Origin of the sequence: Microcoleus sp. C2D2, from assembly GCF_036702495.1 — a bacterium.
Classification (GTDB): domain Bacteria; phylum Cyanobacteriota; class Cyanobacteriia; order Cyanobacteriales; family Microcoleaceae; genus Microcoleus.
Genome location: NZ_JAUBTO010000031.1, coordinates 1 through 57,671, shown reverse-complemented (window position 1 = coordinate 57,671; position 57,671 = coordinate 1). Strand labels below are relative to the sequence as shown.

General features: G+C 46.3%; 55 protein-coding genes and 6 pseudogenes (1 of these 61 running past the window's edge). 39 read left to right on the top strand and 22 right to left on the bottom strand.

All coding sequences use genetic code 11. From position 1 onward, the window contains the following. Window positions 1-1,034, bottom strand: partial view of a 3-dehydroquinate synthase gene (gene aroB / locus QUB61_RS12930; protein WP_333126107.1) — the 5' portion only. It extends 61 nt beyond the left edge of the window; only the first 1,034 of its 1,095 coding nucleotides appear in the window; its start codon is at window positions 1,032-1,034; its stop codon lies beyond the left edge, outside the window. Between the two features lie 517 nt (window positions 1,035-1,551). On the opposite strand from aroB, the gene petL reads away from it, so the two are divergent. From petL to QUB61_RS12865, 13 genes are all read left to right on the top strand, one after another. Continuing rightward, window positions 1,552-1,653, top strand: a complete 102-nt coding sequence (petL, locus tag QUB61_RS12925) for a cytochrome b6-f complex subunit PetL (RefSeq protein WP_333026869.1) — start codon at window positions 1,552-1,554, stop codon at window positions 1,651-1,653. A gap of 177 nt (window positions 1,654-1,830) precedes the next feature. Next, complete coding sequence (locus QUB61_RS12920; protein WP_190741596.1) at window positions 1,831-2,034, top strand: hypothetical protein; 204 nt, start codon at window positions 1,831-1,833, stop codon at window positions 2,032-2,034. 2 nt (window positions 2,035-2,036) lie between these two features. Then, window positions 2,037-2,474, top strand: a complete 438-nt coding sequence (locus tag QUB61_RS12915; protein ID WP_333126110.1) for a hypothetical protein — start codon at window positions 2,037-2,039, stop codon at window positions 2,472-2,474. Between the two features lie 39 nt (window positions 2,475-2,513). Then, complete coding sequence (locus tag QUB61_RS12910; protein WP_333126112.1) at window positions 2,514-2,813, top strand: type II toxin-antitoxin system RelE/ParE family toxin; 300 nt, start codon at window positions 2,514-2,516, stop codon at window positions 2,811-2,813. Further along, window positions 2,810-3,241, top strand: coding sequence for a hypothetical protein (locus tag QUB61_RS12905; RefSeq protein ID WP_333126115.1), 432 nt, complete (start codon window positions 2,810-2,812; stop codon window positions 3,239-3,241). Before QUB61_RS12910 ends, QUB61_RS12905 begins: the two co-directional genes overlap by 4 nt. Window positions 3,242-3,407: 166 nt before the next feature. Next, window positions 3,408-3,998, top strand: coding sequence for a chromophore lyase CpcT/CpeT (locus QUB61_RS12900; RefSeq protein WP_333126118.1), 591 nt, complete (start codon window positions 3,408-3,410; stop codon window positions 3,996-3,998). Window positions 3,999-4,108: 110 nt separating this feature from the next. Continuing rightward, a complete protein-coding gene (locus QUB61_RS12895) occupies window positions 4,109-5,257 on the top strand; it encodes an NAD-dependent epimerase/dehydratase family protein (protein ID WP_333126121.1) in 1,149 nt (382 codons plus the stop codon). 547 nt (window positions 5,258-5,804) lie between these two features. After that, entirely contained in the window at window positions 5,805-6,446 is a 642-nt protein-coding gene (locus QUB61_RS12890) for a DUF4291 domain-containing protein (RefSeq protein ID WP_333126124.1), read from the top strand. Window positions 6,447-6,456: 10 nt separating this feature from the next. Next, the gene (locus tag QUB61_RS12885; RefSeq protein ID WP_333126126.1) at window positions 6,457-7,590 is read left to right on the top strand and encodes a glycosyltransferase; all 1,134 of its coding nucleotides are present in this window, start codon (window positions 6,457-6,459) and stop codon (window positions 7,588-7,590) included. Further along, window positions 7,591-7,752, top strand: coding sequence for a hypothetical protein (locus tag QUB61_RS12880; RefSeq protein WP_333126128.1), 162 nt, complete (start codon window positions 7,591-7,593; stop codon window positions 7,750-7,752). A gap of 338 nt (window positions 7,753-8,090) precedes the next feature. After that, window positions 8,091-9,281, top strand: a complete 1,191-nt coding sequence (locus tag QUB61_RS12875) for an RNA-guided endonuclease TnpB family protein (protein WP_333126131.1) — start codon at window positions 8,091-8,093, stop codon at window positions 9,279-9,281. Between the two features lie 215 nt (window positions 9,282-9,496). Beyond that, window positions 9,497-12,181 carry a GAF domain-containing protein gene (locus tag QUB61_RS12870; protein ID WP_333126134.1) on the top strand — a complete coding sequence of 895 codons (2,685 nt, stop codon included), beginning with the start codon at window positions 9,497-9,499 and terminating at the stop codon, window positions 12,179-12,181. 150 nt (window positions 12,182-12,331) lie between these two features. Beyond that, a complete protein-coding gene (locus QUB61_RS12865) occupies window positions 12,332-13,474 on the top strand; it encodes a hybrid sensor histidine kinase/response regulator (protein ID WP_333126137.1) in 1,143 nt (380 codons plus the stop codon). Between the two features lie 73 nt (window positions 13,475-13,547). Here the strand turns inward: QUB61_RS12865 and QUB61_RS12860 are convergent. After that, window positions 13,548-14,761: pseudogene (locus QUB61_RS12860) on the bottom strand (RNA-guided endonuclease InsQ/TnpB family protein). 251 nt (window positions 14,762-15,012) lie between these two features. Between QUB61_RS12860 and QUB61_RS12855 the strand changes: the two are divergent. From QUB61_RS12855 to QUB61_RS12845, 3 genes are all read left to right on the top strand, one after another. Then, window positions 15,013-15,843, top strand: coding sequence for a GUN4 domain-containing protein (locus tag QUB61_RS12855; RefSeq protein ID WP_333126139.1), 831 nt, complete (start codon window positions 15,013-15,015; stop codon window positions 15,841-15,843). Window positions 15,844-16,548: 705 nt separating this feature from the next. Further along, a complete protein-coding gene (locus QUB61_RS12850; RefSeq protein WP_333126142.1) occupies window positions 16,549-17,139 on the top strand; it encodes a YdcF family protein in 591 nt (196 codons plus the stop codon). A 552-nt stretch (window positions 17,140-17,691) separates the two neighbouring features. After that, complete coding sequence (locus QUB61_RS12845) at window positions 17,692-18,237, top strand: GAF domain-containing protein (protein ID WP_333126145.1); 546 nt, start codon at window positions 17,692-17,694, stop codon at window positions 18,235-18,237. 280 nt (window positions 18,238-18,517) lie between these two features. Here QUB61_RS12845 and QUB61_RS12840 read toward each other — a convergent pair whose 3' ends face one another. The 7 genes from QUB61_RS12840 to plsX form a co-directional block, all read right to left on the bottom strand. Beyond that, window positions 18,518-19,051 carry a hypothetical protein gene (locus QUB61_RS12840; protein WP_333126148.1) on the bottom strand — a complete coding sequence of 178 codons (534 nt, stop codon included), beginning with the start codon at window positions 19,049-19,051 and terminating at the stop codon, window positions 18,518-18,520. 154 nt (window positions 19,052-19,205) lie between these two features. Then, window positions 19,206-19,844 carry a lysophospholipid acyltransferase family protein gene (locus tag QUB61_RS12835; RefSeq protein WP_333126150.1) on the bottom strand — a complete coding sequence of 213 codons (639 nt, stop codon included), beginning with the start codon at window positions 19,842-19,844 and terminating at the stop codon, window positions 19,206-19,208. A 252-nt stretch (window positions 19,845-20,096) separates the two neighbouring features. Then, complete coding sequence (locus tag QUB61_RS12830; protein WP_333126154.1) at window positions 20,097-21,035, bottom strand: substrate-binding domain-containing protein; 939 nt, start codon at window positions 21,033-21,035, stop codon at window positions 20,097-20,099. A gap of 10 nt (window positions 21,036-21,045) precedes the next feature. Then, a complete protein-coding gene (locus QUB61_RS12825; protein WP_333126158.1) occupies window positions 21,046-21,759 on the bottom strand; it encodes a PspA/IM30 family protein in 714 nt (237 codons plus the stop codon). A 244-nt stretch (window positions 21,760-22,003) separates the two neighbouring features. Next, a complete protein-coding gene (gene fabD, locus QUB61_RS12820) occupies window positions 22,004-22,885 on the bottom strand; it encodes an ACP S-malonyltransferase (RefSeq protein ID WP_333126161.1) in 882 nt (293 codons plus the stop codon). A gap of 503 nt (window positions 22,886-23,388) precedes the next feature. Then, on the bottom strand, window positions 23,389-24,390 hold the full coding sequence (locus QUB61_RS12815) for a beta-ketoacyl-ACP synthase III (protein WP_333126164.1): 1,002 nt from the start codon (window positions 24,388-24,390) through the stop codon (window positions 23,389-23,391). 163 nt (window positions 24,391-24,553) lie between these two features. Next, entirely contained in the window at window positions 24,554-25,603 is a 1,050-nt protein-coding gene (gene plsX, locus QUB61_RS12810) for a phosphate acyltransferase PlsX (RefSeq protein ID WP_333126221.1), read from the bottom strand. 799 nt (window positions 25,604-26,402) lie between these two features. On the opposite strand from plsX, the gene QUB61_RS12805 reads away from it, so the two are divergent. The 10 genes from QUB61_RS12805 to QUB61_RS12760 all read left to right on the top strand — a co-directional run bounded on the left by QUB61_RS12805 (window position 26,403) and on the right by QUB61_RS12760 (window position 33,329). Beyond that, window positions 26,403-27,737 carry a D-alanyl-D-alanine carboxypeptidase gene (locus tag QUB61_RS12805; protein ID WP_333126167.1) on the top strand — a complete coding sequence of 445 codons (1,335 nt, stop codon included), beginning with the start codon at window positions 26,403-26,405 and terminating at the stop codon, window positions 27,735-27,737. Window positions 27,738-27,867: 130 nt separating this feature from the next. Further along, window positions 27,868-28,530 (top strand): IS607 family transposase, encoded by a 663-nt coding sequence (locus QUB61_RS12800; protein WP_333126170.1) that lies wholly within the window; start codon window positions 27,868-27,870, stop codon window positions 28,528-28,530. A gap of 146 nt (window positions 28,531-28,676) precedes the next feature. Then, window positions 28,677-28,871, top strand: coding sequence for a hypothetical protein (locus QUB61_RS12795; RefSeq protein WP_333126173.1), 195 nt, complete (start codon window positions 28,677-28,679; stop codon window positions 28,869-28,871). 74 nt (window positions 28,872-28,945) lie between these two features. Then, complete coding sequence (locus QUB61_RS12790; protein WP_333126175.1) at window positions 28,946-29,215, top strand: hypothetical protein; 270 nt, start codon at window positions 28,946-28,948, stop codon at window positions 29,213-29,215. Window positions 29,216-29,475: 260 nt separating this feature from the next. Further along, window positions 29,476-29,643: a zinc ribbon domain-containing protein gene (locus QUB61_RS12785; RefSeq protein ID WP_333126178.1), complete on the top strand. Its 168-nt coding sequence runs from the start codon at window positions 29,476-29,478 to the stop codon at window positions 29,641-29,643. Window positions 29,644-29,706: 63 nt separating this feature from the next. After that, on the top strand, window positions 29,707-29,991 hold the full coding sequence (gene rpsP / locus QUB61_RS12780; RefSeq protein WP_172186097.1) for a 30S ribosomal protein S16: 285 nt from the start codon (window positions 29,707-29,709) through the stop codon (window positions 29,989-29,991). Further along, the gene (locus QUB61_RS12775) at window positions 29,963-30,436 is read left to right on the top strand and encodes a KH domain-containing protein (RefSeq protein WP_333126181.1); all 474 of its coding nucleotides are present in this window, start codon (window positions 29,963-29,965) and stop codon (window positions 30,434-30,436) included. The genes rpsP and QUB61_RS12775 overlap by 29 nt, the downstream gene beginning before the upstream one ends. Before the next feature lie 370 nt (window positions 30,437-30,806). After that, complete coding sequence (locus tag QUB61_RS12770) at window positions 30,807-31,760, top strand: PhoH family protein (protein WP_333126184.1); 954 nt, start codon at window positions 30,807-30,809, stop codon at window positions 31,758-31,760. A 129-nt stretch (window positions 31,761-31,889) separates the two neighbouring features. Continuing rightward, entirely contained in the window at window positions 31,890-32,294 is a 405-nt protein-coding gene (locus QUB61_RS12765; RefSeq protein ID WP_333126186.1) for a ChuX/HutX family heme-like substrate-binding protein, read from the top strand. A 255-nt stretch (window positions 32,295-32,549) separates the two neighbouring features. Further along, window positions 32,550-33,329 (top strand): DUF6816 family protein, encoded by a 780-nt coding sequence (locus QUB61_RS12760; RefSeq protein WP_333126189.1) that lies wholly within the window; start codon window positions 32,550-32,552, stop codon window positions 33,327-33,329. 1 nt (window position 33,330) lies between these two features. Here QUB61_RS12760 and QUB61_RS12755 read toward each other — a convergent pair whose 3' ends face one another. The 5 genes and pseudogenes from QUB61_RS12755 to QUB61_RS12735 form a co-directional block, all read right to left on the bottom strand. Beyond that, on the bottom strand, window positions 33,331-34,050 hold the full coding sequence (locus tag QUB61_RS12755) for a DUF4276 family protein (protein WP_333126193.1): 720 nt from the start codon (window positions 34,048-34,050) through the stop codon (window positions 33,331-33,333). Further along, entirely contained in the window at window positions 34,038-35,345 is a 1,308-nt protein-coding gene (locus tag QUB61_RS12750; RefSeq protein ID WP_333126196.1) for an AAA family ATPase, read from the bottom strand. Before QUB61_RS12750 ends, QUB61_RS12755 begins: the two co-directional genes overlap by 13 nt. Window positions 35,346-35,452: 107 nt before the next feature. Further along, window positions 35,453-36,706 (bottom strand): beta-ketoacyl-ACP synthase II, encoded by a 1,254-nt coding sequence (gene fabF / locus QUB61_RS12745; protein ID WP_333126198.1) that lies wholly within the window; start codon window positions 36,704-36,706, stop codon window positions 35,453-35,455. Between the two features lie 97 nt (window positions 36,707-36,803). Next, window positions 36,804-37,061: an acyl carrier protein gene (gene acpP, locus QUB61_RS12740; protein ID WP_333126201.1), complete on the bottom strand. Its 258-nt coding sequence runs from the start codon at window positions 37,059-37,061 to the stop codon at window positions 36,804-36,806. A 399-nt stretch (window positions 37,062-37,460) separates the two neighbouring features. Continuing rightward, window positions 37,461-38,441: pseudogene (locus QUB61_RS12735) on the bottom strand (tetratricopeptide repeat protein); the annotation flags it as partial. A gap of 453 nt (window positions 38,442-38,894) precedes the next feature. On the opposite strand from QUB61_RS12735, the pseudogene QUB61_RS39870 reads away from it, so the two are divergent. Next, window positions 38,895-39,005: pseudogene (locus tag QUB61_RS39870) on the top strand (hypothetical protein); the annotation flags it as partial. Window positions 39,006-39,696: 691 nt separating this feature from the next. Here QUB61_RS39870 and QUB61_RS39865 read toward each other — a convergent pair. Both QUB61_RS39865 and QUB61_RS12725 read right to left on the bottom strand, forming a co-directional pair. Next, window positions 39,697-39,891, bottom strand: coding sequence for a tetratricopeptide repeat protein (locus tag QUB61_RS39865; RefSeq protein ID WP_445300210.1), 195 nt, complete (start codon window positions 39,889-39,891; stop codon window positions 39,697-39,699). Window positions 39,892-40,062: 171 nt separating this feature from the next. Beyond that, complete coding sequence (locus tag QUB61_RS12725; protein WP_333126205.1) at window positions 40,063-40,380, bottom strand: tetratricopeptide repeat protein; 318 nt, start codon at window positions 40,378-40,380, stop codon at window positions 40,063-40,065. Window positions 40,381-40,852: 472 nt separating this feature from the next. Here QUB61_RS12725 and QUB61_RS12720 point away from each other — a divergent pair, with 472 nt between their 5' ends. Beyond that, the gene (locus QUB61_RS12720) at window positions 40,853-41,758 is read left to right on the top strand and encodes a CoB--CoM heterodisulfide reductase iron-sulfur subunit B family protein (protein WP_333126208.1); all 906 of its coding nucleotides are present in this window, start codon (window positions 40,853-40,855) and stop codon (window positions 41,756-41,758) included. Between the two features lie 615 nt (window positions 41,759-42,373). After that, the gene (locus QUB61_RS12715) at window positions 42,374-43,585 is read left to right on the top strand and encodes a chloride channel protein (protein WP_333126211.1); all 1,212 of its coding nucleotides are present in this window, start codon (window positions 42,374-42,376) and stop codon (window positions 43,583-43,585) included. A gap of 567 nt (window positions 43,586-44,152) precedes the next feature. Here the strand turns inward: QUB61_RS12715 and QUB61_RS12710 are convergent. Both QUB61_RS12710 and QUB61_RS12705 read right to left on the bottom strand, forming a co-directional pair. Then, a complete protein-coding gene (locus QUB61_RS12710) occupies window positions 44,153-44,347 on the bottom strand; it encodes a hypothetical protein (protein WP_333126214.1) in 195 nt (64 codons plus the stop codon). Between the two features lie 705 nt (window positions 44,348-45,052). After that, entirely contained in the window at window positions 45,053-45,343 is a 291-nt protein-coding gene (locus tag QUB61_RS12705) for a hypothetical protein (RefSeq protein ID WP_333126217.1), read from the bottom strand. 433 nt (window positions 45,344-45,776) lie between these two features. On the opposite strand from QUB61_RS12705, the pseudogene QUB61_RS12700 reads away from it, so the two are divergent. Further along, a pseudogene (locus tag QUB61_RS12700) lies at window positions 45,777-46,792 on the top strand (IS701 family transposase). A 130-nt stretch (window positions 46,793-46,922) separates the two neighbouring features. Further along, window positions 46,923-47,856, top strand: a pseudogene (locus tag QUB61_RS12695) (IS630 family transposase). Window positions 47,857-48,006: 150 nt separating this feature from the next. On the opposite strand, the gene QUB61_RS12690 reads toward QUB61_RS12695, so the two are convergent. Further along, window positions 48,007-48,207 (bottom strand): hypothetical protein, encoded by a 201-nt coding sequence (locus QUB61_RS12690; RefSeq protein ID WP_333126219.1) that lies wholly within the window; start codon window positions 48,205-48,207, stop codon window positions 48,007-48,009. A 594-nt stretch (window positions 48,208-48,801) separates the two neighbouring features. Continuing rightward, complete coding sequence (locus QUB61_RS12685) at window positions 48,802-49,137, bottom strand: hypothetical protein (protein ID WP_333189979.1); 336 nt, start codon at window positions 49,135-49,137, stop codon at window positions 48,802-48,804. A gap of 208 nt (window positions 49,138-49,345) precedes the next feature. Between QUB61_RS12685 and QUB61_RS12680 the strand changes: the two genes are divergently transcribed. From QUB61_RS12680 to QUB61_RS12665, 4 genes and pseudogenes are all read left to right on the top strand, one after another. Then, window positions 49,346-49,567, top strand: a complete 222-nt coding sequence (locus QUB61_RS12680) for a hypothetical protein (RefSeq protein ID WP_333189977.1) — start codon at window positions 49,346-49,348, stop codon at window positions 49,565-49,567. 213 nt (window positions 49,568-49,780) lie between these two features. Beyond that, window positions 49,781-50,047 (top strand): hypothetical protein, encoded by a 267-nt coding sequence (locus tag QUB61_RS12675; RefSeq protein ID WP_333189975.1) that lies wholly within the window; start codon window positions 49,781-49,783, stop codon window positions 50,045-50,047. A gap of 162 nt (window positions 50,048-50,209) precedes the next feature. Next, window positions 50,210-50,762 (top strand): annotated as a pseudogene (locus tag QUB61_RS12670) (IS607 family transposase). A gap of 73 nt (window positions 50,763-50,835) precedes the next feature. After that, entirely contained in the window at window positions 50,836-50,967 is a 132-nt protein-coding gene (locus QUB61_RS12665) for a helix-turn-helix domain-containing protein (protein ID WP_333135936.1), read from the top strand. A gap of 1,001 nt (window positions 50,968-51,968) precedes the next feature. Here QUB61_RS12665 and QUB61_RS12660 read toward each other — a convergent pair. Beyond that, window positions 51,969-52,370: a hypothetical protein gene (locus QUB61_RS12660; protein ID WP_333135930.1), complete on the bottom strand. Its 402-nt coding sequence runs from the start codon at window positions 52,368-52,370 to the stop codon at window positions 51,969-51,971. 60 nt (window positions 52,371-52,430) lie between these two features. Here QUB61_RS12660 and QUB61_RS12655 point away from each other — a divergent pair, with 60 nt between their 5' ends. Together QUB61_RS12655 and QUB61_RS12650 are read left to right on the top strand one after the other, a co-directional pair. Continuing rightward, on the top strand, window positions 52,431-52,616 hold the full coding sequence (locus tag QUB61_RS12655) for a helix-turn-helix domain-containing protein (RefSeq protein ID WP_333135928.1): 186 nt from the start codon (window positions 52,431-52,433) through the stop codon (window positions 52,614-52,616). A 345-nt stretch (window positions 52,617-52,961) separates the two neighbouring features. Continuing rightward, on the top strand, window positions 52,962-53,378 hold the full coding sequence (locus tag QUB61_RS12650; RefSeq protein ID WP_333135934.1) for a transposase: 417 nt from the start codon (window positions 52,962-52,964) through the stop codon (window positions 53,376-53,378). A gap of 490 nt (window positions 53,379-53,868) precedes the next feature. Here the strand turns inward: QUB61_RS12650 and QUB61_RS12645 are convergent, their stop codons facing one another. Next, entirely contained in the window at window positions 53,869-54,057 is a 189-nt protein-coding gene (locus QUB61_RS12645; RefSeq protein WP_333135926.1) for a hypothetical protein, read from the bottom strand. Between the two features lie 134 nt (window positions 54,058-54,191). On the opposite strand from QUB61_RS12645, the gene cbiD reads away from it, so the two are divergent. Beyond that, window positions 54,192-55,349, top strand: coding sequence for a cobalt-precorrin-5B (C(1))-methyltransferase CbiD (gene cbiD, locus QUB61_RS12640; RefSeq protein ID WP_333135932.1), 1,158 nt, complete (start codon window positions 54,192-54,194; stop codon window positions 55,347-55,349). A gap of 335 nt (window positions 55,350-55,684) precedes the next feature. Beyond that, a complete protein-coding gene (gene guaA / locus QUB61_RS12635; protein ID WP_333135924.1) occupies window positions 55,685-57,298 on the top strand; it encodes a glutamine-hydrolyzing GMP synthase in 1,614 nt (537 codons plus the stop codon). The last annotated feature ends 373 nt before the right edge of the window (window positions 57,299-57,671 follow it).

The window sequence follows — 57,671 nt, the reverse complement described above, 5'->3', positions numbered from 1 at the left end:
GCCTCACCCAAGCGCACCGGCAGCACAAACCGCACCTTGCCATCCTGCACCTTCTTATCGAGTTGCAAAGTATGCAAAATTTCCTCAACATCCACACCCGCAGGCAATTTGGCAGGTAAACCCGCTTTTTCAATCAAAGCCGACTGGCGGCGGTCGCACTCTCGATCCCACATTCCCAACTCCACAGCCAACCGGCTTGACGCAGCCATGCCGATGGCCACTCCTTCCCCGTGATTGATGGCCTTGTAATGGGTCAAACTTTCCACAGCATGACCGATGGTGTGTCCGTAATTCAAAATCGCCCGCAAACCCGATTCCTTCTCGTCTTTGCTTACCACCTCAGCCTTAGCTTGGCAAGACCTGCTCAAAATTTCTGCCAACAAATCCGCCTTCACATAGCGCATTTGATCCAAACGCTTGCACTTCTCCAACTTCCCAAAAAGTTCAGCATCCCAAATCACCCCGTACTTGATAACTTCCGCCATCGCCGAGCGAAACTCCCTCGCCGGCAGAGTTTTGAGTACATCCGGGTCAATCAAAACCAAGCGCGGCTGGTGAAAAGCCCCGATTAAATTCTTCCCCAAAGGATGATTTACCCCCGTTTTGCCGCCAATAGCAGCATCAACCATCGCCAGCAGCGAAGTCGGAACCTGCACGACATTAATTCCCCGCAGCCAAGTCGCCGCAGCAAAACCCGTCATATCGCCAACCACCCCGCCGCCCAAAGCCACCATTGTCGAGGAACGTTCTAAGCGGTTTGCCAAAGCCGCACCGTAAATTTTTTGCACCGAATTTAAAGTTTTGTACTGTTCTCCCGGTGGTAAAATGCAGCTACTGACTTCTAGACCGGCCGATTCGAGGGCTGCTGTTGCTCTTTCGCCGTACTGCCGAAAAATCGACTGATTCGACACCAGCAGCACTTTTTTGCCCAAACTTAGATCGCCCATCTGACTGCCGAGTTCGTCTAAACCGCCCGATCGCACGCAAACATTGTAAGATTGTGGCCCCAAGTCAACTTTAATTATCGATTGCATATTTATCTATTTTAGATATTAGATTTTAGATTATCAGAAAATTGGGTTGAAAACCCCGTCACTTCGACGGATTAATGTCGATATAGTGTCGCTCTAGTATGGCATACTAGAGATAGCACAGGCTGAAAAACCGCTATCACAAGACAATATAAATCTGGGGTGTCCCCACTTGACAGGATAGGAAGTAGTAATGCGTAGTGGATGGCGATAACCACGATAAACAGAGCTACGGTAGCCAATGAGCACCCGTTAACCAGCAAATTCAAATACTTGATATTCAAGTTGTACCGTAGGGCATACGGAAACAAGGGGAGCAATCCTCTAAAGCTTGCGGAGATAAGCCCGCTGGGACTCCTCTAAATTAGACTCGAAACTTAGTTCTATTGAACGGGTTTTTGGTTTAAGTAGTGCCGAAAGGATAGAGAGTTTTAAGGTGTATCAGTGAACCAAGAATCCCCACCCCTTAAGGCTGGAGAGTGTCAAAGGTCTTTTTATTGATTGTTTTGGAGAAATTGCAATGACTCTTAGCGGAGCAATAACTTATTTCGGGATTTTCGGCGGAATGGTCGGCTTGGCGACAGTGCTGATGTTTGGTCTGCGGGCTGTCAAACTCATCTAATTTGCTAATTTAGATGTCAGAACCAGAGGATTTAATCTCTGGCAAAAGGATCAGTTGGACGAAGTATTTGCGCCAAAAATCTCTGATTAAATCTCTGGATTGACCGCGCAAATGCTTCGACTAATATAACTTTAGGCTAGAATTGATTAATTTGATATTTGACTTATTGACAATTGCATGACCAATACTAATGAATCCAACCCAGAAGATACCTCTTGGCACGCAGCAACCGATCCAGAAAAGTGTTTGGAAATGGAACGAAAGTATGGATGGAAGTTGCTGCGAATTAAGAGAGTAGGCGGAGATATTTTAAAAGTCAATTGTATCTTTAAAGGACAAACTCGCTTTCCTAACTATCTAGAAAATGAGGATGAAGATTAATTATGCGGAAATATATCATTTTTAAGGCTCAATCGATGTCAGCAGAAGGCTGGGAAAATAGAATGTTGGCTCACACTGGGGCAACAACTGATATTCTCTGCGAGTATTATGATTCCTCTGACGAACCCCTACCTCAACCAGGGAATCGTCCCTACGAGTTTTACCGGATTGAAGAGTTCGACGATCCGCAATTCCCCGACAGCGATACTCACTACCGAGTCGGAGATTGGGAAGTTGTAAGGGTTGAACAATACCCAACTGCTGAACCAGGAAGCAACTACGATCTGATTGCTGTTTGTTATTGTCAGTACGCACCTAAACCTAGTCCGTTGATGCCCGTTCCGAGTGCTCGCATTTCGATCGACTCGTTTGGAGGATATGAGGCAGCTTATCAGCAATATCTTGAGAGTAACGCTAAACCTGAGGTTTATTCGCCTTGAGAATTATAATTTTTGTTATAATGAAAAGCGAGGTGTCAGTTGGCTTATCAAATTGAATACTCGGATGCAGCTATTGAACACCTGAAGGTATTAACAGCTCGACAACAGCGAATCGTATTAGATGCTGTAGACCAGCAACTTCAGTACGAACCACTCGTTGAAACTAGAAATCGCAAGCCAATGGAGGCTAACAGTTTAGCTACATGGGAACTGAGGGTAGATAATTTGCGGGTATATTATAATGTAGAAGGAGACAATATTTATATTGTCTACATCCAAGCCGTTGGAGTTAAAATTCGCAATCGAGTTCGGATTGGCAAGGAGGAAATAGAGTTATGAAGTCAGTAGAAATATCTGAAGCAAATGCTTCTTTATGTGCGTACATTCACCAGCTCGGCAGAGAACCGTTACTTGTTAGTATTAAAGGCACACCAGTAGCAATTTTAGCACCAATTTGCGATGTAGAAGCTTTACCGCTAGCGACTCATTCAGAATCGCTGACATTAATTAAAAAATCTCGGGTTCAACAGCGATCGGATACTCAATCTTCGCTAGCAGATTATGTGAGAAACTTAGGTCGCGAACCTGCGATCGCGGGATTTGAAGGAAAACCTGTAGCGGTATTGGTGGCGATCGCAGATATTGAGAGTGTTTCTTTAAGCCACAATCAAAAGTTTCAGAAAATTATTGAAACTTCGCGACAGCAACAAAAATCTGGCAGGACGAGTTCGAGTGCAGAAGTGCGAAAAAAACTGGGTTTGATATAAGTCAATAGATTTGAGATTTGAGATTTGAGATTTGAGATTTGACAAAAGCGGGCTGTACCGATCGCCCGCAAATTAGCCGCCAGTCTCGCTACAAAGCCGCCCTTTCCCCTAAAATAACTTCTACTCCCCTCAATCCCAAATCCCAAATCCCAAATCTAAAATCGAAATGACTCATTCCACCGATATCATTACCCTCGGCCGCTGGATGGCCGCCGACTTCAGCAACCAAGCCCAAGCCTTTGAAAACCCGCCCTTCTTCGCCCACATCCGCGTCTGCATGAGACCTTTGCCCTTCGAGGTTCTGGATGGGCTCAGCTTGTACCTAGAGCAAGCCTATGATATCGAATTGCACGTACCGTACCGAGTCCGAGTGTTAAAATTAGTCCCGGCGGGCGATCGAATCGACATCGAAAATTATGCCATCGAAAACGAAGAACAATTCTACGGCGCTTCCCGCGACCCGCTACGGCTGCAAGAAATCAAAAAAGCACAACTGACACTGCTGCCGGGCTGCACCTTTATTACGCAGTGGACGGGCAACAGCTTCAAAGGGTTTGTCGAACCCGGAAAAGGCTGCATGGTGGTCAGAAACGGCAAAAAAACTTATCTAGACAGCGAATTCGAGATTGACCAAGACAAATTTATTAGCCACGATCGCGGACGGGACCCAGAAACCGACGCCCACGTCTGGGGAGCCCTCGCTGGCCCCTTTGAATTCACCCGCCGCGCCAGTTTCTCCGACGAAATTCCGGTTTAATGCAAAAAAACTGAGTCCCTCCTGGGTGAACACGCTTGATTAAAGGTTCAGAATGCACCATTACCTGGTACATTAACCCAGTATTGGCAAGCAAGATTCACCGTTGATTTATGAAAGTCCTGGTTATTGGTGGCGATGGCTATTGCGGTTGGGCAACCGCACTCTACCTTTCTAACAAGGGTTACGAAGTTGGCATCCTCGACAGCTTCGTGCGGCGGCACTGGGATCTGGAACTGTGCAGCGACACCCTCACTCCCATCGCACCGATTCAGCAACGACTCCAGCGATGGCAAGATTTAACGGGCAAGTCGATCGACTTGTTCGTCGGTGACATTACCAACTACGATTTTCTCAGCAAAAGCATGAGAAAATTTGCACCAGAGGCGATCGTCCATTTTGGCGAACAGCGTTCTGCCCCCTTCTCAATGATCGATCGCGAACACGCAGTCCTCACCCAAGTCAATAACGTCGTCGGGACACTCAATCTGCTGTACGCCATCCGCGAAGACTTCCCCGAGTGTCACCTAGTGAAATTGGGGACAATGGGCGAATACGGCACCCCGAATATTGACATTGAAGAAGGCTACATCACGATCGAACACAACGGCCGCAAGGATACACTACCCTATCCCAAACAACCAGGCAGTTTCTACCACCTGTCAAAAGTCCACGACTCCCACAACATCCATTTTGCTTGCAAAATCTGGGGTTTAAGAGCCACCGACTTAAATCAGGGCGTCGTCTACGGCGTGCTCACAGATGAAACTGGCATGGACGAACTGTTGATCAACCGTTTGGACTACGACGGAGTATTCGGTACAGCCTTGAACAGATTTTGCATCCAAGCTGCGATCGGTCATCCTCTGACAGTTTACGGCACGGGTGGACAAACCCGGAGCTTCTTAGACATTCGGGATACCGTGCGGTGCGTGGAATTAGCTCTAGCCAACCCCGCCGAAGCCGGACAATTCCGCGTCTTCAACCAATTCACCGAACAATTCAGCGTCGGCGACTTAGCCTCATTGGTGCACAAAGCAGGCACGGCAATGGGATTAAAAGTAGAAATCAACCACCTCGAAAATCCCAGAGTCGAGAAAGAAGAACATTATTTCAATGCCAAAAACACCAACTTGCTAGACCTCGGCTTGCAACCGCACTACCTCTCAGATTCCCTGCTTGATTCTCTGCTGAATTTTGCCACAAAATATCAGCACCGCGTCGATAAAAATCAGATTTTGCCGAAGGTTTCTTGGAAGTAAGTTCTGGTATCTACCTGCGGGATCGGAGATTTTTTAACGAACCGCGAAGGCGCGAAGGGCGCGAAGTAAGAGAAAAGAAGGGAAGAGAGGAGAAGGGTTCGCAAGTTCTGAATGGAGTTTGCTGTATATTAAGATGATCTATCTTTTTTATCTTTTGCTCTGTGTCCTCTGTGTCCTCTGCGGTTAATTAAAAAATTCCATAAGGTTTTTAATGCTGGCTTTTTGGGAATAAATGCCCTAGAAATTCGCAGGATTATTCTGTGGCTTTTGGTTGTTATGCCCGGATTTTGAACCCGTGCTGTTTGTGCTTATTATTTAATATCGGAATGGGTGGCACTAACGGCGAGTTATCAAATTTACCGCGCCTGTTAGCGAAGCCCCATCTGCCTCTGGAACAGAAATATCAATTGCCAGAACAGCACAGGCAATTCACAGTATTAATGGCTTTGCCGAAGGTGGGGGATTGCTTTTAGGTGGGATAATTGTATCGATCGGAATTCACGGAGTTTGTATGTTGCCCCCAGAAACATCACGAGAGTAATTAGTTGTGGTGAAGCTGCTAACAGAACCCTACTTAAACCAGGCAAGTAAATGGCCGAAAGCCGGTCGTCACATTCTGGCACAATTTGATGAAGATACGGTCGTAGTGTACCAAGCATACCGTCCGGCGATCGGTCATTTTGCCGCGGAAAATGGTTGTTTCGGCGGGGAATTCAGCCTGAATCGTATGAGTTGGATTAAGCCAAACTTTCTATGGATGATGTATCGATCGGCATGGGGTACTTCATCGGGTCAAGAAGTAATTCTTGCTATTTGGCTAAAGCGCTCGGCGTGGGACGAAATTTTAGCATCTGCTGTTCATTCTAATTTCGTTCCAGCAGTGTATGGAAGCGAAAAAGAATGGCGACAAGCTGTTAAAAATTCGGCTGTACGGCTGCAATGGGACCCGGACCATCACCCAAATGGATCGAAAATGGATCGGCGGGCAATTCAACTCGGTTTGCGCGGCAGTGTTTTAGCTAGTTACGCGCGAGAATGGATTGTTAAAATTGAGGATATTTCCCAATTCGTACAGCAACAGCGTCAATATAACGGAGGCGATCGCACGCAATTACTGACTCCTTGTGAGACAGTGTATCCTGTCATCGATCCCGACATCTTCCAGAGGCTAGGATTATCGGCTCTCTAAGTAACTTACTATGAAAATTGCTCTTTTCACTGAAACTTTTCTGCCGAAAATAGACGGCATTGTTACCAGACTGATTCACACTGTAGATCACTTGCAGCGCGCGGGCGAACAAGTTCTGATATTTTCTCCAGATTATGGGATTAAAGAATACAAAGGCGCCCGAGTTTACGGTGTGGAGGGTTTGCCTTTGCCGATGTACCCGGAACTGAAAATGGCGCTTCCTTCTCCGGCTGTCGGTCGCCAATTACAGCAGTTTAAACCGGATATTATTCACGTTGTTAATCCCGCTATTTTGGGATTGGGCGGTATATATTACGGCAAAAAGTTGAACATTCCGATTTTGGCTTCTTACCACACGCATTTGCCGAAATATTTGCACCATTACGGTTTTGGAGTCCTCGAACCTTTATTGTGGGAATTGCTCAAAGGGGCCCACAACCAAGCAGAACTGAATTTGTGTACTTCTACAGCAATGGTGGAGGAACTCAGAAGCCACGGGATCGATCGGGTAGATTTGTGGCAGCGGGGCGTAGATACTGAAATGTTTGTCCCGGAATTGGCAAGTCGAGAAATGCGATCGCGCCTTTCTGAAAATAACCCTGACAGTCCCCTGCTGCTGTACGTCGGCCGCCTCGGTGCAGAAAAAGAAATCGAACGCATCAAACCAGTCCTCGCAGCAATTCCCGACGCCCGCCTCGCCCTAGTGGGAGACGGCCCGCACCGGCAAACCCTCGAACAATATTTTGCCGGCACCCCCACTAATTTTGTCGGCTACCTCAAGGGGCAAGAACTCGCAACAGCTTACGCATCGGCCGACGCCTTCATTTTTCCCTCCCGCACCGAAACCCTGGGCTTAGTGCTCCTCGAAGCAATGGCTGCAGGGACGCCCGTAGTGGCGGCCCGCAGCGGCGGAATTCCCGATATCGTTACCGACGGCGTTAACGGATATTTATTCGACCCCGCCGACGAAGGAGGATGTCTCAGGGCCGCCCAGCGTCTGTTTGCCAATCCCCAAGAACGGGAAACCCTGCGCCAAAACGCTCGCCGAGAAGCCGAACGCTGGGGTTGGGCCGCCGCCGCTGCACAGCTGCAGCGCTACTATCAATCAGTGGTATTTGCCCAGTCTGTGCCCACAGCGGCCTAAATGTCCGGATCGGTAGCACCTTTAAACATCACCGCCACCTTAGCTTCGCTGTTCGATCGTCAGTTGGTAGCGTTGTCGGGATGTCCTCAAAGACCGATCGAACTTTTTTGCTGCATAAATTGCCGTCGCTATCCTGCTGTTGCGTTTACCATTAAACTATGAGTAGCTCCCTCCGGAATGCCGATCGCGCTGCTTTCATAGCGCCCTTTACCTGACCGGATACGGTCGCCGAGTGCCCTAAAACAGTCACACCGCGCGTGCGGGCAGACCGCAGAACGTCAAATGCACATTGCACTCTCGATCGAACTAAAGCCTGTCACCTAATTTTCAGGCCTTCAGTTTTGCGAACTCAAGTTCAGCTTGAATCGACCAAGTATCATCAGTCTCGAGCCAGACTCGCATTGCCAAATACTTTGCTAAACTTATCTAAACCTATCCGTTGTAACAAGTTTATGTGAAAAGTCTCACCCTTGCACCTGAATTAATTGGAGTATCCTACTATGTTTGCCCTCAAGCGAGCGCTCAAATTCAATAAAAACGAAGCGACCTTAATGGTAAAACACGCGGGATTTAGACGGGTGGTGTTTAACATGGGTCTGAGCCTTCGGACTCAGATGTACGGCGAGGGTAAGTTTTCGGACTCAAAAGTGATTAATGAAATCAAGAAACTTTTGACCGATCGCGTCAAGAAACAACCCGGATTTGCTGGGATGAATCAATTGTCGAGCAGGGTGTATCAAAATGCCTTGATTGACTTAAAAGATGCGTTTAGTAGGTATCGTTTGGGGAAATCAGGTCATCCCACTTTTGCTAGTCGCAGCGAAGCTCAATCGTTTACGGTAGATTCGTCAAAGGGAAAGGTTGTACTTGATGCGGGCTATACAATTAAGATTCCTACACTTAGGACGTTTAGACTTTACGAACCCTTCGATTGTGGCTTGGTTTCCCAGACTTTTACCATTTCAAAAGAAGGTAGTCGTTGGTTTGTTTCGTTCTGTGTTGATGGGCAACGTTTACCAGTCCAACAGCCTAAAAAAATCCTAGGTGTCGATCGGAGAATAAAATCCTTCGCCACCTTGAGCGAAGCCGAAGGGTCAAACAATCAAGTTTTTGAGGCGCCCAAGCAGCTAAAACAAGCGAAAACCAAGCTGGCGACATTGCAACGCCAAGCATCAAGACAAGCGAGGGGTTCCAACAATCATCGCAAAACCTACGCCCGCATCAGCCGCCTTCACGCCGGAATATCTTGCGTTCGTAAGGACTTTTTGCACAAGTTAACAACTTATTTAGCCAAAAGTTTTAAGCTGATTAAAATAGAAGACTTGAACGTGAAAAAAATGATGGCTAACCATAAGCTGGCGGGAGCGCTATTAGACCTTGGTTTTTACGAATTAAAGCGTCAACTGACGTATAATTGCCTTATGTATATGGCGAAAAGAGCGCTACTCGCTCAATGGTTTCCTAGTTCTTTGACTTGCTCGAACAGCGGTCAAAAACAAGATCGGCAACTAAGTATTAGAACATATAATTGTCAGTCGGGTGGTGTGTCTATCGATCGGGATTTAAATGCCAGTATCAATATTTTGAATAGGGAACCATCGGCAGCCAGGGGGATAGCCGACTCCCTCGACTACCTTGGATCCAACAGCGTTGCCAGTGAACGTCAATTAGCTTTAGCTAAGTTTGAGTAAGTTTTACGAAGCAGGTTGTAAAAAAAACGATGTCTCGATCGAGCATATGTAACAAGCAAACAGAAGTTGCGTGCGCCACTTTTGAACTCACGATTCATGAAAGCGACAAGCGAGTGTCGGCGCGTTTCCAAACAACTTAAATCGTTTGTACGGCCGCAGAATCAAGCGCCGATCGACCTGCGGGTCAGTCTACCCCTCTGAGAAAGCAGTTAATCATGACATTCTCCAATACTGGTAGCGTTCTGGCTACACTGACTCAAGTCAATTTTATGGGGGCATTGACCTCCCGTGTTAAGAGCCTGCCAGTTCCTGAATTAGTGTGCCTGCTCGACTTTATCACGGCTGAATTTCAGCAGTTTATCCGGGCGATGGACCTGATTAACAATGAAGCACTCGAAACTCTCTTAGAGCAACTGTTAGATGCCTTCACTGTCAAAATAGGTCAAATTCTGCAAGCAGACCGGACAACAATTTTTTTGGTTGACTCGAACAAAAATCAACTGTGGCACAAAACAGTCGATGCACAGACGGGCGAAGATGTAGAAGTACGTTTGCCGATGGATGTAGGCATTTTAGGCTACGTAGCAACAAGCGGAAAATCGATAAATGTCGCTTCGGCTCGATCGCACGAGCATTTTAATGCCGAAATAGACCAACCAACGGGCTACCAGATCGAGAGCATGCTCTGTATGCCGATTTTTAGCAGCAAGAGCCAACAAGAACCCGTAGCGGTGGTCAGACTGTTAAATAAAGCTGGCGATGCCCCCTTTACCCAGGAAGACGAACAGCAGTTCCAGGCTTTTGCAGATTCGATCGGGATCATTCTCGAAAGCTGTCAGTCTTTCTACGTCGTCGCTCGCAACCAGCGAGGGGTTGCCGCACTCCTGAGAGCCACCACGACTTTGGGTCAAAGTCTTGACTTGGAAACAACTTTGCGCGCTGTCATGGATCAAGCTCGCGACTTGATGCAGGCCGATCGCAGCACGCTATTTTTGTTAAATCGGGAAACCAACGAACTGTGGACAAAAGTCGCCAAGGCCGACGGCAAAACGATCGTCGAAATCCGCATTCCTGCTAATAAGGGAATTGCTGGCTACGTGGCTTCGACCGGTCAACCTCTAAATATTACAGATGCTTACGACGATCCCCGCTTTGACCCCTCTACAGACCAGCAAACGGGATACCGCACTCGAACTGTCTTGTGTCTGCCGGTGCATAACGCTAAAGGTGAGCTGATCGGGGTGACTCAGCTAATTAATAAGAACCAAGGTACTTTCACCACTTCCGACGAAGAGTTTTTGCGAGCGTTTAATTCTCAAGCAGGGATGGCGCTGCAAAATTCTCAACTGTTTCAGAACGTGATGGTGGAAAAGCAGTATCAAAAAGATATGCTGCAAAGTCTTTCAGATGCAGTAATTTCCACCGATTTACAGGGACGAGTTGTAACAATTAACGAAGCGGCGCTGGAATTGTTAGGCTGTCCGGTAAATCAAGCTAAAAGCAAACACAATCCCCAAATTTGGGAAGAAAAACTGATTGACCGCTATGTTTGGGAAGTTGTGCCGATCGAAAATTTGCAATTTCGACTCGAAGACAGTCTCAACAATGCCGCCAGACATTACGTTCCCGAACAAAGTTTAACTTTGGGACTGTTGGTGGAAAAAACCAGTTGTTCTGCAGAAACAGCAGCAAAAACAGAAGAAGAAACAGCAGAAGCAACAGAAGAAGAAACTTATATTTTGGCCGTGCCCGATCGCACTGACCCGAATTTATATTACGCTTGGGGCGAAAACAGCGCGTGGACTGAGGAAGTAGCGCTGGCAGAATTAGCTAATGCCCAATCTCTATTTTCGCTCTCCAAAGCAGCCCTGTATCACCCTTATTGTCCGCTGCCCATCCCCGCCTCTCGAATTAAACTAATTGAACGCAGTTTGAATTTGACTGTCAACCCGCTGATCAATCCAGAAGGCGGCGTGCGCGGCGGTTTAGTGGTACTCGAAGACATCAGCCACGAAAAGCGGATGAAAAATACGATGTACCGCTACCTGACTCCTGGAGTCGTAGATAAAGTGATGGCCTTGGGCGAAGGCGCCCTGATGGTGGGCGAACGCAAAGAAGTGACTATTTTATTTTCCGACATTCGCGGCTACACCTCGCTGACCGAAAATCTGGGAGCCTCCGATGTCGTATCCCTGCTGAACGACTATTTTGAGACGATGGTGGAGGCCGTTTTCCACCACGAAGGCACTTTAGACAAGTTTATCGGCGATGCTTTAATGGCGGTGTTCGGCGCGCCCCTGCCGCTGAATCCCCCGGAAAGTCACGGTTGGATGGCGGTGCAGTCGGCTTTAGATATGCGCCGGCGTTTGAAAGAGTTTAATGATTCTCGCCCCGGCGCAGATCCGTTTCGCTTTGGAATTGGGATTAGTTCCGGAGACGTGGTTTCGGGAAATATTGGTTCCCAAAAGCGGATGGATTACACGGTAATCGGGGATGCGGTGAATTTGAGTTCGCGCTTGGAACAGCTTACAAAGGAGTACGGCTGCGATATAATTTTAAGCGAATTTACTTACAGTTTGTGCCGCGAAGGGATTTGGGTGCGAGAGTTGGACAAGGTGCGGGTTAAGGGCAAAAATCAGCCTGTGGGCATTTACGAGTTGCTGCAAAATAGTTCTGAACCCATTGACGGGGAAACCGTTCGGTTTTTGGAACTTTACAGCAACGGTCGGGATGCTTATATTGCTAGAAATTTTCACAAAGCTATTAGTTGTTTTGAAGCGGCTTTAGCGATGCGACCGAGCGATCGAGCTGTGGAAGTTCACATTGAGCGCTCCCTCAGCTATTTGGAAATACCCCCGCCCGAGGATTGGGACGGCGTTCATACTATGACCAGAAAGTAGAATATTATATCACATCCGAGTGTTCTAAAGTAAAAAGATTGGATAAACTTTTGATATATTCCTTATGACAGAGTAAACAAGTGGAAAAATGTGAAAACATAAATCGGATGCCATATTAAAGTTAGTATTTATTTCCAGGCTAACAATTAAATGAGTTATTTATCTGTTCCCAATGCCACAAAAGCCGATCGGATTCTGGTAGTAGATGACGCACCAGATAATGTTTTGTTGGTGCAGACAATCCTGGAAGAAGAAGGTTACGAAATTAGCACGGCAGAGAACGGCTTTTCTGCCTTGAGCGAAATTGACAAGTCAGCCCCGGATTTGGTGCTGCTAGACGTGATGATGCCGGGAATGGACGGTTACGAAGTCACCAAGCGAATTCGACAAAATAAGGAATTGCCCTTTATCCCGATTTTGCTGATCACGGCTCACGACAGTGCCAGCGTAGTCCAGGGATTGGACATGGGAGCAGACGATTTCATCCGCAAACCAGTCGAAATGGACGAACTGCTGGCGAGGGTACGATCGCTCCTGCGGCTAAAACACAGCGTAGACGAGCGCAATTCGATCGCCCTCCAGCGCGAAGATTTTGTCTCCCGGCTCGCTCACGACTTGCGGACGCCGCTGGTAGCAGCCGATCGAATGCTAACTTTAATGCAGCAGGGAGCTTTGGGAGAAATTTCGCCTCAGATGCGCGACGCTTTCGGGACAATGGTTCGCAGCAACAAAAACCTGATCGCGATGGTAAATATGTTGCTGGAAGTCTACCGCTACGAAGCAGGTCGCAAATCCCTAAGTTTCGCTCCCGTGGACTTGCGCCAGCTTATTACAGAAGTAGCTGAAGAACTATCTCCCCTAGCCGATGCTAAAAGTTTATCCCTAAATTTGGACTTGACAGAAAGTGCAGAAAGTGCTCCGATTGCGAAGTATCCGGGCGATCGTCTGGAGCTGCACCGCTTGCTGACAAATTTAATCGGAAATGCGATTAAATTCACCGACAGCGGCTCAATAGATGTCCGCTTAAAAGCTGCTAATTCACCTGCTTATACTAGCTTCAAAAACCAACCGCTGGCATGGGTAATCATAGAAATCCAAGACACCGGCGCCGGTATTCCTCCCACCGAAAAAGCAAAATTATTTGAAAGGTTTGGCCCGGGAACTCACAAGAAATCCGGTACAGGTTTGGGACTACACCTCTGCCGCCAAATAGTCGAAGCTCACCGCGGCACGATCGAGGTAAAATCAGAGCTGGGCGAAGGCAGTTTGTTTACTATTCGCTTGCCTTGTTAGAGCGTATGAACTGTAATTGTAGGGTGAGCCGTGCGCACCAACTCAAATTATGGTTAATTTGACACTCCTGGGCCTAAAGGCACGAGGATTCTTGATTCACAGAATCGACTTGCCGATGCAGAATTACTTCAACATCGGTAGCGGTCAATTCTCCACAAGCGTTCGGATCGTAGATCCCTGTTCCGGTGTGCCCCACCGTACTCAATCCCCGACTTAGGATATTTTTAGCGGCGTTACGATCGCGATCTAACAGACATCCACACTGACAAGAGTGAGTTCGCGTCGATAGACTTTTCTTAACAATGGTTCCGCAACTAGAGCATTCTTGGCTCGTCCCGCGGGCTGGCACGGCAATCGTAATCCTTCCGAATACTTTGCCGAAATATTCCAGCCACACTCGAAACATATACCAAGATACGTCGTTAATTGATTTAGCTAAACAATGATTCTTCACCATATTTTTAATCCTCAAGTCAACGCACGGCTACACAGTCGTTTGACTGGATGACGCCGGAGAGCCAATTTCACAGCAAAATCTTTGCGCTGTCTACTTATTTTGAGGTGGCGCTTTCCTAGAATCACTCTAGCTTTTCTTCTGTTTTGCGAACCCTTGACTCGTTTTGAAACTCGTCTTTGAACTTTTTTTAACTTGCGTTCTCCCTTGCGGAGGAATCGCGGATTCTCGACTGCAACACCATTAGAGTCTGTATAGAACTCTTTTAGTCCTACGTCTAACCCGATGGCGTTGCCTGTGACTTCAATCTTTTCAGAGCGGTCAACTTGAACGCAAAACTGGACGTAATATCCGTCTGCCCGTCTCACCAAGCGCACTCGCTCGATCTGACTGCGCTGATAGAAATGTAAGTCGCGAGTTCCTTTTAATTTGAGTTTTCCGATTCCGTTCTTATCGGTAAAAGTGACAGATTTCCGATCGTTAGCTAGACGCCATCCCGTACTCTTGTATTCGACCGAGCGGTTGTCTTTCTGGAACCGTGGAAATCCCTTTTTTCCTGGGACTTTCTTTTTACAGTTGTCGTAGAATCGGGAGATCGCCGACCATGCTCTTTCTGAGCTAGATTGCCGAGCCATGCTGTTCAAGTCATCGCAAAACGGAAATTCCTTAGCTAAAACAGCGCTATACTTGTTCAAGGCGTATTTATCGACTTTTTCGTTTTCCATCCAAAAGCGCAATGCTTTGTTTCGGATGAACTGCACCGTTCTAATTGCTTCGTCTACAGCGTCAAATTGCTGTTTTTTGCCGTATGCTTTAAACTCGAAAACAAGCATGAATTCGACCTAATCACGATACTCTTATGCTAATAAACTTGGCTTAATACTGCCGAATTATTCACAATACTTTACAAGCACGAGTATGTCGCGTATCCCCTATTCTGGAAGAAAGCCGTCCTAGAAGGACGGGGTTTTAAACCCATTCTTTTGATAAACTGTAATTGTAGGGTGAGCCGTGCGCACCAACTCAAATTATGGTTAATATAACGGATGTCATATAATTACTTCGCAACCGAATTTACGGCAATATGTCTAACTGTCCAGTGTGCAGTGCTGAATACAGAGAAGAAAAAGCAGAGTTTTGCTCGATTTGCGGCTGGGATTTGAGTCCCTACCCGCAGCGTGCTAAGCCTTCCAAAACTTATTTAAAAAAAGAACAAGTTAGATTGCAGTGGGCAAAACAAATGTGGGAATTGACCCGCAATCAACAAAATTGGTCAGCAAAATTAGATGAGTTGCAGGGGGAATTGCAGCAAGGTGCGATCGCCCGCACGTACCTTCAATCTCAGTTAGAATGGGTGTTGTACCGCCTCGAACAACTAAACCCCGAATTCATTGTCAGCACTCTACTGAGGCTGGAAGACAAAATAGGCGCTATACCTGACAAAACTCCGGCTATCTCTGAAGTGGGGATGGACTACCGACAACTGACAAAGCTATTAGAAACCGGAAAATGGCGCAAAGCTGACGAACACACTTGGGAAATCTTGCTGCAAATCGCTGTCAGGGAAGACGAAGGCTGGCTGAGTTCCGCCGATATTGACAGTTTTCCTCCTACAGACCTTCGCACGATCGACCAACTTTGGCAACAATACAGCAGCGGGCGGTTCGGGTTGAGCGTGCAGCAGCAGATTTGGGAAAGTACCGGGGCTAACTATACTGAATTTTGCGATCGAGTCGGCTGGCGAGTCAAGGAAAATTGGAAATATTACAGCGAGCTCTCCTTCAGCGACAATGCTCCCTCCGGACATCTCCCCGTCACCGCATGGAGACAGCGCGCCTGTTACGGGGCGGGTAAACTCACCGCAGCAGAAAACTTTGCCCGCATCGCCCAGAAACTTGCAGGTTGCGATCGGTAATCATCCCAAATAAAAAATTTAAAATCGACATTAACTGCTATAATCAAAACGGTTTAGCAACTGGGGCTGTGGCTCAGATGGATAGAGCAAGCGCCTCCTGAAGAATCGGGCACCCTGCGAGGAAACTCCGGGAGTGAATGTGGTCAAACTCGGTGAAACCTAAAGAGTTCGTGGGTTCCTATGACTCTAAGGCAATACCAAGCCAAGCCTGAGTTAATGGCGATTAAACGATTGCCTTTATGAAAATCAGGAAGGTTTAGAGACTAGACGGCCACCACCTAAAGGCTGCAAGCCTATGGTGAAGGTATAGTCCAGAGAGTGGGGAAACTCACACAAATCTGAAGCGCTAGGTCGCCGGTTCGAACCCGGCCAGTCCCGTCAAAAATCCACAAAAAGTAAAAGCAGGAGGGGAAAGCCTAAGTTTTGCCCCTCTGTTTTGCATATCGGCTAAGGAATTGGCTCCCAGACAAGTAGAGCAACTGCCTTGGCGGTTGCTATAAAATCTGAAATCGAAAATCTCAAATCACCCGTTTAAGCCCCACCACAAGCGTAGAGTCAATCTAAAATCTAAAATCTAAAATCTAAAATCTCTGATCCCCCGACCCTTTTTTAAATTTTAATTTTTAATTCCTGTTAGTGGGCTTTACGTGCGGTATTTTTTGTTATGGTTCCTTTGTCAGTTACATAAAATTTTTATAGGTTTAGATGTGGTTGAGAATCAATTTAAACACGCGGCGTTACAAGCGTTTGAAGACTTCACGCAGTTTTTGGTTCCTAGTAGGGCTTTTGATGGCCTGTTGGTTTGGCTATCAGCAGCTTAAGAGCGAATTTCAGAGACCCCAAGCTTTGTTAGTTCTAGGTGGGGCTATTGAGCGAGAGGTGTTTGCCGCCAAATTTGCTCTGACTCATCCTGAATTGCCGATTTGGGTGTCGTCAGGGAGCAATCCGGAGTTCGCGCAATGGGTATTTTCAGAAGCGGGAATTGAGTCCGATCGCGTCCACTTAGACTACAGAGCGGTGGATACGGTAACAAATTTTACTACGCTGGTAGATGAATTGAAAGCTCAAGGGATTGAGAGCGTGTATCTGATCACTTCTGACGATCATATGCGGCGAGCTCAGATTATCGGCGAAATCGTGCTCGGCAGTCGAGGCATTAGTTTTAAGCCTGTGGCAGTTCCGTCTGGGCGAACCCCCGAACCGATGGAAAAAGCTCTTCGCGACGGTGCTAGGGCTATTCTTTGGCTGACAACCGGTTATACAGGTGCTAACTTCACCCAAGCCAGAATTCAATAAACAAAGGGAAGGATTAAGCAAGTTTTAATTTTGTTCCCTTCCCTCAGGTTTTAAAAGTTGTCTCCTCTAGCGATTTAACGAACCGCGAAGATGCAGATGACAAATGCGTAATAGAAGAAAAGAGAAGAGAAGAGAATAGAATAGAAGGAGTAGTTTAAAATTAGTAGGTCAGGAACCTCAGCCTGAAGGCATGAGGCTTGAAAGAGAAATCTGACAAGCCGTTCTGACGGGCCATCGTCTTAATTGACTACGTTTTTTGAGTCACGACACCCTGGAATGCGTAGCTAGTTCCTTGCTCTGTCGCTGAAGGTTAAACAGTCTGGTATGTCACGCTCGGCAGTGCTTTGGGCCCCCGCAAGCTCACTAAACATTGGCGCGTGCTAACTTTACTCCGAAAGGAGATTGAGGCAACCATACCTCACGCCTTGGGGCAACCATACCCCTCCACCCGCAAAGGTTTTAACTCAATGTAAAGCCGTCCTAAAAGGACGAGGTTTCAACCCTCCACTACGCTCCGCCCATATTTCTGATGAACTTCAAGAGCTAAAGTTAATGACCGACCAAATTCTGCCGCAAGTTCTGGAGCAAATTTTGAGTGGCAGCAAGACTGCGGATGCTGTTTTTTCGGCTTTGGTGCCGGCTTTAGGCGAGGTGTTAAATTGCGATCGCGTCTTTCTCTACCTCCGCAATCCTGAAACCCAAAGGGGCCGAGTACCTTACTGCTGGCGTCGCAACTCAAACTATCCAGATGTTAGCGGCGCGGAATGGAAAAAAGAACCGGAATCTTTAGGGGAAGAAAACCCTTTGTTTGCAGCAGCTTTGCGAACTAAACCGTCGATTTTTGTTGAGGATGTTGCAACAGCGAATCCTGAAGTTGTCAACAAAGATTTTGAGGCAAAAGTGTTCGGACATCGAGCTTTGATTCACGCTCACCTTTGTTCTGACGACTTATTGTGGGGGGTTTTGCAGGCTTGTATTTTCGATCGCCCCAGAGTTTGGACTGACTTCGACCGCCAAGTTATCGCAGCAGTTACAGAAAAAATTTCCCCCTTAGCTGTTGCTTTTGTCACCGCCTCAGCATCAAAAGATCAGCGATAAAAATCAATAATTTACCTGTAGGGAGCAGGCGGGCAATTAATTGGTGTCAACTTAAGACTAAAACCACCTCTAGATCGGGGTTGTAGCCGAATCTCAATCCCCCTCGCCTCCCCCGGACGGGGGACGAAAGACCGTTTCCGGTTCCCCCTTTTTTTAGGTAGGGGGGATCGAGGCGCTAATTTTCACACAAAAAAAGTCGGGTACTAAATTTGAGCTGGTTAGTATCAGCAATGGTGGGGTGTCGCCGGCCCTACAGATAGAGCTGGTGCACAATTGCTGTTTAAAAAACGCCCCAATTTTGAATGCCCCGACTGCTGAAAATCCCTTGAGCCCGACTAATATCATCCTCAGTGCCATCTACTACCACCAAATAATCGCCCGCCTGCAGGCGATCCGTGTAAGTTCTAGCTGTTTCTTCGGGAATTCCCAAGTCAGTCAAGGCCTTCACCACTCCACCGAAAGCCGCAGCCGCGACGCCAGTGCTTGCTACGCCAGCCACCAGTGAGGCGCCGAAAGTCCCCGCTGCAATAATCGGCCCGATTCCGGGAATAGCTAAACTTCCCAGACCGACTAGCAGGGTGGCTAAAGAAGCATTTGTCAGAGTTTCTCCTACCACTCCCGCTCCTGTATCTAGATTTTTATCGCCCACTTGAGCGATCGTTTCAGTCTCGCCTACAGCCTTGCCTGCATCCCTAGCAACAACCGAAACTTTATCCATTGGAAACCCGGAAGATTTCAATTCTGTCAGAGCGTGCTCGGCATCTTTGCGGTTAGAAAACAATCCGAACGCGCGGGTTTGATTGCTTGTTACCATATCTTTCTTCTTATCTCCTGTCAAATTCCACTCAAATTCAAGCCTAATTATTGCGCTTGTTTTCAATCACTTATATTAATATTTTTCGATCTTTATCTTCAGCATTCATCTATCTGTAGATATAACATGAAAAACAGCAACAAAAGTTATAAAATCAGCGACCCAAATCGTGCATGGCATTAATCTCGGTTGCACATCTTTGAGTAAGCGCTTCCAACTCCTCGCGGTCCGATGAACCGGGCGCTTCAATTAGCTTGCCAATTCGCACCGTCAGCGGCACGGGACGCGGCACTGCCGAACCTTTGGACGAAATGGCGTGAGTTCCCCACAAACTAACAGGTAACAGCGGTGCTTTAGCCTTAGCAGCTATCAGCGCAGCACCTAATTTCGGTTCAGTAATTCTGCCGTCTGGCGTGCGAGTTCCCTGCAAAAATACACCCGTCGCCCATCCATTTTCCAAAGAGTTGATAGCCGAGCGAATTGCACTGCGATCGGCACTTTCCCGTTTGACAGGATAAGCGCCGTACAGCGTAATTGCCTGCTTCAAAATAGGAACTTTAAATAACTCTTCCTTCGCCATAAATGCGACGGGCCGCCTCATGCAATTAGACAAAATCGGCGGGTCAAAATCGCTGGCGTGATTGCTGACTACCACCAGCGGCCCTTCTGTCGGAACATTTTCAGCACCGTAGATGCGGCCGCGAAAGTAAAGGTGCAGCATCGGGCTGACAATTGACCACTTGAATAAATAGTAGAGAAGTAAACTTTCGACTGGTTCGCGACTTTTGCTCACAGAAAACCTGAGATTTTAAATTACATCGAATATTAGCCTATCAGTTCAGCAATGACAAATGAATAGTATTTTGAGCTTTGTAGGGTGCTTGTGGCGCACCATTGGTGTCAACTTAAGGAAAAAGTTGCCTGCAGTTGGAAACCGCGCCTACACAAACAAAACCCACCTAGGTGGGTTAAAGAAGAAGTCCGCCTGCGCGGACGCAAGCTTGTGTAGCGCTATACTTCAGTCTGGCGAATTCTTTGCAAAGGCTCAATTTTCGGCAAGCATTGCTTTTTGTCCTTCTGAAGAAGTTGCGTAACCCAAGAAATCCTTAACTGTTTGGCTAGGAGGGTTTTTGTAGGCGTAGTACAACTGCCGCTGGTAAGGATAGTTACCAGCATCCGGCGTCGCACCGTTGACGGCAACAACGCGCACCGTTTTCTGATTGACTACTTGAGCGAAAGTCGCATAGCCAATACCGTTGTTGCCTAAAGCTTGCAGCAGGGGCGTTGTCGCATCTCGATCGAGCTTAGTGATATTCGGCCCCGTGCCAAAATTAGCGCCAGAGAGCACTTGTTCTTTAAACGTTTGGTGAGTGCCGCTAACTTCGGGTCGATTTATCACTTTAATCGGACCCGCCGGGCCGCCGACTTTCGACCAGTCTTGAGCATTTCCCTGGAAGATATCTTGAACTTGAGCGGAAGTTAAACCTCCTTTAAACGGGTTGTTAATGCCGACTACGAGGGCGATCGTATCTAAGGCAACGGGCACAGCAGCCAAACCCTGACCTTGTTCTTGAGCCGTCAAAGGTCGCGATATCGCTGCAATATCTGCTGTTCCCGCCGCCAAATTCTGAATTCCTTTGTCAGAACCGTTCGCTTTGGTATCGACTGTCGTGCCGGAAAACTTGCCTTGAAAGCCGTTCTTGAGGTTCTGATTGATTGTCACCATGCTGGTGGAACCGTCAATTCTCACCGCCGTGCCCACAGGTACGAAAGCTGGAGGCGCAAAGGTACTAGCGGCAACAGGCGAAGCACCGCCACCTGCTGGCGCGGTCGGCAGGGGCGAAGCACCGCCTGCGGGTGTGGGAGTGGGTGTATTATTATCATCCGGGGGCGCTGGTTTGTTGAGAAAAAAGAACCAACCGCCACCGGCGAGCAACAGAAATAACAGAATAAAAACTATGGGGGGAGGCCCGCTCTTAGCCATAAAATTCTCCTTAGTTGGGAAGTTCTTTGTTGTTGGAGCCGTCTAACATTTCCAGCCTGCGATTAACTTCATCGTCTAAGGTCATATTTTCTAATTCTGCCTGAAGTTTTTCTTGGGGATTCTCCGATATTTCTGCTAAAGCTTGCTGTTTGAGGTGGTGGCCGTGGACGGCATTTTTGGCTTGCTCAAACTGCGATCGAGCTGAATCGATACTGAGGTCGTTGTTGACTTTGGATATGGCTCGGAGGGCTTCGTTAATCTCGGCCAGATCTTTCATATTTTGCATATCGGTTTTGTAGGCTTCCAGCTTCATCCGTTCTCGATTTAGCTTGTCTTGGGAAGCGTTGACGAGCTGTTCGGCTTGTTTTACTTTGGATTCATACTGTGGCAGAATTTCTTCTGTCTGAATTAGTTTGGACATTGCCAAGCGGGCTGCTTCTTCGTTGCCGTTGCGCTTGGCTGTGATGACTTGGCGATCTAGGGTTTGCATTTCCCTAACTTTTTTTTCATATGTCGTTTTGGCGCCCTGGTAGGCTGCAACTTGGGTGGAGACTGCTGCTGCTAGCTTTTGCACTGATTCTTGCATCGATCGCAGCGACTCTTCGGCTACCGCCACCGCCACCGGGCCGCCGGATTCTACGGGCAGTCCCCACATCCAGTTCCAGGCACCTACTATGGTTCTGCCTGCCTTGTCGCCCATCAACCAGTAAAGGACTTTTTTCATATAAAACACTCGGTAAGCTTGGTTTTTACGCCTAGTTTACATCAGGATTTGTCGATCGCCCCCTCAGGTCGATCGATATCTACATTTTTAATAAATATTTTCTAAATGTCTCGATCGTCTATCCCCAAGTTGCCCAACAGGCAATATTCGGATTTGCCTGTTGTGCGATTCGTTTTTGGGCAATCTTCGGGCCAATTAACTCTAAATTTTAGAGCCTGCCGTGTAATAACAGGCTAAAAATATATTAAGCGGGTAAATCTGCAAAACTGCTAACATTTACCAGCGCTAAATCCGGACAAGTCCGTTTGATCAAACCTGTGAGAACTTTGCCCGGGCCAATTTCCACTACGCGATCGATTCCTTGTTGTGGCAATTGCAGAGAAATTTCTCGCCACCGCACGCCTTTGGTCATCTGCTGAGCCAACCGCTGCTTTAAAGTGGCTGCGCTGGTAGTGGCTGACGGTTCTGCGTTCGAGAGCACCAGCATTTTAGCATCGGAAAACCTTGCAGACTTTAACGCTAGTTGAAACTCTGCCGCCACTGATGCCATCAGGGGAGAGTGAAACGCACCAGAAACATTCAATTTAACGGCGCGTTTGACTTTGATTTTGGCAAGCAAATCTTCTACTGCAGCAGGGGTTCCAGAAATCACGACTTGTGCTTCGCTGTTGTCGTTTGCCAGCACCACGTCTCGGCTGTATTGAATTTGCAGTTCTAGTTCCTGCCTGTCGAACCCGAGCAAAGCCACCATTTGGCCGCCAGAGGCAGAGTCCATGAGTTCAGCGCGGCGTTTGACTAAGCGCAATCCGGTTTCAAAGTCAAAGACGCCTGCTGCGTAGAGGGCAACGTATTCTCCTAAACTGTGACCCGCAACCACTGCTGGCCGATCGCTTTTTTCTCGCACTAAGTCGGTCAAAATACTTTCTACTACGAACAAGCAAGGCTGAGTGTAGAGAGTCCGAGATAGTTTTGCTTCTTCTTTTTGGCAAACTTCCGGGACAGACCAGCCTAAAATTTCTTTAGCGAGCTCAAATTTGGCTTTAGCTGTTGGCAAGTTTAATAAGTCTGCACCCATCCCGATCGCCTGGGAACCTTGTCCGGGAAATACCCATGCTGTTTTAGTCATTTTTCCGGTAATCTGCTAATTGGTGGTTGCTAATTGGTGATTGCAAAAATTCTTTGTTTCCCGCTTCTTTCCTTCGCTCGCTGGTATCCGCTATCTTTCGGTTAACGAACTATCTACTGGCGACTCACAATTATAACCTATAACTGCGATTTTTACCAGGTTTATTTTTTTTGCTACTTTAATCAGATTAATAGCCGTAGCACAATGTTCAACCTTCAAGCCGGGGAAAGTCGATCGAAGAATAGAGGATTTTCAATCTCAGGGCGGGCTTGTCAAGAACTCCTGTGCCGAGGGAGTACGGCTGCGCCCCTTGCCCTATGTATGGCTTGTTAAAGGATTTGTATTATGCAACGGTCGCACTCCCGACAATCATTAGCCAAAGTTTAAAGCCGCCAAACATTATACCAGTTCCCAAAAAGAATGAAACTGCTTTACCAGCTCCAAACCCATAGTTCCTCAGTAATTCCCAATCGAAAATCGAAAATCGAAAATCGAAAATGGTATTACCTTCCCCATTTAAAAATCGCCGCCCCCCAAGTCAAACCTGCACCGAAACCAGCCGCAGCAATAGTATCGCCCGTTTTCACTTTACCCTGACGCACGGCTTCGTCTAAGGCAAGGGGAATTGAAGCCGCTGAGGTATTGCCGTAATTTGCCAAATTGCTGATTACTTTTTCGGGGGGAATGTTTAGCCTTTGAGCCACTGCATCGAGAATCCGCTGATTGGCTTGGTGCAACAGCAGCCAGTCAATTTCTGACTCGCTGACATTTGCCCGAAACATAGCTTTTTCTATGACTTCCGGCACTTTTCTCACGGCAAAGCGATAGATTTCTTGACCATTCATTGTGATGGGATGAAATCCGCCAACTCCGATGCTGACGCCCTCAATTAATTCTTTTGACTCGGCTTTGTAAGCCAAATTGAGAGACGAATTTTGCGTACCGTCGCTGCGAATTTCAAATCCCAAAAAGGAATCGACTTCTGAAGCTTGCAATACCACGGCACCTGCACCGTCTCCAAATAGAATGCAAGTACCCCGATCCGACCAATTCACCCAGCGAGACAAAATATCTGCTCCGATCAGCAAAACATTTTGATAAACCCCTGTCCGAATGAACTGCGAGGCTGTAACTAAACCAAAAATAAAGCCCGAACAAGCTGCTGTCAAATCAAAAGCCACTGCTTTTGTGGCGCCCAACTGATATTGAATTTTACTGGCAGTGCCAAACAAATCGTCAGGACTTGAGGTCGCCAAAATAATCAAATCGATATCTGTGGGCAAAATTTCTGCCATGGCGATTGCCTGAAGCGACGCGGACGACGCTAAATCGCACAAAGAAGTGCGAGCGTCCGCCAGCCTGCGGGAGCGAATGCCCGTCCGCGCCCCAATCCACTCGTCATTCGTTTCTACTATCTGACTCAAACCGTTATTATCAAGCGAAACCTGCGGTGTACAAGAGCCGCTACCCGTGACGGCAATGCCGAACCCTGATTGCTGCAACATTCCTCTCCATTTACTCGCTGTTCGATCGAGAAATTAAAAATTAAAAACTACCAATTAAAATTATTTTTTAAACTGCTGAAATTACTTTTTTTTAAGCAAAACCGCTTGTTTAAGCTGACATTTTAATTTAACATTTTTAATTTTTAATTTCTACTTACTGCCTTTAATTCACAGCTTCTTGTTCCAGAGCGCTTTGGCGATTGGACGATCGAATTCGCTCCAGCACTTGGTTGTCAATAGCCTCCTTCGCCAAACGAATGGCATTAAAAATTGACGCAGCTTGAGACGAACCGTGGCTGATAATGCAAACTCCAGCAACGCCCAACAGCAAACCGCCGCCGTGTTCAACGTGGTCTACCCGCTGCTTGAACCCCTTGAGGCTTTCTTGCAGGAGGGGAGCGCTAATTTGATTTTTGAGTCCCGCAGCCAATTCTTCCTTAAGCACTTGCACCACGACTTCGCCCACTGCTTCGGCAAACTTCAACAACACGTTGCCGACAAACCCGTCGCAGACAATTACGTCGAACTTCCCAGACAGCACGTCGCGGCCTTCGGCATTGCCCACAAAAGGAATGTTCGGGTTGTCCACCAATAACTGGTGGGTTCGCACCGCTGCGTCGTTGCCTTTAGAAGGTTCTTCGCCAATGTTGAGCAGGCCGATTTTAGGTTCGGCGACGCCCAGCACACATTGGCTGTAAATAGTTCCCATAAGAGCGAACTGCTCCAAAAATTTGGGGCGACAGTCCACATTAGCGCCGACATCGAGAATGAGTACAGAGCTGCCCGGTATCATTGTCGGCAAAACCGCACCGATCGCAGGGCGATCGATTCCGGCGAGCCTCCCCAACCTCAGCAGGGCAGCAGCCATTGCCGCGCCGGAGTGACCCGCGGACACCACAGCATCAGCTTGCTGCTGCTTTACCAAGTTCATCGCTACGTTAATCGAAGCGTTGGGCTTGCGTTTGAGGGCACTTAAAGGTTCTTCGTGCATTTCCACCGCTCCTTCTGAAGGAACGATTTCTAGCTGACCTGTAGAGACGCGGCCGATCGCGTCTTGTTGCCGGAGCGAGTCTTCTATTTGCTGCGGGTCGCCCACGAGCAAAATCTCTACGCCTAATTCTTCTTGTGCCTTAAGCGCTCCAGCTACAACTTCGGCGGGGGCGTGATCCCCACCCATAGCGTCTATCGCAATTCTTGCGCGTGTCGATCCCATTGACCAATGTTTGAGAAACACTAAAAATTCTACCAGGAAGTCAGGAGCGTGAATCCATTCGTCTGAATAAAGAACTAAAATCCGCTCGCGCCCCATCGGACAATTGTCATAAGACCTCACGGGATGTGGGTTCCGAGTGTCGCTCGCTCGGGCGATCCGCTGGGAAAACGATCGGCGGTTTCAACCGTAAGAGAGCATTACACGGGGATTGTTTGATTCGGTGAAATGAATGTAATGTACTTTCACTCCTGACAATTACCGACTCAAACCTTGCAATCGGCGATCGCATAATGTTTTGCTTTTTATAGCCTCCCTTAGGGGGTAATGTTAGCTTGCGCCTTAGTTTACGGTCGGTAATATATTTAGGACACTGACTTAACCCAATAAATCTGTTTAATCCTAAATTTCGCGATTCAAGGAACTAGCCGATCGTCCCTTGGTAGGTTTTTAAACTCTTGCCGTTAACCTAGTACGCAGGGTACGCAAGTCTGGTCAAGTGTGGTTTAACTCAAAGGCCAAAAGCCAAGCGTGTCTTTAGACCTGGGTCGTTGACTTCCGACTACTCTGATAGAGCTTGTTTTGTCACTACTTTACTATTTTTGACTGCAAATTGAAAAAATCAATGAAATACTTTACATGACCGCAAGCACTTTAGTCCGGGACCCCCGGATTCATCCGTGGAGCGAGAAAAAAGCTCCCCATCCTTATCACAAGCCTCCGGATTTATCAGTGGGAGCGCTTTCTTCAATCTAAAATCTAAAATCTAAAATCTAAAATCGATTGACTTTAGGAGCAAAAAATGCTGGATTTATTTAGCTCAGGGATCGTGTCTCTGTGGCTGGACATGGCTGGGGTAGGCAGTGCCGCGCCTAATGCTGCGTCTGTGCTGGCTTGGCGGGGAGGGATACCCGGGTTAGTGGTGGCCGAAGATTTGGCTTTTGGGGGAATAGATGCGGCAAATCCAGACTTGCCCGCAGCAGCGGCGGTGCGGGAATATTTAAAAGAGTTGAAAGACAAGAACCTGATTGACGGCAATCAGGGAATTTGGGTGCAAGCGGGAATGGTGCCGCTGGTAAGTCAGCAGGGGACAGTGCTGATGCCTGGGGCTTCGCTGACTAAGATTGCGACTTCTCTGGCGTCGCTTACGACTTGGGGCGCGGATTATCAGTTTGAAACGCGGTTCCGAGGAACGGGGCCCATTAGCAATGGTGTATTGCAGGGAGATTTGGTGGTCAGCGGCGGGGGCGATCCGCTGTTTGTGTGGGAGGAGGCGATCGCCGTGGGCAATGCTCTGCATCAAATGGGTATAAATCGTGTGGCGGGAAATTTGGTGGTGACAGGCAATTTCCGCATGAATTACCAGTCCGATCCTGTGGTTGCCGGGGAGATACTGCGGCAGGCCCTCGATGGGAGCAGTTGGCCTCGGGACGTGCTGGCAATGTATTCTAAGATGGCTCCGGGAACTAGAAAGCCGCAAGTAACCGTCGCCGGCAGCGTGATTGCTGAGAAATTTGTGAGTTCGGGGCGTTTGCTGCTGAAGCGCCGATCGCTCCCTTTAGCCGAAATTCTCAAGCAGATGAACGTCCACAGCGATAATGAAATGGCTCAGATGCTGGCAGACGATTTGGGCGGGGCAAAGATAGTGCAGCAGCAAGCGACTTGGGCTGCAGGGGTGCCGGAGGAGGAACTTCAATTAGTTAACGGTTCGGGATTGGGAGTGGAAAATCAAATGTCTCCGAGGGCGGCTTGTGGGATGATGCAGGCGATCGCCCGCAACCTTCAGACTACTGGGCTGACAGTTGCTGACTTGTTTCCGGTGTCCGGGCGCGACCGAGGAACTTTGGAACACCGACACATTCCGCGATCGGCTGTGGTGAAAACTGGTACTTTGGACACCGTAATTGCTTTGGCTGGAGCGATCCCCACTCGCGATCGGGGTTTAGTGTGGTTTGCAATTATTAATCGCGGCACTGATTGGGACTCGTTGAGAGAACAGCAAGATATATTTTTGCAAAAATTGGTGAAGCAGTGGGGAACAGCATCGATTTTGCCAGTAGCAATTACACCGCACATTGACGGCGCCAGACCTGCCTTAGGGGCAGCAAATCGCAGTGATATTTTGCTGGGAGGTTAAGAAATAGGGGTTGAGTTGGGGTTCGCACAAAGACAGACGACCTAAAGGCAGTTTACACGACTTTAACAGACATAATGGACATATCGGACATCATTAAATAAAATAAAAAGTGTTCTTCCAGAAGAATGCCATGCCGTATGTCACACCAAGAGAAGCAGCTAAGGCTTTGGGAGTTAACCCCAGAACCCTTGCCCGATGGTCAGAAGATGGCCTCATCAAGACCATCAAAACCGAGGCAGGACAAAGACGTTACGATATCGCCGAATATCTCAAACAAAAATCCGGTACAACTGAGCTTGCTCGACCTTCTACAGTTTTGTACGCCAGAGTCTCAACATCCAGCCAAAGAGACGATCTCAAAAGACAAACTGAGGCACTTACTACAAGTTACCCAGGCTCAGAAGTCATCACAGAAATTGGATCGGGACTCAATTTTAGGCGGCGAAAGCTTAACACCATTCTGGAACGAATTATCAGCGGCGATATCCAATGTCTTGTCGTTGCCCACAAAGACAGACTTGCCCGATTTGGCTTCGACCTAATCGAATGGTTGTGTGAAAAATTCGATTGTAAACTCGTGGTTCTCTACCAGCAAAAATACAGTCCACAGGCAGAACTCGTGCAAGATATGTTGTCAGTCATCCACTGTTTCAGCTCAAGGGTTTACGGACTCCGTAAGTACGAAAAACAACTCAGGCAAGACTCGGAAATACAAAAGCAAAAAACGACACTCACAGAAATTGACAGCGAAGTTAGCGCCGAACTCTGTGAAAAAAATTCGGGTTTATCCTGATAGCAAGTTAAACTCAATCTGGCGACATTGGTTAGCCGGTTGTCGCTTTGTTTACAACCGCTGCATAGAGGTTTTAAAAAATGGTTTTCACGGTAGTAGCTATGACTTAGAAGCCCAAACCCTCTCTGATTTACCAGATTGATTGGTTGAAAAGAGTACCGAGACACCCCAAAGCTAACGCGGTACAAGATGCTTGCGATGCTTGGAAGCAAGCGAAATCCACCAAAGGTGACGCAAGATTTCGCAATTGTCGCCAATCAGTAGCCACCATTAAATTCAAAAATGGCAATTACACCAAAGGCACTTGGTTCCCTCAACTAACCTTCATGGTGCGGCTTTGAATCTTCACAACTACTGCCAGACTCAAGCAGGTATGGCACCCAGTTAGTGCGAGACAGGCGACGTTGGGACGGCGGTGATTCCCGAGCATATTTCCACAGAAACAACTACCCAGAATAAGGTAATTGCGATCGATCCTGGGGTGCGAACATTTTTAACTGGTTACGACGGAGAAACGGTTTTAGAGATGGGCAAGGGAGACATAGAGCGAATCGTGAGATTATGCTTTCACCTTGACAAATTAATTAGCCGTGCCTACCAAAAACAAGTTAGGACTAAGCAACGCCGTTCTTTATTTCGTGCTGCTGATAAAATCAGGATCGATATCCGCAATGAGAGTCGATGAACTTCATCGCCAAACTGTTAGTTACTTAGTCCGTCATTACAAGGTGGTGTTTATTCCCACGTTTGAAACATCATCCATGGTTTTGAGAGCAAAAAGGCGGATTAATACTAAATCTGTACGATCCATGTTAACTTGGAGCCATTACAGATTTAAGCAGTTACTAATAGCTCTGGCTAAACGTTCCGGCGTCTTAATCGTAGAAACGTTCCGAGGCTTACACGTCTAAAACCTGTGGCAAGTGCGGTCACGTTCACGCCAGATTGGGTGGCAACAAAATCTTTAAATGTCCTGAGTGCGGTTATACTGCCGACCGGGATGCAAACGGTGCTTTTGGTATCATGCTAAAAGCTTTGGCGGATACGCCCTTCACCCTTGCGGGTGATGCGATCGAGGTATTTTCAGGTGTCGGAGAAATCCAAAATGTCTGAAATGTATCGCGTAAATGTACCACATAATAGCTTAGAATCGAAACACGACTATTCTGCAAGAAGATGATCAAACTGCGACTCAAGAGATACGGGAAAAAACGCGAGACAAGCTACCGGATTGTAGCGATGAACAGTTCTACCCGCCGCGACGGCCGTCCCCTAGAAGAGCTCGGCTATTACAACCCCAGAAATAACGAAACCAGGCTGGATGTTCCAGCGATTGTCAAGCGCCTGCAAGAAGGCGCTCAGCCAACTGACACCGTGCGTGACATCCTCAGAAAAGCCCATGTATTTGAACAAGTCGGAGCCGGAGCCAACGTTGAATCCAGCACAACAGCAGTCAGCTAGTCCCAACTACGCTGGACTGGTTAAGTTTTTAATTGGGCCTTTTTTAGAGACCCCATGCTCTTTGCGGGTTGATTGCGAACTGCACCCGCGCCAATCGCGGGTCTGGGTTAGGCTCGCTTTTGAAGATCCCGACAAAGGCCGGGTTTACGGTAGGGGCGGACGCAATATTCAGGCAATTAGAACTACCCTCGAAGCGGTGGCGCAGACGGCGGGTCAGTCGCTCTACTTAGATATATACGATGGCGAAGCGGGCGATCGTGCCTCGGGGCCGCCCAGGGGCGATCGCGATCGCCCGGATCGCGGCTCGCGCGAGCCGCGAGGCGACTTCCGACCCCGGATGCCACCTCCGTCGCCGAGTCCCTTAGCTAGCAGAACTCCGAGAGAACAACCTCGCCGTACTAACACACCTACGTTTAGAACGAGCAGAAATACTCCCGGTTATTAACTGCAGAGCCCAAAAACAATTTTAGATTTTAGATTGCCTGTTGTAGACTTTGTATTACAAGCCCCGCTTGATTTGAGATTGCCGGTTTTGCGATCGGACACAAATGTAAAATTTTAAATCTCAAATGTCACCGGGATGAGGTACATCTAAAATCTAAAATCTAAGATCTAAAATCTAAAGTTGCCTGACTTGATTGAAAGGAGATTTGATTTGTATCTCAAGCACCAAACTCATTTGGGAGCTAAATCTAAAAGACGCCTTAGATACTAGGTAAAATCTAGTAAGGGGCGTTTTTTTGTTCGCAAAAAGTGACTGATTTAACTGTTAATTGTTAACTTTTAATTGCTTATTTGGAGGAGCTTATGTTGGCATGATTGAAAAATTAACAATAGAGTTGCCGAACACTCAAAGCGCGATGTCGCTCTCGGGCAATCAAGAAGAAAACCTGAAAATTATCTCTAAGCAAACCGGCGCTAACCTGGTAATGCGAGGGCAAGAACTGCTGATTTCCGGCACAAAAAGTCAAGTAGAATTGTGTCATAAATTAGTGCGATCGCTCTCCGACTATTGGAAATCCGGCAAAAATATTACCGGAATTGAAATCCAGACGGCGCGCCAAGCGTTGGATAGCAACCGCCAAGGCGATTTACAAGACTTGCAGCGAGACGTTCTCGCCAAAACCCGCCGGGGCGAAGAAATTAGAGCCAAAACCTTCAAGCAGCGGCAATACGTCCAAGCAGTACGCACGCACGACCTGACATTTTGCATTGGCCCCGCTGGTACTGGCAAAACATTTCTAGCAGCTATTTTCGCCGTGCAAGCGCTGTTGAGCAAGCAGTACGAACGGCTGATTTTAACAAGGCCAGCCGTGGAAGCTGGCGAAAAATTAGGGTTTTTGCCGGGAGATTTGCAGCAAAAAGTCGATCCCTATTTGCGCCCGCTTTACGACGCCCTGCAAGAAATGATCGACCCTGAAAAGATGGCCGATTTAATGGAAAGAGGCTTGATCGAAGTAGCTCCTTTAGCTTATATGCGGGGGCGCACTCTCAGCAATGCTTTCGTAATTTTGGACGAAGCTCAAAATACGACGCCGGCTCAAATGAAAATGGTGTTGACTCGTCTCGGCTTTCGATCGAGAATGGTAGTGACGGGCGATCTCACTCAAACAGATTTGCCACCAAACCAACTGTCGGGATTGTCAGTTGCCCAAAACATTCTGCGCAACGTTGAGGGCATTGCTTTCTGCGAATTTTCTCAGGCGGATGTGGTGCGACACCCGCTAGTGCAGCGGATTGTCGCTGCTTACGAACTGCACGAAAAATAGTCCTTAGTCCTTAGTCATTAGTCATTAGTTGTTGGTTGTTAGTTATTGTTGTTTTTAATTACCAATTACCAATTACCAATGCCCAATGCCCAATGCCCAATGCCCAATGCCCAATGCCCAAATTAAATTATGCCTAATCTGAAAGAATTCTTGGAAGCTTGCGAACAATTGGGAACGCTGCGTTTAATCGTGACTAGCAGCGCGGCTGTGCTGGAAGTTCGCGGTTCAATTCACAAGCTGTTTTATGCGGAGTTGCCCAAGGGTAAATATGCCAATATGCACGCCGATATATTTGAGTTTCACTTGAATATGGACAAAATTAAACAGGTGAAGTTTGAAACTGGCGAGGCGAAAAGAGGTAATTTTACTACTTATGCAATCCGTTTTCTGGACGAACAAAATGAGGCTGCTTTGAGCGCGTTTTTGCAGTGGGGAAAACCGGGGGAATACGAACCGGGACAGGTGGAAAATTGGCACCAATTGCAGGAGAAATACGGGGAGGTTTGGGAACCTGCACCTGTTGAGGCGCTTTAAAACATAGGCTTTTTTACCTTGAAATTGCATATTGGGGGCGGGATATCCTGCCCAACCCCTACTCCCCACAAGAATAAGATTGATTTTTGTGTTAGAGGGAGGATGCCTGTTTCTGAGAAGGGTATAAAATATGATGTTTAACTCGTTTGTTGTCTAATTTTTGAATTAATGAACCGCAGAGGGCGCAGAGAACGCAGAGAAGAGAGAAAGAAGAGAAAGAGAGACAGAAGGTTAGTTGTTTGTATGTAATTGGGTATGAAGGTATTTTGGAGTTTTTGTTTGGTTTTGCTGGTGTTGCTGTGGGATGGCGGTGCGAGGGCGGGGGTTTTGGGCGATCGCCTATCGAGTTTTCCCAATTGGGAAAGCAAGCCTCCTATCGCTGTCGCTAAGGGAGATTTGGTATATCCCGACTGGATGGCCGGCAATTGGAATGTTGCGAGCACTTTGGTGGATTTAGCCGCTCCTTTAGCGCCAAATATTGTGACGCCTGGGTTTGAAAGCAACCGCCAGTATTTGCAGCAGCCAGTATTATTTAAAGTGCGATTTCAACCGGAAAAAAATATTGGTTTTATTTATAATTATACATCTAAAAAAGCTACAAAGATTGTAGCCGATCGCACTTTTAACGGTTTGAATATTGCCAAGGCTTATTTAGGCGATGGTGGCGTACTTTCGGTGAAAGTCGATCCGACCAATCCCAACCGCCAAATTACTGTTTTGAAAGGGGAACGCCAATTAATTTCGATTGTTACCAGTCGGGGAACTGAGACGCCGAATCCTCGCGAGTTTGTGTCTACAGAGATTTCTCAGCAGGTGTTTCGGGGAGAGTCTGATATTTATTTAAACGAGGTGGAAACAACAACGGCTTATCGAGTTGTTGGAGGCGGAGAAAATGGCGATTCTGCGAGTAAAAGAATTGAGGCGGATCAGGTGACAGCGATTTATTTGTCGCCGCAAGACCCGGATTATTTTGCTGCTGGGGGGCATCCTGTGGCTTTGTACCGATATCGGTTGGAGTTATTGCCGGGAGAATAAGCTAAGAAGAACGACAAAAATTAGTGAGATAGTTATAGAATTCGCGAAATAACGGACATTTTTTCTGGACTTCATTTGGAGCGATTTCTCTCAAGAGCAAAGGAGTATGTAATCCTTTAGAAAAGCGTGCTTTATCGCGATCGACTTCATCTTGAACACTTGACTCAATTAAATATTCTGATAGTTTTTCTCGACAGCAATCTCTTTGAGAATCATATTCACTAAATGATTCGGGATTTTCAAAAGAAACTTTTCTTTGTGTACTCAGCCACCAACGCATCCGTTCATGTCGGCCTCGAAAATCTGAATTTTTAGCTATTGAATTATTCCAATCAGCAATAATCCAAGCTTCGATTTCCGGCGCGGCAAACCCAACAAAATTTTTGATGTCAGCACATTCTGGTATAGTTGATATCTCTGACAATATTTTTGATTTTTGTGTCTCAGAATCGCGACAATCCAAATCGTCAAAAACTAAAATCAGGTCGCATTTATTTGGTTCTGCTTTTAAGGCGAGTGGTAATTCTTGCTTTATTTGCTCGATTAAGCTTTGACCTGTTCTTCCATAACTACCTGCTTTATTAGCTTTAGGGCCGGGTTTTTGACGAACTGGTGTTTTTCGTTCAAATCTACAGCCCGGAAAAGTTTTTTCTAAAAAAGGAAAGAATCCTCTAACCTCAGCCTCACCGCCACCAGAGAAAACCCACACTACCACGGCCATCCTCCAATACTTGGATCGCCAACACGGTATAAGTCGCCCAATTCCCAACCCTCTTCAAGTTTTGGCTCCAGCATTGTTTTTGAAAGAGATTTGACTGAGAAATGGGTTCTATTTTCGGAATAAAAACAAAGAACTTTCTCTAAACAATCGGTAAAGTGATCTAAAAGATCGGGGCTATGCGTGGTAATAATTATCTGAGTTTTTGTCGCAGCTTTTTTAATCCACTCAGCTAAAACTGGCATCCACGATACGTGCAATCCTAATTCTGGTTCATCAATGACTATCAAAGAAGGAAGAAGTGGAGAATGTAATATAGTTGCCCAACAAAGCATCCTCACAGTTCCATCTGACATTTCATTAAGGTAAAATGGTTCTTCTTTGATACCTTCAAAAAACCATTCTACAGTGAGAGATAGGCGACCAGAAGGTAAAGCTCTAAGGCGACGAGTTTTTGGCAGGATTGACTTCATTGCCTCGTTAATGCTATCTTCAAAATTGAGAGATTTTTGGTTTAAATTGTACAATACTAAAGGCAGATTATCTCCCGAAGCAGATAGGTAAATATCACTGCCACCTATTTTAGGTTCTACGGTTCTAATTAAACTCAAGTTCATGTTGTTGGCATTATAAAATTGCCATTTTGAAATAAATTCAATTAATTCTCTTCTAATTTTGTAAATCGGTGTATTTTCAGGAGGCGATTGACTATTTTCAAGTAGTGTCGGAATTGTCAATAAACCCAAAGAATTTGTAGGAATGTTATCTAAAGTTTCAAAATGAGTTGGCTCTTGACCGGGAAAATTGTAAACAGATAAAACTCCTTGCCCTAATTCTCTGTTATGGAATTTATAGTAATAGAAAGGTTGCCTGCTGCAAGTTTCCTGCAAATCTTCTCCGCCATATAGATATTCTTCAGAGATGCTCGCCCTTACTTTTTCTCGATCGGTATAAAGTTTGAAATCAAGAATTGCGCTGTCTTTTTGAAGATTACCACTTTGGTTAATTTGCGAAAAACAGTAGGCCATACTGACCTTTGCCGGACTTTCAACATTGACATCTAAGATTTTATCACCGCCAAATTTAGAAATAGCATCCTCAAAACTACTCACGCCGCGATTTTCATCGGGAATAGCTATTAGGCAATCTTTTAAAAATTTTAAACAACTGATGAAATTGCTTTTGCCTGAACCGTTTGAGCCGATAAATATATTAAGGTTGTTTAAATTTACAGATGGATCTAACTGTAGATTTTTATAATTCTTGGTTGTCAGAAATCGAATAATTGGTTGATTCATACGATCGCTCCGGTTATACTTCAGAAAGTTAGGGCAGGCAAGATGCCTACCCTACAAAGGTAAAAAAATATTTTTTTACCTTTTAACTCTCGATTTTGGATTAGCCGTTACTTAACAAACTTCTTGAATGCCAGAGTCACGTTGTGGCCGCCAAATCCAAAAGAATTCGACAGCGCCACATCAACTTTTAGATCGCGGCTTGTATGAGGAACATAGTCTAAATCGCACTCGGGATCGGGATTTTCCAGATTAATTGTCGGCGGGATTTTGTCATTGGCGATCGCCATTACCGTCGCCACCGCTTCAATTCCCCCAGAACCGCCCAAAAGATGACCGGTCATTGACTTAGTAGAACTAATTGCTACTTTGTAAGCGTGGTCTCCCAAGATCCGCTTAATCGCCTTGGTTTCCGTAGAATCGTTGGGAAGCGTGCTCGTGCCGTGAGCGTTGATATAGGTCACTCGATCCGGCGTCAAACCCGCATCCTTGAGCGCTAAAGCGATCGCCCGCGACGCACCGTCCCCCCCCGGTACCGGAGAAGTCATGTGATACGCATCGCAAGTTAAACCGTAGCCGACGATTTCTGCGTAAATCTTCGCGCCACGCGCCAGAGCGTATTCCATTTCTTCTAGCATGAGAATGCCAGCACCTTCGCCGACGACAAAACCATCACGATCGCGATCGAACGGACGAGAAGCATGAGTCGGGTCATCGTTGCGAGTCGAAAGCGCCCTCGCCGCAGCAAAACCCGCCACGCACAAAGGTGTCACCGCAGCTTCGGTACCGCCGCAAATCATGGCTTGCGCGTAACCCCCCTGAACTAGGCGAAACGCATCGCCCACGGCATTCGACCCGGCAGCGCAGGCCGTCACGGGGCAAGAGTTCGGTCCCTTAGCGCCCGTGTGAATCGCCGTCAGACCCGCGGCCATATTCGCAATCATCATGGGAATCATAAACGGGCTGCATCGATCGGGGCCGCGAGTCAGATAGATCTCTTGCTGGTCTTCCAAAACCTTCAGCCCGCCAATGCCAGTGCCAAGAATGACACCCACCTGTTCTGCGTTCAGGTCGTTAATCTCAAATTTCGCATCAGCAACAGCTTGTTTGCTCGCTGACACCCCAAATTGAGCAAAGCGATCCATCCGCTTTGCTTCCTTGCGCTCTAAATAGTCGTGTGGGTCGTAACCCTTCACCTCTCCGGCAAAGCGGCAGTCGTGCCGCGACGGGTCGAATAAGGTGATCGGGCCTATACCATTCTTCCCGGCAAGCAACCCGTCCCAATACTCGGACAAGGTATTGCCGATCGGTGTAATCGCGCCGAGACCCGTTATAACAACGCGCTTACGCTCTAAATTTGTCATGATTTCAGTTTCAAAAAATTAAACACCCAGAACGCAGAACAAAAGAGGAGTTTCCATTTTTCTAACTTCTCTCCTCTTAGGGGAAAAGACAGGTATTTTATGCTTTTGGAGCTGTAAGTTGGCCGTTGATGTAATCTACACAAGCTTGAACCGTAGTAATTCCTTCGGCTGCTTCGTCGGGAATGTCAATATCAAACTCTTCTTCCAAGGCCATTACCAGCTCTACAGTATCTAAGGAATCTGCGTGTAAATCGTTAGCAAAGTTGGATTCGGGCTTGACATCGCTCAGATTCGGGACTTCCAGTTGCTCTTTCACAATTTTCTGGACTCTAGTAAAAATGTCGTCTTGGCTCATAACATCGTGTCCTCATTGGTTGCTGCGTATCTAATCTTATCCGAAAGGGGGATCTGCAACAGAAAGGCTGGCCGCTTTTCTAAGTGACACCGGCCAGCGACAATTGGGGCACGGACGATCGCAGCAACTCTAGGACTGTTATGGGGTGGCGATCGCGACCCCTGTCAAGGTTCCAGCGACGTATTTATATCATCCTAGCTGTTGGCGCTCCGTAATCAAGCTAGTTTATTGGTAATCACCTGTTAAAAGAATGAAATTTGGTAGTCCTGCATAAGTTCCGGGTCTTCTTTCCCACCAGGAGACGGCTGGGCTGGTACTGCGCACTCTACAGATAGAGTTTGTGCGTCCAGGTCTGTCTATACGCCCTCGGCGTACAACGGGATTGTGATGCTGCAACCGCTACCAGAGTTTCCACCACGGTTTTTCTGCTGCTGATTTAGGAGGCTGCCAATTATCCTGACGGATGACTTCTTGGGAGAGTGGCCGATCTGATTTTAGAGGAACACCCTGAATTGGCTTGCACGCAGTATATCCCATAGATGCCACTTCGCAATCCTCTAGCCGACTACCATCATCCAACATTTGTTGAATAGCTTTGACCTCTCCACTCCATTGGGCGAGATACATAAACTCAGCATCGTTCCCTTTTTCCTTCATCCATTTGACTGCAACATCATAAGCTGCTTGAAAAATAGGCTGTTCAGACAAAATAACTTGATATTGTTGTTCTGTTTCGCAATGAATCCAAACAAAATTGGGAGGCATAACCGTTCCTTTTGCGGAAAGATAGGCACGCCCAAAGGCTAGAGGAATAAAGACGATTAGGTCTTCTCTATGAGTTTCCGCAATCTTCCTGGCCGTAAGAATTTTGTCGATCCGATCTTCATCTTGAGTTGAGCAATCCAGAAAATTCTCAATCCTTAGGTTGACAAGTTTGACAGCAATATCGTAGCTGAGATTTTTTTGCTGCTTATACTCAACCAAACATGATAACCAGTCCCTCTCACGCAGGGCATCATGATAATCCGGTTTAAGTTCTATTGCTTTCTCATAACTCGCGATCGCCTCCTGATAACGCTCTAAATGTCTCCAGGCATTCCCCTGGTTATACCAAGCCAGAGGATTGTCTGGTGCAATTTCCACAGCACGCTTAAAGCAGGCCAAGGCTTCTTGTGGACGATTCAGGTAATCACATAGCAAAGCACCTCGCTTGAGCCAAATATCCTCGTAATTCGGGTCTAATTTTAAGGCTCTGTCATAACTTGCCATAGCCGCATCGTACTGTCCAAGTTGTCTCAACACTCGTCCTCGATCTGTGAGAAAGAAAACATTTTCCTCTAGCTCTAAGGCTTTCGTGAAGCTATCAAGTGCTTTCTGTAGATTCCCTGTTTCTTCTAGTGTTGCGCCCTAAAAATACCATGCTCCTGCTGAATCAAAAGCATAAGCTGCTACGCAGCGAGATTGTATAATATAAAGAAAAAAAGTGAACATTCGTTATAATATATGCCAGCCAAAAACCATCTATCTCAAAATCCGAAAAAGAGACTAATTAAAGTACTAAAATAGTCGGATGATAATTCTGTGAGGGAAAAACTTCTAATTTTATTGCTAATAAATGATGAAAAAAAATCTCAAGAAATTAGTGAATTTATGGAGATTGCTTACAGAACAGTAGCTGATTGGTCAGTTCATGGCGACCCCGATAATTTGGATAGTTTTTTAGATAAAATAATCCCAGAAATTTTTCGGAAAGTCACTCCATAGTATGAAGAAATATTGCTAGATACAATCGATAAAAATCCCGAAGAATATGGATATTAATTTGGGAGATGGACGGCAGCCAGACTAGCAACATATTTAGAAAAAGTCACAGTAATTAAATTGAGTAGTTCCCAAATATCCAGGATACTACATAAAAAAAAAATACGTTTACCTTTGGGCTAAATATAGTTTAGAGGGCAAGCAAAACCCAATTGAAAAAGAAGTATTTAAACAGAAGCTATCAGAGTATTTAAGAATAACTAAAGAAACGCCAGAACTTTTACAGGTATGGTAAAGGGCGTGAGAGTGGATTCAGCTTGCGAGTGATAAGAAGAAAAACTTGGGGTAAAAAATCTCGACGAAAACAAATTACAGGTCAAAGGAGAAGAGGCAGAGTAAATCTGATGGGTGGGTTGAGATATCATGACAAAAAAAGGTTAATTTTTGTGATATAAAGAGGGGAATCAAATAGGTTTTATGAGCAAACTAATGCCTTATTAAATAATTAGAAAGTTCAAGAATGGATAGAATTGGGTAAGCACTCTGAAAAATTTGCCGAATCTGGAATTAAGATTGTGATTATTTGAGAGGATGCTAGTTTTCATAAAAACAAAGATATTTTGAGAAAAATATCAGCCGAAATGCCTCATATTATTTGATAATTATTGCCAGCTTACAGCCCAGATTATAATTTAATTGAATTAGTATGGCATTCAGAAGACAGAATATATAGCGCATCGACTATTTGAGTCAGTAGAAGAATTGTCTAAATTGCTACATAGATTATTAAACGAAGGAGAAATGGTTATTAAAGGGGAGCGAAAAATTAAAAATAAAGGCAATGCTATTTTGTGCGGTTTAGCTGCGTAGCAGCTTATTGCGTTGCACGACGGAAACTTATTATTGCTGCTCCATAGCGATTAAGATCTAAGAATGCCAAACCCTTTGCATACCAGATTTCACCACTATATGGCTGAATTTTAGTAGCTTTTTCATAACTCTCTATCGCCGCCTCAATATCTCCTATAGTAATCCTTGCAGGAGTCGTAAATTTTTTACCCCACCCCAACCCTCCCCGAACTCGCGGTTCGGGAGTAAGAAATTTACAAATGATTTAGGATTGCTATATATGAGAAAGTGATTTGCGACGCATATACCAAACGCCGGCATCATTGTGTCCGAGCTCAATGGCTTTATCGTAACTCTCTAACGCTGCGTTAATATCTGCTATCCTATAAAGTTAGTTCCCACGCATATACCAAACTCCGGGATCCTGGTGTCCGAATTCAATGGCTTTATCGTAGCTGGCGATCGCTTCTGGATCTCGATTCATATCGCTCAGTACATAACCTTGCTCCAACCAAGAGTCGCAGTCATCAACTTTGATTTTAAGTGCTTTATCGTAGCTGGCGATCGACTCCTCATAGCGTTCGATCTGGGCAAGTAGATGCCCTCGGATATGCCAGACTTTATAGTTATCCGGCTCGGATTGCAGAATCCGATCGCAATCACTAATACTAGCCTCAATGCGTTCGGGTTCTACAAAATGTTCATCCATAATTTTTGGTGTTTTTAAAGCTCAGATATAACTCTTACGAATTCTTATACAATACTCAAGGTGCAAGCTACCGACATCTCTGTCTTTTTGCATTCCTCCAGAAAACTGATGTGCTGAACTTAGACGGCAAAACTGAGCAGAAACAAGTAACTTTTATCAGGAATTACGCAAAAGTAATGTATTTCTGTCATTGTTCGCTGTGTGTCGCAATCTCAAAGCCTTGCTAAACGGTCATAATGCGTAAGTCCTATTTTAGGATAGTCGATGCAATGGCCTCCTTAGCAGTTTCAAAGCACTATCGGACCACCAACCTGAAAACTGCGTTTCATCTGTGCCTTAAAAGAGGGGGGCTTTCACGCTAGTTTTCTAGTTTTCTGTAAGGATATGGAGAGGGGAAACGAAGCAGGAAGCATCCCGACCTCCACCGCTCTCGTTTCTTGTCCCTTGCCTTTTCTCCCCTGCAGAAACGATTATGCCATCCCCAAATCTCAAATATGCTTACTTTCCCGGTTGCGTTGCCCAAGGGGCGGCCCGCGAACTTTACCTGTCTACCCAAGCACTGACTCAAGCCTTGGGCATTGAACTGGTGGAACTCAAGAAAGCTTCTTGCTGCGGTTCTGGCACTTTCAAGGAAGATTCGCAGTTACTGGAAGATACTGTCAACGCTCGCAATATTGCTTTGGCTGAGGAACTGAATCTGCCTTTGCTGACGCATTGCAGCACTTGTCAAGGGGTCATCGGTCATGTGGACGATCGCCTCAAGGAATGTCAGAAAACCGATCCCAACTACATAGAAAAAGTCAACGGTTTACTAAAAAAACAAGGTTGTTCGCCTTATCAAGGCAGTACCGAGGTGAAACATCTGTTGTGGGCGATCGTTGCAGATTACGGGCTTTCGGAGGTGCACAAGCGAGTCACCCGCAAGCTTTCGGGCTTGAAGTGCGCGTCTTTTTACGGATGCTACCTGCTGCGAGCTCAGGATAAGCTGCTTTACGATGACCCGCACCAACCGGAATCGATGGAAAATGTATTTCGGGCGATCGGGGCAACTCCGGTTTATTATCGAGGCCGGACGCAGTGCTGCGGCTGGCCGTTGGCGAGTTATGCCACTAACCAATCTTTTCAGATGGCAGGCAAACATATTCAAGATGCTATTGACAATGGCGCTGATTGTATGGTAACGCCTTGTCCTCTGTGTCACTTGAATTTGGATTCGCGACAGCCGGAGGTGGAAAAAGTAATCGGGCGCAAATTGAGTTTGCCGGTGTTGCATTTGTCGCAATTGGTGGCTTTGGCTTTGGGTGTGGAGCCAAAAAAACTAGGGCTCGATCGACATATTGTTTCCACAAAGCCCGTGTTAGAAAAATTAGGCTTTTAGTCGATCGATTTGCGCGGGTTGGTAGTAATGACTTTAGTCCTTTCTCATATCAAATCCAGGTTGGTAGTAAGGACTTTAGTTTTTTCTCATATCAAATCCGGTTAGATCGGAATTATACGCGAGTGCTAGCGTCCCGCTCGATCGCGCTCATACACTCTTGAGTTGATAGAAGATACCGTCCACAATTTGTCGTTTTGTCCCCAGAGGTGGTCTAGTCTTCTTCTTGTGGGGCAGCAATGGCGCTGCGGAGTTATCACTCTTTGTCGGTTAAGTTGCTCGACAATGCCATTTATTTCTGATCTTAGCTCGTCATCAGAGAGTCCAAATGGGTTCTTTAAGCTATTGACACCACCAAGAGATGAAGCGGTCTAACGGCGAGGGCTTCAGCGGACGGCGTTGCACGGTGGCTACACCACTGATAACCTATGCCTCAGTTCCGTTGCCAGCCCTTGTTAGACTGCGATTGCTCTCTTCGCATTCGATAGCTCGGATCTACACTCAAAAGCAAGTGTGGTGGTTGGTAGGTTAATATGCAGACAACAGAAGTTGTATACCATTACACAAAATAGTTTTTTAACACTTCTTCACTGTCTAGTTATTGATCAGGAATCAGCAATGAAACGAAACCCAGTAAATCTCACACGTTCGGTATTCCTATGGGCAATGCTAGGAATCATTTGTGGTTTGTTTGCTGCAAGTTATTGGATATTTTTGTCTTATATGATGGTGGGATTTGAATATTTTAGTGGATCTTCTCTACTAATCATCATGCCGCTTGCAGGTTTGCTCATCGGTTTGCTCATTCATTGGCTGGGAAATCCTGGCGAAATAGGGTTGATTATTGACAATATTCATCTCAATGGTGGGCGGTTACCAATGAACGAGAATCCTTCGATGATTCTGTCGTCCCTAATCAGTATTGCAAGTGGAGGCAGTGCTGGTCCAGAAGCACCAATGGTGCAAGTAACAGGTTCAATTGGTACGTGGTTAGCCGATCGCTTTCAATTGCGTGGAGAGGCACTACGAACTTTGAGTATTGCTGGCATGGCATCTGGTTTTACAGTTTTGTTCGGCGCTCCATTGGGTGGTACTTTTTTTGCTTTAGAAATCCTGCATCATCAGAATGTTGTGGAGTATTTTGAAGCAATATTGCCTGCGGTCGTGGCAAGTTGTGCAAGTTACACCATTTTTGTAGCAATTACCCAGCTAGGAATTGGTCCTACCTGGCATTTTCCTCAATACAATGTGGACAGCCTTTATGACTTTGGCGCAGCGATTGCTTATGGAATCGTAGGTGCGATCGTGGGCTGGCTTTTTATCGCTGTATTTCGCAGTGTAGGTCGCTTGTTTGATTCGATACCCAGTCCAATCTATGTGCGCACTACTTTAGCTGGGCTAGCACTTGGTGTTTTATCAGCTTTTTTTCCGCTGACTCGTTTCTTTGGTGAACATCAAATTGAAAAAATTGTTGAGGGAAACTTTTCTTTGGGATTTCTCTTAACTTTAGTTATTGCTAAAGTGTTTGCCATTAGTACGACCGTAAATGGAGGCTGGCGGGGGGGGATTATCATCCCACTGTTTTTTATAGGAGCCTGTTTAGGAAAGGCAATTGCTATCATTAATCCCGCATCCAACGAGACTTTGGCAATGATTTGTGTAATGGCTGCTCTGAATTCAACAGTTACTCGAACTCCGATTAGTACAACTCTGCTACTCGCCAAGTTGACAGGATTCAGCACTTTTACACCGATTCTCTTCGCTAGTCTCGTGGGTTTCTTCTTGGCTCCCCGATCTCCCTTCATTACCTCACAGCGTAAAGTTGACTAACAAACGGCTAGAATTCCTCTAATAGCTCGGTGTAGCGGTAAAAAATACGTGCAATTTGCGAGTGTCGAGTCTAAAGGCTTCTGCCATTACAAATGCACCAATGGCATCAAACAACATCTAGCCGTTGATACCAGTCAGCTTGCCGTTTTTTATCCATTGCACAAAAGCCAGTGTCTCCGATGACTGTGGCTTGATTGAAATGTTGAGTCACAACCTCGATTATTTTCAGACTCGGGTCCGTCAATATTCCGAAGATTACTATTCTGCAAGGGCAAGGGGTCTCACCCGGATAAGATCGTCGCAGAGAAAGTAAAAACTCTATCCGCAGATTATGACCAAGATCCGGTTTAGACTGGCACCGAAACCAACGAAAGCCGAAAAAATGGCGCTGAAGGGGAAAACTGGATTTGTCGTGGTGGCAACTCGCGCTGGTGATTGAACGGTCAAACCCTTGGATGTAAAGCTGTAAGAGTTTGGTCAAGAACTTTGAGCAGACTCCGCACACGTTAACTCTTTTTTAAGGAACAAGCGATCGCCCTTGACCGCTTATTTCTAAACAACTTCACTTCATTGTAGAGTTCCCGGAACACTCTTATCCATCAGTTTGCGACAGGTAGCGTTTCGAGCATCGGCGAGCCGACCGCCGCGTTTTTTCGCTCCGTCGGCGTCGGAGGCGCGGCCGACAAAGTATTCTCTCCGTTCCATCTCGACAGCAGTGTAGGTCTGTCCTTTGAGCTTCTGAGGCTCAATGCGACAGTTCACGTAAGTCCACAGAGTGCTTCGAGTGTTCGCGCACCCTGTCCAATTGCCACCACCGCTACCGACTCTGACTTGACCGCTGGACTTGGATACTTTCGGTAAACCGCAAGCTTGCTACCAGGCGGCGCGACGAGCTCTTTTCAAGGGCCGGCAGAAAAAGTCTTCAAAGGGGTAGATTCGAGGGTAGTATCCACCCCCGCGAGCGGTAGCCTCCATTGAAGCTCACGAACACTTGGTGATAGCAATAGAACAAACTGTCGCCGAGCAGTTCTATCAGTCTGGCTTCGAGCCCGGATTCGACCAAGCAAGCAGGTCACATTAGTGCCGCTGCTTGCCTGGCACGTGAGTTCTGATATTCCAGTTCTACCAAGTTCGCTCCCGTGAGCGGTGGTGATTGTCTCAGCGAGTCTGAATGCTTTTTGCCGTCGGAGCCGCCGCCGGCAAGCCAAGCCCAGAAAGCAGGTGGCCCTCGAGTTTGTCAAAACCCATTGCGCCCCTGACTTTGAACTGTGGCGCGTGCTGGATACTCCCTTTGCTAGTCGCCCCAAGACGGTGTTGATGAAACTAGTTTGCTTCCGAGTCGTTGTTTTCAAGTCTCGGAGCGTGCGTCTGATTTCTTGAATCTTTGGGTTCAACTCTTTGACCCTTCTCCGGCGAGCGTAAATTTCCAGATAGTGGCGACGGTAAGGCTCGCACATTACCAACGCGTCAAACTCGTCGTCTTTGTTGTCTGTGCCACCTTGACTCCGGCGAGTCGATTTCACCATCCATGCTCACGGCCACGAGCATAAAAATTCCCTTTTTTTGAAGCTGCTCTTTCCAAAAGTAAGAGTATGTACCAGTACCTTCTAGTACGGCGACGGCTTTTTCATCTCCAAGGCGTGCGACTAAATCTTGAATTTCGCCCGTTTTGTAAACTGCGTGAACCTGCTTACATTCAGGTGAAAGATAAAAATCTCTCAAAGCAATTGTCGGAAATTTGTCAAGCACGCGCGACATCCACGCGGTGCGCCGACACGTCAATTCCTATTATAGCCTTTCTCAGGTTTCTGGAGGTAGAATGTGACAAGCCGAATTGACTGGAAAATATAAAATAACAAAAATCAGTTCGCTATAATTCAATTGGTGAGTATGCGCCCCGCCTGGACACGAATCAGGGTTGACCAGCAGTCGTGAGGGCTAGTGTAGTCGATCGAAAGATGACAAAAAATATCAGACATCAATCAAAAATAAAATTTTACTCTCTGGACTTACGCAGACACACTATATGTAGTGTGGACACAACTACGATCGCACCCCGCTTGACGAGCGAGAGCGAGAGGCTCCTCTTGAGCGAGAGGCTTTGAGTTGAGAGGCTCTCGCCAACCCAAAGGAAATCTCGAAACGGATAATAATGAATGGTAAAATAACATCAGAATTCATGCCCAAAAATATGAGCATCAATTATCTATACTATTGCCAATATCTCCTGAGTAGCCAAATCAACTATACTCTAACGAACGCAAGCGGCCCACATTCAAGAGTTTAGCCATGACACAATTAATCGTTACTTGAATTCAGAAAACTTAACACCGTTCGTGATTTGGGAAAAAGTGCGTTCAGAACTTCAGAGCCATCCCGAAGCTTGTTTGATTTTTGATGATACGGTACTCGACAAAAGATTTTCCTCAAAAATCGAACTTGTCCGCCGTCAATATAGCGGAAACTCACATCGAGTGATTCGAGGAATTGGCTTAATAAGTTGTATCTATATAAATCCTGAAACCGGATACTATTCGGTGATTGATTATCGAATTTACGCTCCAGATGGGGATGGTCACACTCTCGCTAGATCGTGTAGCAGATATGCTGAATGATGTCGTATTTAAAAAAAAGATTCCCGCAGCCAAAGTCTTTATGGATAGTTGGTCCTCCGCTCAAAAGCTAATGGCTTTGATTGATAATTTGGGGAAGATTTATTATGTTCCTCTCAAAAAAAATCGGTTGGTTGATGATACCGGAGGTCAAAAAAAATATCAGCCTATTGAACAGCTAACTTGGTCTGAACTTGAACAAGAACAGGGAAAGCTAATCAAAATAAATAAATTTCCTAGAGACAAAAAGGTGAAACTATTTCGGGTGACTGTTTCTGCCAACAGAAGGTCATATGTAGCTACCAATGATTTAACCCAGTCTTCCATAGATGAAGTTAAATCTCAATGTAAACTCCGATGGAAAATTGAGGAATTTCATCGAGAAATTAAACAATTAACCGGGATTGAATTTTGTCAATGTCGTCGAGCGAGGATTCAAAGGAATCACATTGCTTGCTCTTTATTAGTTTGGGTTTTTCTCACTCACAGGGCAAAGAAAGTTTCTCAAACTGTCTATCAATTAAAAGCTAGTTTGTTAGCATATTACCTCAGCCAAGAGCTTAAACAGGCCTCTGTCAAGCTGAAATTTACTTAGTTGACTCCTCAATTAAAACACACATTGATTCTCTTTTTATTTAGCGATCGCCTGAGTCAGACTGTTGGCGATTGCCAGATCCTTAATGCGCTATATATAGCGTCATTGCGTAAGTCCTGACTCTGTTGACTTGCGACCAAAAATAATTAATGTTTACGAAACTGAACCCATTTCCCAAAGACAACTAGCCAAGCGGTTTTGCGTTGCTCTCAGCTTTGTGCAAAAAATACTCAAATAATACCGTCAAACCCAAGATATTTCTCTTCAAACTCATCAATGTTCTGGCCCACTGAAACTGAGTTCCGAACAACTGGTAATTTTAGCTTAATTGATTGATACTCCGGACGAGGCTACTCTCGAATAACTCTGCGAATTACTCCACGAAAAAATCGGTGTTACTGTCAGCCGAGCCACAATGGGAAAAATGACCGAACGGTTGAAAATGACTTAAAAAAAAAACGCTCTTTCCGTCAGCCAAAGGCAGTGAAAGAGTTTAAAACCTCCGATATGAGTTCTGGAAACAAGTGAACAACCTGAACGTACAGGACTTAACTTTTATTGATGAGTCCGGGGTGAATCTGGCTATGGTTAGGTTGTATGCCCGATCATTAAAAGGTTCAAGAGCTAGGGGAGCAAAACCGAATAGACGTGGCAAAAATATATCGATATTGGGAGCAATATCTGTCAAAAAAGTTCGAACCTCGGTGAATTTAGTAGGCTCAATAGATGGCATTACCTTCGAGGCTTTTATTATCAGAAAAATCGTTACCCTACTCGGAAAGGTGCTTGTGTATTAATGGACAACTATGGCATCCACAAAGGGGAAGAAATAGAAAAAGCCATTAAAAAAGCCGGGGCACGGTTAATATTTCTACCTCCCTACTCTCCAGACTTCTCCCCAATTGAAAATTTCTGGTCTAAGGTTAAAAGCATTCTCCGTACTTTGGGTGCGAGAACTTATAAAGCATTGTCCTCAGCAATAACGATAGCCTTTGAGCAAGTTGAGGAGCAAGACTTCTGGAATTGGTTAGAGGAATTGCTGTTATTGTACCTCATATACATGAGAAAGGCTATAGACATAGAGGGCTTTTGGTTGCTTGGTTACAGTTTTTAGCTCTACTTCGTCAAACCTGCGAGTTCTCCTGATGTCATTAGCAATATTGACCGTATCTGCTTCCTCCGCAATCAGAGAGCTTGTGAACTCCTAAAAGACCTCAAGATTGCGCCGTGAGGACAATCAAGAAAGCAAGCTTAAATTCATTCTCGCTAAACCCGTCTTTCAGTAAGAGCTTTGCATCAGCAATTCGTCGAGCGGTCAGATTCTGGTTTTTCTTGATTGCGTTTATGGCGCTGTCGTTGTCGATCGGGTCTAATTCTGTGTCGATGTAATGTTCTACGAACAATGCGATGGTCATTGCGTCTTGACCGTGAAACAAATAAATTCCTTAGTCGGTGTCAATCGAAGCTAAATGTAAATCAGGTTCGATTGACAGTTTGATTTATCATTGTTGTGGTATCATTGATTTGCGAGATGCTTTTGGTAGAAAGCCGATCGTCACAAGAAGCGATTGAGTTGAAGCCTGAATTGCCTTTATTTTCAAGGTAGAGGTCAGCCGTTTTAGATTTTAGACTTCGATGTGAAACGTTCCTCCATCAGGGTGATACTTCAACCTCTTTGCCATCTCTGCAATAGCTCTTCCTCTTGGGTCGGGGGGCCTGGAGCCAAATTATAATTGACTTATTTTTTCGACATCATTCGCGGCTGTCTCGAAATCACAGCCGAAAGTGCCAGCTAGGATTTTGATGGCTACCGTGGATGTGATATCATTTCCGGTTACACCGGAATGATGTTGACAGTTGACTGTTGACAGTTGACTGTTGACGCCGTGAACAGTGAACAGTCAACTGTCAACTGTCAACTCGAACTTACTATTCCGATGCTAACGGATTTGATATGATAGCGGTAGAGAAAATTAAGTCTTTTCCTTCTCAGGTAGTGAGGCTTAGCCTCACGCCCGAACAGGTTCCTCGCCGCCGCCAATGAGCCGAATGCAGTGCAAGTTTATCTCACAACTATCCCAGCAGTCCGAAAGAGTTTCTGCTAACTCAGAGAGCGCGCGATAGTTGCCCTGATTTTTCAGAATCAAATTCGCTACATTGAAGTCGATTTTTGCGATTTGGGCTTTAATTTCATCAGTCATCGGCGGCATCTGGGAATGCCGATAAGTAAAAGTATTTATTGATTCGATTGTGTTTTGTGGTGGTAGGAAGCGAGATCCTCGCTCCGGGGGCGATCGCACGGAGACAGTAGAAGTGATGGAACAAACGGGACTGCTACTGAGCATCACCTCCAGCAGGCGGCGAGCAGCCGCTCAACAGAGCTTTGACCGAGCCCAGACGCCAGATATCGATCGGGTCATCGTCGCCAAAGGGAATGATACTAAGCTGTGTTGCATCTAGATTGCCTATGGTATTAGAGAGGGAGAGGGGGTGAAGGGGAGAGGGGGAGAGGATTTGACGATTTTTGATCGGGACTCGAAATATACAATTTAAATGCACAACAGCTTATATCTAGTGTGTGTCGCTGTGAAAATAGATTTTTGGACGAGTGGTAGTGGTGGCGGGCAAAATAGCTCCGTCAAAGGCCAGTCCTCAACAATCAGCAATTCCCAGATGTGTCTGAGCTTTTTAAAACCCCGCTTCATGGTTCCCATGCTGAGAATCCATCCTCCGGTGACAGCGAAAGGAGACATCCAGGCAAGTGGCGAGAGCTAACTTGAGAACGCGGCAGAGACTGGGTTTTTCAACAGGTGAACTGTCTTTTGCTTTGCCAATAACTTCAGATTGCGATCGGGCAAGTTCAAGCAGTTTCTGATATCAATTCCGGTTACACCGTTCGGGATGGGGAGTCGGGAGTCGGGAGTCGGGAGTCGGGGAATGTGGAATTATTGACCTTGACTTTATCATTCCTATGCAACCGGAAACGATATGATTTGGCACCCGGAGTCGCGCACTTGCTATGCGAGTCCAGATTCCAGATCGGGGAATTCGATCGCCGGATGGGGGCGATCGACATCGGGGGATTTTTCGATCGGCAAAGCGGGCTTGCTCGACTTCGACACCGAGGGAATTTTCGGCCGCTTCGGCGATCGCGCTTTGGCTCATTTTTTGCTCAGTTTTCGCCCGGGGGATTTTTCAATCGGCTCCAGGGCGCGAACGACACGGGGAGAGTTTTCGCTCCGGGCAACTCGTTAGGCGACTTGCTGGGCGACTCTCTAGGCTCCTTTCCACGATCGACACCGGGGGAATTTTCGTTAGGCGACTCTTTAGGCTCCAGGGCGCGATCGCCATCCCCTCTAATCCGGGATTGAGTGGACAATAGTGGAAAATAAGTACATACACTGCTAGATTAGTGGTATGGCAAAGTATGTAAAACCCAATGAAGCAGCTAACACTCGCTTGAGTTTGCCTCCGAACCCTCAGAAGATGGGAACAAGAAGGAAAGATTAAAGCAGTCAGAACGCCGTCAGGTCAAAGGCGATACGATATCGAAACGTTCATCAAAAAAGAGTCAGAACCCGACACAGGACGCGCCACTGTTATCTATGCTCGCGTCTCTACCAGACCACAAAAGGCAGACCTCGATCGATAAGTTGAACGACTATCAGCGCTCTATCCAGGCGCTATTGTTGTTAAGGAAGTGGGAGGAGGACTCAATCTTAGGCGGAAAGGACTCGTCACCCTTTTGGGACGAGTTTTGCGAGGCGATATCGCAGTTATTGTGGTTGCCCACAAAGACCGACTTGCAAGGTTCGGATTCGATATTATTGAGTGGCTCTGCGAGCAATTTGACTGCCAAATCGTGGTTCTCAACCAAGTCAGTCTCTCTCCACACGCCGAACTCGTTCAAGATATCGTCGTAATTCTCCACAGCTTTTCAAGCCGAATTTACTCCATTAGAAGACTTTAAAACCACATTAAACAACAGCTACAAGCAGAAACCGAGACACAAAAAGAAGCAGAAAGCGCCCCCTAATAAAACCCTGAAAATTAGAGTTTACCCAGAAGCCCAGTTGCACAAAAAGTGGAAGTCTTGGCTGGGAGCTGCACGCTACTTCTACAACAAAGCAATTGCAGTATCAATACTTCGGACAGTTTTTGATTGCCAACCGTAGAATAAGGGTTTCAATGCTCCAAGGCAAGTTCCCTACCAACGGAAAATCGAGGGTTTCAGACGGCGAACTAAAAACTGTCCGGACTATTGGCCATTGATAGCACCAATAAACTACAACAAAATACATTGAAATTTAGTCGGATTTAACTGTAGCATATTTTGGGTTAAAGTTAAGATGCGTTTACCCTGGTATCTCCACAAGTCGGCTCGATAATTTGACCCGTGGCAACTGAGCAGCTGGCAATTAAGCTTTGTGTGCCATGACGAATGTACTCAAATTCCCGAATTGCGACTTTACCTGATTTTATTGGCAAGTCTTTTTCTCAGCGCTCAGTAGCTTGAATACCTGTCATCTCATCAATGGATATTGTTCGTTCTCCCTGACGATGACGCTCAATTGCACTCATATATAAACCAGTAATATCCTCCACTTTTGCATCAAATTCTGCGTCTTCAGGGGGGGTTAACCAGTATCGACAAGGCGTGTGGTTTAACTTCGGCTTCTTCTAGTAATCTGCCAACATGGCGGACGGATCTGCTTTCAATAATCCCTTGCTTGATGATGGAATCTGCAAGTTCTCGCTGAGATCCTGTGGCCCATTGGTCTTCCGTAATCGAATGGTGGCGAACAGGCCAGTGCAAACAACTCGATTACTTGTTCCATGCTAAATTTTACTGGTGCACCAACACGCTCTCGATCTTGTAATCTTGGCAAAATCGATAAGTCTTGCACGTTGGTCTCCAAACATCGATTTCGCCCCTTCACGAGCCATTTGCCGATTAATATCTAAATTTCGGGCAATTTCACGATGGTTTTGACTGTTAGATGCCATGAGAATGATTCTGGCTCGTCGGGCTATCTGTTGTGGCCTGTTGTGTCTGTCGCTCAACTGTTGGAGTTGAATCCGCTCGTCATCGCTTAAATTTAATGTTTTAGGAGTTAACTTATCCACACTGTGAGCTCTTAATACGTCCGCCAAAACGGTTTTTAACCAGACTAGATTATTTTCTCACCCATCCTACCCATATGGTCTGTTGATTTCCGCCGCGCTGTACTAGGTTGTACCAGTGGCGGCTGGTTGTGCGGTCTGCGATGTAGGCTCCTAATGGTTGCAGGATATTTACCACCATCGGAATAGCCGAGAATATACCTATTTCCAGGCTGCTGGCGCCGAGTTGCAGCAAGAAGTTGCTCAGCAGCACGCCGCCGGTCGCCGACTCGAAGATAGTGGCAAAAATGCCGTCTAAATTTGAGGCTTTCAGGGTCGATCGAACCTCTTGTTTAGAAATTTTGAGATATGTTTTTGGAGATAGAACGAGCTGAGATATTTTCTTGTCTAGTATTTCTGGAGTCTGAAGAGATAGAGGTTCATTTAACAGTGCAACTCGTTCAAACATAGTCATATAATTTTACAGCAAATTGCAGGTAAATAGACTACTAAAAATAGTATATTAATAGCAGTAATGAAACCATTACCGCTCGAACTTCGAGAAAAAGTGGTCAAAGCTTACAAGCCGGGTAACACATCAATTAGACAACTAGCTACCAGATTTGATGTGAGTAAGTCATTGGTTGAACGACTATTAAAGCGCTACCAACTTACAGGAGATATCCAACCACAACCTCGGCGGTGTCAGCCAGAAAAGTGAGTTGAATGGATATTCAAGCCAACTCCATGAGCTGGTAAAAAATATCCAGAGAGCATCGTTGTCAGAATATTGTGAATACTAGAGAAATATTTACGGGCAATGGATAAGTCCTAGTACCATGTACCGAGAATTAAAAAGGGTGGGACTAACAAAAAAAAAAGACGCTGCTCAGTAGTCAACCGGCAACAGACTTTGTACAAAAATTAAGAGGAGAATACTGGGGGAAAGTTAAAAATATAGCTCCAGAGAACCTTGTGTTTCTCTCCGGAAATGGGGGTTTTACTCGGTTTAAGTAGAAAGTATGCTCGCTCACCTCACGGCACTCCTACTATGTGATTTAAAAACATTTTATCGGGTAGAAAAAACACACCTATTGGAGCTATTAGTATTAAAAAGCTGGTGGTATTAATGACAATAAATTACTCAATGGATGACCTGGCATTTGAAGTGTTTATCGAAAAGTTTTTAGTGCCGGAACTCGGGGTAGGAGCGGTATTACTAATGGATAATCTACCAGCAGACAAAATGGCTTCTATTGCACCGATGATTGAAGCAGTTGGTGCAAGTATTATTAACTTATTACCGTCTTCTTCTGATTTTAATCCTATTAAATTATGGTGGTCGCAACTTAAATATGTTCTGCGTAACTTTTTTACAATAACAACAAAAATGATTGATACATTAATTGCCGGATCACTCGATTTAATAAATCCTCAACATCTAAAAAACTGGTTTACTAAATGCTGCTACTGTCATCTATAAACTTGCAATCTGCTGTATATTTGAGATCGTAGATTAAATAATTGCAGAATCCAGGTTGTGTAAGGGTTTGAGGCTGGCTGGTCATTAAATTATTTTTCACGGGCAGGTGTCAATAAAATTTAATCTTTCTGCGAGGAATGGCTGAGCTAGCATCTTAAGATAAAACCAGCCCCGCCTTCAAGGTGTTAGCTTGAAAGCTAGACTGGCACTTCCGGGTAATTGTTATTAATATAGGTGGCAAGCGATGGCTGGGACATCAACCGCTTGGGAGATATAAATTTGCCAGTTGTAAAAAAGTAGGTTTTAGGGCTTAACAAGGAAGCGATCGCAGCATTTCGCCTGCCAAAAATTGCTCGAGTTGGGCCTCAGACAAGTCCCCCCAAGGGCCAAAACAAATTTCGCGCCAGATCCTCGACTCGGCTCTCAAACCTTTACGGCTAGCTAAATCTATAGAATGAAGGACGATCGGCTTGCCGAGTATCGCTGCTAACTATTTGTACCTAATTCCTGGAATGCGTTTGTTCACTCCCAGCACTGGCGATCGAGATTCCGGGTTTTTTAGAGAAATCGCCCGCACCGGCCCGTAAGCCTTGGGAGTCGGTTGTTGGCGATCCTCTACGAGGGCTCCGCTAACGCACCTCAACAAAAGTGTGGCTGCGATCGCCAACTGGCAGGACAAAATTATGACTTGACAAAATTTACGCTAACTGCTGATAATAGCAAACCCTAGAATTAAACTTAAATGTTTGAGGGGTATCAGTGCTAAGGCGTGATGTCGATCGCCAGCAAATTTACGTATTTCTGCATTTGAGCGTGACCAAAACTCAACCTTTATCCGGGTATACATTGCCAGTATTTGCCTGTGCGGCTGCACTTGCAGCTTTGCGGTGCTTGCGTGAGGGTATTCAGTCTCTAGAGAGCGTATCAGTAAATTTACTGGAACCGCAAATAACGGCAGAAATTCCGATCGAGCAGGCGTCTGTACTCAAGACTGGTACGGCTTTAGGCGTGACTCGCTCCGACCCGGGGGAGAACCTCGATCTGACTCGCAATACACCTGTTTGGGCAATGGTGGAATTGGGTAGAGGGTTTGATGGGGAAAGCGGGAGAGAGGGAGAGAATGGGGGAGAGTCCGAGCAGATTGTGATTCTCGGCGGTGAAGGTATAGGGCGTCACACAGTGGGTGGAGGAGCGGCGATCTATGATTACGCAATGCGGCTGCTGCGATCGAATCTGAGCCGAGAACTCGCACCGGGAGAAAAAATTACTGTCACCCTGATTCTGCCGTCAGGGCGCCAACTAGCCACTCGCACTTCTAACGAAGCTTTCGGCGTGGTAGAAGGACTTTCGCTGCTGGGTACAACTGGCATTTCTCAACCCCTGAGCGCCCCGGGACAGTTGGAAGTTTACCGCGAACAACTGCAACAAAAAGCCCAACTGTTTGACTGTTTGGTTTTCTGCATCGGCGAAAACGGCTTGGATTTGGCGCGACAACTGGGGATTAATCCCTCTAGGCTGGTGAAAACCGCTAACTGGCTCGGCCCGCTGCTGGTAGAAGCCGGATATCAGGGCGTGCAGTCAATTTTGCTGTTTGGCTATCACGGGAAACTGATGAAATTGGCGGCGGGAATTTTTCACACTCACCACCACCTGGCCGACGGGCGCAGGGAAATTCTCACAGCTTACTGTGCTAAGGCCCGAATGCCCGCCGATGCGTGTTCCGCAATTTTTGCCGCAGCGACAGCCGAAGATGCTCTCGGGCAACTGCGGGCTTTGGACGCCCAAACTAGGAGCAATTGGGTCGATCGAATTTACGGCGACATCGCCCGACAAATAGACTTGCGCTCATCGGATTGCATTTTTACTCACACTAACTTGCGCATCCCCGTGGGCTCGGTGATGTTCGGGCGCGATCGCAAAATTATTGTTAAAAGTGATATAGGAGATACACTTTTGACCCAAATTTGTTAATGTAGTGTGAATATCCCTGAATTCTGTTTAAAACATCAATCAGGGATAATATTTAACAAGTAATAATTCTTAGTCCCTAGACCTTAATTATACTAGGTTGCTTCGGGACGCAATTTCTGACGCAAGAGTTCAATTAATTAGGGTAAGGCTCGAAGTAAATCAATGCTTGCCCTGTACCCGATTAATCGGCTAACATCGCTGACAGCAATCTAGTATAAATAAGATTTATTCCTAGCGAATAATAATTACTTGCCTTCCTCAGTCTTGTACTGAGACCGCGACAGATATCTCCGCTACGTTCGACCAAATTAGCAATTAGCAATTACGCAATAACCGTGACTAGTCAAATAAAAACTGAATCAGTCCTCACAAACTCTTTTCTGGGGCAGATAGATCGCCAGATGATCGTGATTCTCGACTTCGGTTCGCAATATTCCGAACTGATTGCTCGCCGCATTCGCGAAACTCAAGTATATTCAGAAGTTATTTCTTACCGCACTACGGCAGAACAGTTAAGAGCTATCAATCCTAAAGGAATTATTCTTTCAGGAGGCCCGAGTTCTGTATACGATGAAAAAGCACCCAAATGCGACGCAGAAATTTGGAATTTGGGAATACCGGTGTTGGGAGTGTGTTACGGGATGCAGTTGATGGTAAAGCAGCTCGGAGGTAAGGTTGAGCGAGCTAAATTAGCGGAATACGGCAAGGCATCGCTATTTATTGACGATCCTACGGATTTGCTGACAAATGTCGAAGAGGGGAGCACGATGTGGATGAGCCACGGAGACTCCTGTACCGATCTGCCGCCGGGTTTTGAGATCCTGGCTCACACGGACAATACTCCGTCTGCTGCTGTTGCTAACCACGAGAAAAATTTGTACGGGGTTCAGTTTCACCCAGAAGTAGTTCACTCGATCGGGGGAATAGCTTTAATTCGCAATTTTGTTTACCACATTTGCGAGTGCGAACCGACTTGGACGACTGCTACTTTTGTGGAGCAATCGATTCGCGAAATTCGAGAGCAAGTGGGAGAGAAACGAGTTTTGTTGGCTCTATCGGGCGGTGTAGATTCTTCTACTTTGGCTTTCTTGCTGCACAAGGCGATCGGCGACCAACTTACCTGTATGTTTATCGACCAAGGGTTTATGCGGAAGTATGAACCAGAACGGTTGGTAAAATTATTTAAAGAGCAATTCCACATTGACGTTGAGTATGTTAATGCTCGCGAACGCTTTTTAGCTCAACTTGATGGGATTACCGATCCGGAAGTAAAACGCAAGCGGATCGGTCACGAGTTTATTAACGTATTTGAAGAAGAATCGAAGCGTCTGGGCCCCTTCGACTACCTGGCACAAGGTACTCTTTATCCGGATGTGATTGAGTCGGCTGACACTAATGTAGACCCGAAAAGCGGCGATCGAGTTGCTGTTAAAATTAAAAGCCACCACAATGTGGGGGGTTTGCCGAAAGATTTGCGATTTAAGCTGATTGAACCGCTGCGAAAACTGTTTAAGGATGAGGTGCGAAAAGTCGGCCGGTCGATCGGGCTACCGGAAGAAATCGTGAACCGACAGCCTTTCCCGGGCCCGGGATTGGCGATTCGGATTATAGGAGAAGTTACCGCAGAGAGACTAAATATTTTGCGGGATGCTGACTTCGTGGTTCGCCAAGAAATTAACCGCCACGGATTGTACGGCGAACTTTGGCAAGCTTTTGCAGTTTTGCTACCGATTCGCAGTGTAGGGGTGATGGGCGATCAGCGCACTTATGCTTACCCGATCGTTCTGCGGTTTATTAAGAGTGAAGACGGGATGACGGCGGATTGGGCGCGGGTTCCTTACGATTTGTTGGAACTGATCTCGAACCGGATTGTGAATGAGGTTAAGGGGGTGAACCGGGTGGTTTACGATATTACTTCTAAGCCGCCGGGTACGATCGAGTGGGAGTGATATTTGGTTCGGCGATGTGCCGATGCCGATAAGTTGAAACCTCTCGCTGGCGCGTATTTTCGTCCGCCTGCACGGAGTGAGGGATTGTAGGGTTAATCTATTTGAATGCAAATTATATTTGTAGGGACACAGCACTGCTGTGTCCTTACCGATATCTGTAGGGACACAGCACTGCTGTGTCCTTTGGGAGATCGTGTTTAATTGCGATCGCCAATTTCAGCATCCAGCAGCAATTCGCACTGTTGAAACACGTAATTGATCGCGGCAAAAAGCCGATCTAATTCTTGAATTGTATACAGGGTAAACGCATCTAAATTAATTTGACAAAAAAGTGAATTTGTGCATTACTAAATCACTAAAAAAACCTTCTTAC

Coding starts and splice junctions, on each gene's coding strand:
- petL (WP_333026869.1), top strand. CDS start 1,552: ATGACTCTTAGCGGAGCAATAACTTATTTCGGGATTTTCGGCGGAATG.
- QUB61_RS12920 (WP_190741596.1), top strand. CDS start 1,831: ATGACCAATACTAATGAATCCAACCCAGAAGATACCTCTTGGCACGCA.
- QUB61_RS12915 (WP_333126110.1), top strand. CDS start 2,037: ATGCGGAAATATATCATTTTTAAGGCTCAATCGATGTCAGCAGAAGGC.
- QUB61_RS12905 (WP_333126115.1), top strand. CDS start 2,810: ATGAAGTCAGTAGAAATATCTGAAGCAAATGCTTCTTTATGTGCGTAC.
- QUB61_RS12900 (WP_333126118.1), top strand. CDS start 3,408: ATGACTCATTCCACCGATATCATTACCCTCGGCCGCTGGATGGCCGCC.
- QUB61_RS12895 (WP_333126121.1), top strand. CDS start 4,109: ATGAAAGTCCTGGTTATTGGTGGCGATGGCTATTGCGGTTGGGCAACC.
- QUB61_RS12885 (WP_333126126.1), top strand. CDS start 6,457: ATGAAAATTGCTCTTTTCACTGAAACTTTTCTGCCGAAAATAGACGGC.
- QUB61_RS12880 (WP_333126128.1), top strand. CDS start 7,591: ATGTCCGGATCGGTAGCACCTTTAAACATCACCGCCACCTTAGCTTCG.
- QUB61_RS12875 (WP_333126131.1), top strand. CDS start 8,091: ATGTTTGCCCTCAAGCGAGCGCTCAAATTCAATAAAAACGAAGCGACC.
- QUB61_RS12870 (WP_333126134.1), top strand. CDS start 9,497: ATGACATTCTCCAATACTGGTAGCGTTCTGGCTACACTGACTCAAGTC.
- QUB61_RS12865 (WP_333126137.1), top strand. CDS start 12,332: ATGAGTTATTTATCTGTTCCCAATGCCACAAAAGCCGATCGGATTCTG.
- QUB61_RS12855 (WP_333126139.1), top strand. CDS start 15,013: ATGTCTAACTGTCCAGTGTGCAGTGCTGAATACAGAGAAGAAAAAGCA.
- QUB61_RS12850 (WP_333126142.1), top strand. CDS start 16,549: ATGTGGTTGAGAATCAATTTAAACACGCGGCGTTACAAGCGTTTGAAG.
- QUB61_RS12845 (WP_333126145.1), top strand. CDS start 17,692: ATGACCGACCAAATTCTGCCGCAAGTTCTGGAGCAAATTTTGAGTGGC.
- QUB61_RS12840 (WP_333126148.1), bottom strand. CDS start 19,051: ATGGTAACAAGCAATCAAACCCGCGCGTTCGGATTGTTTTCTAACCGC.
- QUB61_RS12830 (WP_333126154.1), bottom strand. CDS start 21,035: ATGGCTAAGAGCGGGCCTCCCCCCATAGTTTTTATTCTGTTATTTCTG.
- QUB61_RS12825 (WP_333126158.1), bottom strand. CDS start 21,759: ATGAAAAAAGTCCTTTACTGGTTGATGGGCGACAAGGCAGGCAGAACC.
- fabD (WP_333126161.1), bottom strand. CDS start 22,885: ATGACTAAAACAGCATGGGTATTTCCCGGACAAGGTTCCCAGGCGATC.
- QUB61_RS12815 (WP_333126164.1), bottom strand. CDS start 24,390: ATGTTGCAGCAATCAGGGTTCGGCATTGCCGTCACGGGTAGCGGCTCT.
- plsX (WP_333126221.1), bottom strand. CDS start 25,603: ATGGGATCGACACGCGCAAGAATTGCGATAGACGCTATGGGTGGGGAT.
- QUB61_RS12805 (WP_333126167.1), top strand. CDS start 26,403: ATGCTGGATTTATTTAGCTCAGGGATCGTGTCTCTGTGGCTGGACATG.
- QUB61_RS12800 (WP_333126170.1), top strand. CDS start 27,868: ATGCCGTATGTCACACCAAGAGAAGCAGCTAAGGCTTTGGGAGTTAAC.
- rpsP (WP_172186097.1), top strand. CDS start 29,707: ATGATCAAACTGCGACTCAAGAGATACGGGAAAAAACGCGAGACAAGC.
- QUB61_RS12770 (WP_333126184.1), top strand. CDS start 30,807: ATGATTGAAAAATTAACAATAGAGTTGCCGAACACTCAAAGCGCGATG.
- QUB61_RS12765 (WP_333126186.1), top strand. CDS start 31,890: ATGCCTAATCTGAAAGAATTCTTGGAAGCTTGCGAACAATTGGGAACG.
- QUB61_RS12760 (WP_333126189.1), top strand. CDS start 32,550: ATGAAGGTATTTTGGAGTTTTTGTTTGGTTTTGCTGGTGTTGCTGTGG.
- QUB61_RS12755 (WP_333126193.1), bottom strand. CDS start 34,050: ATGGCCGTGGTAGTGTGGGTTTTCTCTGGTGGCGGTGAGGCTGAGGTT.
- QUB61_RS12750 (WP_333126196.1), bottom strand. CDS start 35,345: ATGAATCAACCAATTATTCGATTTCTGACAACCAAGAATTATAAAAAT.
- fabF (WP_333126198.1), bottom strand. CDS start 36,706: ATGACAAATTTAGAGCGTAAGCGCGTTGTTATAACGGGTCTCGGCGCG.
- acpP (WP_333126201.1), bottom strand. CDS start 37,061: ATGAGCCAAGACGACATTTTTACTAGAGTCCAGAAAATTGTGAAAGAG.
- QUB61_RS12725 (WP_333126205.1), bottom strand. CDS start 40,380: ATGGATGAACATTTTGTAGAACCCGAACGCATTGAGGCTAGTATTAGT.
- QUB61_RS12720 (WP_333126208.1), top strand. CDS start 40,853: ATGCCATCCCCAAATCTCAAATATGCTTACTTTCCCGGTTGCGTTGCC.
- QUB61_RS12715 (WP_333126211.1), top strand. CDS start 42,374: ATGAAACGAAACCCAGTAAATCTCACACGTTCGGTATTCCTATGGGCA.
- QUB61_RS12705 (WP_333126217.1), bottom strand. CDS start 45,343: ATGTCGCGCGTGCTTGACAAATTTCCGACAATTGCTTTGAGAGATTTT.
- QUB61_RS12690 (WP_333126219.1), bottom strand. CDS start 48,207: ATGACCATCGCATTGTTCGTAGAACATTACATCGACACAGAATTAGAC.
- QUB61_RS12685 (WP_333189979.1), bottom strand. CDS start 49,137: ATGCTCAGTAGCAGTCCCGTTTGTTCCATCACTTCTACTGTCTCCGTG.
- QUB61_RS12680 (WP_333189977.1), top strand. CDS start 49,346: ATGCACAACAGCTTATATCTAGTGTGTGTCGCTGTGAAAATAGATTTT.
- QUB61_RS12675 (WP_333189975.1), top strand. CDS start 49,781: ATGATTTGGCACCCGGAGTCGCGCACTTGCTATGCGAGTCCAGATTCC.
- QUB61_RS12660 (WP_333135930.1), bottom strand. CDS start 52,370: ATGACTATGTTTGAACGAGTTGCACTGTTAAATGAACCTCTATCTCTT.
- QUB61_RS12655 (WP_333135928.1), top strand. CDS start 52,431: ATGAAACCATTACCGCTCGAACTTCGAGAAAAAGTGGTCAAAGCTTAC.